The following is a 44,507-nucleotide window of genomic DNA, read 5'->3' on the forward strand; positions in this document are numbered from 1 at the left end:
CAACCATAAACGATTCCCCCTTAGCTCAGTTGGTTAGAGCGCCGGACTGTTATTCCGCAGGTCCTCCGTTCGAGTCCGACAGGAGGCGCCTAGTTTCTGATTCTGATGTAGTTCCCCCTTAGCTCAGTTGGTTAGAGCGACGGACTGTTAATCCGCAGGTCCCCCGTTCGAGTCGGGGAGGGGGAGCCAAATCATCATAATAATATCAGTACTTTAGTTCCCCCTTAGCTCAGTTGGTTAGAGCGACGGACTGTTAATCCGCAGGTCCCCCGTTCGAGTCGGGGAGGGGGAGCCAATTCTAAGAATTTCATAGACATTCCAAGCTATTTCCACTACTCTTCCTTATATAACTAAAGCATTAGTTTAATTCTTTAATGCGCTGTACTTAGTTTATTAATCAAGGACTTGATTCCTTCCCTTTTGATTATTAAAAGACTGAAAACATGGCTGGATTTAAAAAACTTATTTTTATACAAATTATCTCTTGGTTATTGTGTGTTGCAGCAGGAAGCTACTTCATATCTATAAGCTTTGATACTGCGGTAAGTGATGCACAAAAAAATGCACAAACAACTGTTACTAAGTATATTAATGACCTTTCTTTAGACGATATTTCTGCTCAAAATTTAAAACAATCAATTGCAGATGGTAATACGTTTTCAAGCTTTACCCTAAGAGATTACCAAGGTGCTGAAGTATTTAGCATTAACCCCCCTACTCAATTACCAATGTTTGCTGATTTTGTACTCTCTAACTTTAACTCTGTACGCCCACAGTTTGCTGTAAACGATGCCGCAGATATAAAAGTTGAATTTGTACTTAACATTGAGCATTTAGCATCGCAGCTACAAACTTCCCTTTTTATTGTTATTTTGATTTCTGCCATTTTAGTTATTATTCCAATAATTCTAATGAAATCTATTTTTTATCATTTAAATAAAAATATAAGTACAACAGTTGCTGACATTATCGATATTTATATCAATCAAAACCAAGTTGATAATGATTTAGAAACAGCATTAGATGGCACTCGATTGAAAAAAATGGGAAAAGATTTAGTACCTAGCTTTAATCGGTTATCACATTTTTTAAAAAACAAGAACGAAGACATACAAAGCGCTGCTATGACTATCAAGCATGAAGCGTACAAAGATGTAATTACCTCGCTTGGTAATCGTAATATGTTTGTTGAGTATTACGAAAAAAATATTGAAAACACTGAGCAAAGTACATTTGGCTCTTTAGCTATGGTTCGTTGTAGCGAACTACAAGCTATAAACCAAAGCCGTGGTTATCAAAAAGGTGACGAGTACGTTAAAGGCGTTGCCGATATTATTAAGCACATAAGCGGCACTTACACGGGTAGCCAAGTATTTAGATTAAACAGCTCTGATTTTGCGGTAGTACTCCCCCACATTCCTTTAAAAGAAGCTGAGCGCTTTGGTGAAAACCTGCAATCGCGCTTCACGCAGTACCAACAAAACCAAGAGTTAAGCTCGGTAGCTAATACGGGTATTGTAGGTTACGAAAAAGGTAAACCGTTAGGCGAACTGCTTTCTGTTGTTGATAACGCGATGAGCATGGCGCAGTCAAAGCAAGTTAATGCATGGCACGTACAACGCGAAACCGATTTAGTTAATAACGTAAGTGCGGGGTTTGGTAATCAAAACTGGCGTAAGGTTATTAAGGAAGTTATAGAATCTAAGCGTGTGCATTTAGTGATGCAAAACATTATGCCGCTTGGTAAAAGCATAAAAGCCTACGCTGAAGTACAAGTTCGATTTAAAACAGAAGACAATCAAGTACTGCCTACCGCTTCTTTTTTAGCAATGGCCGAAAAACTTGATATGGCAATAGAAATTGATCGCCTGATCATCGACTCTTCTCTTGAAAAAGTTAAAAGCCGTAATTTATCTGAAAAGTTTTTTGGTTTAAACGTAACAGCCTCAAGTGCACACAACGATCAGTTTGTAATTTGGCTAGAGCGCCGATTATTGAAAGATACGCATATTGCATCTAAACTAGTATTTGAGGTTAGCGAGTTTGGTTTACAGCAAAACATCAAAGCTAGTAAGCGCTTTATCGACATGGTTCACCGTGTTGGCGCACGCGTAACTGTTGAACGTTTTGGTGTTGGCTTAACTTCATTTAAGTTTTTCCGCGATTTAAAACCTGATTTTATTAAAATGGATGCAAGTTATACTCGCGGCCTAGAAGATGATAAAAATAATCAGTACTTTATGCGCTTAATGGTCGATTTAGCCCACCGCATTGGTGTTAGCGTATTTGCTGAAGGCGTTGAGAGCCAAGAAGAGAAACACATTATAGAAACGTTGTGTTTAGATGGCGTTCAAGGTTATTACATAGAAAAACCTAAAGACATTTAATTAGTTTTCAATTAATACAAAAAAGAGCATTCGTTGCTCTTTTTTTGTTTCTGCTATTTGACTAATTCCTTACATCAAAATCACATTAATTTTACAGCCTTGTGATCAATATGTTTGTCCTTGCGTTTATTTAACTGATAACGACTCGCAAATGTTGTTTATCGGGGCAGAAAAAAGGATAATAAGCAGGACTTTAATAGCGTGAGGCACACATGACAGAATATGTCTTGTTATTGATTGGAACCGTTCTGGTTAATAACTTTGTATTAGTACAATTTTTAGGCTTATGTCCGTTTATGGGCGTATCAGGTAAGCTTGATACGGCGATTGGTATGTCTTTGGCAACCACGTTTGTGCTTACCCTTGCCTCTGTAACTAGCTATTTAGTTAATCAATATATTTTAATCCCTCTGGATATCGCCTTTTTACGCACCATGAGCTTTATTTTAGTGATTGCCGTTGTAGTGCAATTTACCGAAATGGTTGTGCGTAAAACCAGCCCTACTCTATATCGTTTATTAGGCATATTTTTACCGCTGATCACCACTAACTGTGCGGTATTAGGTGTGGCTTTATTAAATATCAAAGAAGATCATTCGTTTTTACAATCTGCGGTATATGGTTTTGGTGCTGCGGTTGGTTTTTCTTTAGTGCTTGTATTGTTTGCAGCACTACGAGAGCGTTTAGCAGCTGCTGACGTTCCTACGCCTTTTAAAGGCGCCTCTATTGCAATGATCACTGCAGGCTTAATGTCGATGGCGTTTATGGGTTTTACTGGATTAGTGAAGTTTTAATATGACCTTGTTTTATGCCTTGATAGCGATTGGTTCGCTAGCACTCATTTTTGGACTTATTTTAGGGTTTGCAGCAATTCGCTTTCGCGTTGAAGGTAACCCTATTGTTGAGCAAATAGATACGATTTTACCGCAAACTCAATGCGGACAATGTGGCTACCCGGGCTGCCGCCCTTACGCCGAAGCCATAGCTAATGGCGATGAAATAAATAAATGCCCACCAGGCGGCGAATCTACCATGAAAAAGCTTGCCGGCTTAATGGGGGTTGATGAAAAACCACTTGCCGGTGGCGAGCAAGCAGAACCTATAAAAACAGTGGCTTATATTCGCGAAGATGAATGTATTGGCTGTACCAAATGTATTCAAGCCTGCCCAGTTGACGCTATTTTGGGCGCAACTCGTCAAATGCATACCGTGTTAATTGATGAATGTACTGGCTGTGATTTATGTGTTGAGCCTTGCCCTGTAGATTGCATTGATATGCTACCTGTAGCCGAAACTAAACAAAACTGGAAATGGCAGCTAGACGCTATTCCTGTTACACAAATAGATTAGAGGTTTGAGTGGACAAGTTACTTGAACAAATAAAAAAAGGCACCGTGTGGGCATTTCCTGGCGGCATACACCCACCACAACAAAAATCACTCTCTAATAGTGCGAGTATCACTCGCCTACCCTTGCCCGACAAACTCATTGTTGCGCTTAAGCAGCACATAGGCGCAAATGGTAAGTTACTTGTAGAAAAAGGCCAACACGTATTAAAAGGCCAACCACTAACAGAACCCGCTGCTAACTGGTCGGTACCTGTACATGCGCCAAGCTCTGGTGTAGTTACTGATATTGCACCTATGCCATCAGCACATCCATCGGCCCTGCCTGAACTAAGTGTTATTATTGAACCAGACGGCAAAGACGAATGGGTAGCTCTAAATAAAAATAAAAATCCTGCTGAGCTTAGCCATGATGAGCTTATAAATATTATTCACCAAGCCGGTATTAGCGGTATGGGTGGTGCTGGTTTTCCTACTTATGTAAAAGCAGATACCAAGCAACCTATCGAATTTTTGATTGTAAATGCTGTTGAGTGCGAACCTTATATTACTGCCGATGACGTTTTAATGCGCGAACACGCTAAAGAAGTTATCCAAGGCATTGAAATAATGCAGCAACTTTTAAACCCAACACTGTGCATTGTGGGTATAGAAGATAACAAGCCTGAAGCTATTGCAGCAATGAAGCAAGCAGCTGAGCATAACTCAAAAATTATTATTCAAACGGTGCCAACTATTTATCCATCTGGCGGTGAAAAGCAATTAATTAAATTACTTACTAACCGTGAAGTTCCTAGCATTGGTATTCCAGCCGATATTGGTATTTTAGTGCATAACACGGGTACTTTGTTTGCCGTACAACAAGCCGTTTATGAAGGCAAACCGCTAATTGAGCGTATAGTTACGGTAACAGGTAACACTATTCATAAACCTGGAAATGTATGGGCACTGCTTGGTACTGAAATAAAGCATTTACTAGATTGCCAAGGTTTCTCTCCTGTACCGCAGCAAAGTGTTGTGATGGGCGGCCCAATGATGGGCTTTACGCTACCCACAGTACGTATTGGCATAGTTAAAACCACTAACTGTATTTTAGCGCCTGATCATAAAGAGCTAGCGGAACCCGGCCCTGAAAAAGCCTGTATACGTTGTAGCGCCTGTGCCGATGCCTGCCCTGCTTCTTTATTGCCACAACAATTGCAGTGGTTTGCTAAATCAAAAGAGTACGACAAACTACAAGAGCACAATTTATTTGATTGTATTGAATGTGGTGCTTGTGCATACGTGTGCCCAAGCGAAATCCCTCTTGTACAGTACTACCGTATAGCCAAAGTTGAAATTAAAGAACAACAAGCTGACAAAATTAAAGCCGACAGAGCAAAAGAGCGTTTTGATGCCCGAAAAGAACGTTTAGAGCGTGAGCAAGAAGAACGCCAAAACCGCCATAAACGCAAACCTGCTGCTAAGTCTGCTGACGAAAAACAAAAAGTAGCTGAGGCACTAGCCCGTGTTAAAAATAAATCAGATAACGGCGATGAAAAATCTGCTGTTGCTGCCGCTATTGCACGCGCTAAAGCTAAAAAGCAACAAGGCGAAGAACTAGAGCCAGATAACAGCGAAGTAGCAAAAGAGCGCGCACTACGTAAAGAACAAGCGCGTAAATATAAAGAGCAAAAATCGCAAACAGATGAATCGGCCGAGACTACACCCGTTGATGATAAAAAATCAGCAGTAGCTGCAGCCATTGCTCGCGCTAAAGCCAAAAAGGCAGCACAAGCATTAGATAACGCTGAACAAGCAGCAAGTGAAGAGCCACAAAACGATGCCCCTGTTGATGATAAAAAAGCAGCCGTAGCGGCGGCCATTGCGCGTGCTAAAGCTAAAAAAGCAGCACAAGCATTAGATAACGCTGAACAAGCAACAAGTGAAGAGCCACAAAGCGAGGCCCCTGTTGATGACAAAAAAGCAGCGGTAGCGGCGGCCATTGCGCGTGCTAAAGCTAAAAAAGCGGCTAAAGCATTAGAAGAAGCTGAGCAAACAGCAATTGAAGAGCCACAAATTGATGCCCCTGTTGATGATAAAAAAGCAGCCGTAGCGGCGGCCATAGCTCGTGCTAAAGCTAAAAAAGCGGCTAAAGCATTAGAAGAAGCTGAGCAAACAGCAAGTGAAGTGCCACAAACTGATACCCCTGTTGATGACAAAAAAGCAGCGGTAGCGGCGGCTATTGCCCGCGCTAAAGCTAAAAAAGCGGCTAAAGCACTAGAAGATACCGAACAAACTCAGCCCCAAGAGCTACAAGTTGAGAGCGCAGCACCTAAGAGTGCAGAAAGTAACACCGATGACTCATCCAATTCTACTGAAGCAGATAAACCTAAATCAGCCGAAGATAAGAAAAAAGCCGCCGTGGCTGCTGCAATTGCGAGAGCAAAAGCTAAAAAGTTACAAAAAGAAGGAAATAATCAGTCATGAAATTAACCATGGCCAGTTCGCCGCATAATCACAGCCATAAATCGTTAACGCGATTAATGCTTAGCGTTATTGCTGCGTGTATTCCTGGGCTAATTGCTCAAGTTTTCTTTTTTGGTACAGGTGTGCTTATTCAACTGGTACTAGCGCTTGTTGCTGTGAGCGTATTTGAAGCTGCAATAATGCTAATACGAAAGCGCCCTGTTTGGCCTGCATTAAGTGATGGCAGTGCGTGGCTTACTGCCGTGTTATTGGCATTAAGTATCCCTCCACTTGCCCCTTGGTGGATAATCGTGATTGGCTGTTTATTTTCTATTGTTATAGTTAAACAGCTTTATGGCGGCCTTGGGTTTAATTTATTCAATCCAGCAATGGCGGCTTATGTACTGCTTTTAGTTTCGTTTCCGGTACAAATGACTGCATGGTTGCCTGTTACTGATTTAATAAATACGCCAATAGGCTTTGCTGATCAGCTAAGGCTAATATTCACCGATTTTACGGCCTCTGGGTTTAGCCTAGATCAAGTACGTGCAGGGGTTGATGGCCTAACAATGGCAACACCGCTGGATACTGTTAAAACAGATATAGCCCACGGTTTAACCGTTACCGAAAGCATGCAAAAGCCAATATTTAACGAATGGGCTGGCCTTGGTTGGGCCTGGGTTAACTTAGGCTTTTTAGCCGGTGGTTTATACTTATTAAAAGCAAAAATAATTAACTGGCATATTCCTGTTAGTTTTATCGCAAGTTTAGCTGTATGTAGTGCTATTGGTTATATCGCATCACCTGGTACAGAGCCGGGCACCCTATTTCACTTATTAAGTGGTGCCACTATGATGGGAGCCTTTTTCATAGCAACCGATCCGGTATCTGCAGCAACAACTAACAAAGGGCGCTTAATTTATGGCGCGCTAATTGGCTTACTAATTTATTTAATTCGTACCTTTGGTGGTTTTCCTGATGCTATCGCATTTAGCGTATTATTGATTAATATTGCAGTGCCACTAATAGACTACTACACACAGCCACGTACTTATGGCCATGGAGCAGTAAAATGATCATTTCGTCAATGGCTAAAAATGGTGCTATTTTAACTGCGTTTGCATTAGCAACAACAGGCTTAGTTGCCTCTATCAACGCGCTTACTGCCGATAAAATTGCAGAGCAAGAACAACTGCAACTTACTGCGCAACTACAAGAAGTGCTCGACCCAAAATCATACGACAATCAATTATCACAAGATTGCGTAGTTATTACTGACGAAAAACTAGGCCCATACGAAAATCAAGTAATTTACCGTGCTCGTAAAAACAATAAACCAGTCGCTGTTGTTATTAGGCATGTTACGCCAAATGGCTACAGTGGCGATATTAACTTATTAACAGCGGTATTAAGCGATGGCACTATTGCTGGCGTTCGTACGACTAAACACGAAGAAACCCCTGGTCTAGGCGACAAAGTAGAAGTTAAAAAATCACTTTGGATCACAACATTTAAAAGCTTAACGGTTGAAGGCGAAGAAGACGCTCGCTGGGCTGTTAAAAAAGATGGCGGCCAGTTTGATCAATTTACAGGCGCGACCATAACGCCACGTGCTGTTGTGGGCTCTGTTAAAAATGCCGTATTGTTCGCACAAACTAATTTTGATGATATTTTTGCAGCACCTAATGCCGAATGTATGGAGGTAGCTAAATGAGTGAGTTAAAAACATTATACAAAGAAGGTGTATGGGTAAATAACCCTGCCCTTGTGCAGCTTTTAGGTTTATGTCCACTGCTTGCCGTTACCTCAACTGTAACAAATGCCTTAGGTTTGGGCTTAGCAACTTTACTCGTACTAATAGGCTCAAATGTTACCGTATCAATTGTGCGTAACTGGGTGCCAAAAGATATTCGTATACCTGTATTTGTAATGATCATCGCGGGCTTTGTAACAATAGTTCAATTACTTATGAACGCTTATACCTTTGGTTTATATCAATCATTGGGAATTTTTATCCCGTTGATTGTAACTAACTGCGCCATTATTGGCCGCGCCGAAGCATACGCCTCTAAAAATCCTGTTCATTTATCAGCATTTGACGGCTTAATGATGGGCTTAGGCTTTATGGCTGTATTGTTAGTGTTAGGAGCTATGCGTGAACTCATTGGCCAAGGTACGCTGTTTGACGGAGCCGATTTATTACTTGGCCCATGGGCACAGAGCATGCGCATAGAAGTATTTAATTTTGATAATCAATTTTTACTGGCAATTTTACCACCGGGTGCCTTTTTAGGTCTTGGACTACTTATTGCTGCTAAAAACGTAATTGACGCACAAATAAAATCAAAGCAAATTGCACCGCCAGAGGCTGAAAAAGGCCCTCGAGCACGTGTTACTAGCTTAACTTAAGGGGAAAACGTATTAGAGCAACAATTAGCACTAATACGTTTTAAGTTGCATGAATAAAGAAAAACGTCACCAAATACTGTCGCGCCTGCGCGACGATAATCCACACCCAGTTACAGAGCTTGAATATTCAAGCCCATTTGAGTTACTAGTAGCAGTAACTCTTTCAGCACAAGCAACTGATGTAGGCGTTAATAAAGCCACTCGAAAGTTGTTCCCTGTTGCTAATACACCACAAGCCATTTTAGACTTAGGTCACGATACACTGCGTGATTATATAAAAACCATCGGCTTATTTAACTCTAAAGCTGCCAACGTGTACAAAATGTGCCAAATTTTGGTGGATGAACATAACAGCATCGTGCCAGAAAATCGTGAAGCCCTAGAAGCCCTACCTGGCGTTGGCCGTAAAACCGCTAATGTTGTACTCAACACAGCTTTTGGCTGGCTAAAAGATAATGAAGGTAGATACTTTTTAGCAGTAGATACTCACATCCAACGTCTTGCAAACCGTACTGGTTACGCTAAGGGTAAGACTGTTGAGCAGACTGAACAGGCTATAATTAAAAATACGCCAAATAAGAAAGAATTTATGTTTAACCTCCATCATTGGTTTATTTTACATGGGCGCTATACGTGTACAGCGAGAAAACCAAAATGTGGAAGTTGTATAATTGAGGATTTGTGTGACTATAAAGAGAAAACTGAGTCATAGTTAAGAGTAGTTATTTTTTAATTAGCATAAACCTTTTAACGGTCACATCTTTAGTTTCTATTTAAGAAGCTGGCGATTTGATTCTCATATGAGCCTTTATTCGGCCAGCACCAATTAAATTGAAAATTTGCGTTAACTTCAGAATAGTTTGAATTTAAGCGAGGTGTTGCAAATAGATTATGATTTATTAATTAGAGCCCAGCTAAAACCTAAAATTTAAATACGGAGTTAATTGGAAGCTATTTCCGGTTTGTGCCATAAGCCGACCTTGAGACACATAAAGATTAAGACTGCAAAGATACGAAAGCGGAAGTTAGCTTTGGCCTGTTTAACGACAAATATTCCGACAAAGCAGTCATGACTATTAGTTTATTGTTAAATCTAATCTTTCTTTTCGTTCATCTACTCAATAACCCCACGCTAAACGTGACTTTAGCGTGGGGTTAGAGTTCACAGTCATTTTATCTGGATAGCTCTTTTATTTTTTTCTCTGAAAACCAGCGATATAAAACAGGTAAAACAAATAATGTTAACAGTGTTGCAGTTACCAAGCCGCCAACAATAACACTCGCTAAGGGGCGCTGTATTTCTGCACCAACACCATTAGACATTAACATCGGTATCAAACCTAAAGCTGATGTTATAGCAGTCATAAGTACAGGTCTTAATCTTGAAGTAGCGCCTTCAAAAACGGCTTTAGATGCTTCTAGACCGTCTTTAATACGTTGGTTGATACTTTCTACCATAACGACCCCATTCAATACCGCTACACCAAATAAGGTAATAAAGCCAACGGAGCTTGGTACAGACAAGTATTGTCCAGATAAATATAAGGAGAAAACTCCGCCAATTACAGCAAGCGGCACGTTGACCAATATCAGCATAGCTTGACCAACAGAACCAAAGGCAAAGTAAAGTAGTAGTGCGATTAGTGCTAACGATAAAGGTACAACTATAGCTAACCTATTTTGAGCACGTTTTTGACTTTCGAACTGGCCGCCAATCGAAACAGAATAACCTGAAGGTAAGTCAACCTTTTCAGCAATTACCGTTCTGATATCGGCAACCACGCTTCCCATATCTCGATTTTGTACATTTGCTTGGATAACGACTCTTCGTTGTACATCATCGCGTCTAACTTGTGGTGGGCCTGACTCAAATGAGACTGAGGCTACGTCACCCAGTCGCACCCAAGCACCAGTAGGTGATTGAAGCCGAATATCAGCAATAGCTTCTTTGTTACTTCGGTACTCTTCCTCTATGCGAACGTAAATATCATAACGTTCATTACCATTGATTATTTGTCCGGCTTCAACACCACCAATACCATCACGCACAACCTCCATTATGTCACTCACAGACAATCCAAAGCGCGATAGTTCTTGCCTGTTAGGACTTATCACCAATTGCGCTTCACCAGCAATTTGCTCCAATGCAACATCCCTTGCACCTTCAATGTTTTTAATTGCTGTTTCTATTTCTTGACCTTTAGCCGCCAGTACCTCAAGTTCAGGCCCAAACAACTTTATCGCCAACTGAGCCTTAACACCAGATAGTAGCTCATCGACACGAGTCGCAATAGGTTGAGAAAAGTTGAGTAGCAACCCAGGGAATTCTTCTAAAGATCTCTCCATTTTTCCTTGAAGTTCATATCGATTAGATGCACTGGTCCACTCAGAAACAGGCTTCAACCCTATGTAAATTTCGATGTTATTCACAGGCTCTGGGTCTCCACCTATTTCTGCTCGACCAATTCGGCTTAATGCATAGGTTACTTCAGGGAAAGCCATTAGTTTTTCTTCTAGAATTGGTGCCACAGTGAGCGCGGTATCTAAACTGGAAGAAGGTGCAAGCGTTGCTCTTAAGTTTATCGTCCCTTCTTCTAACTCAGGTACAAATTCAGTACCAATTAATGGAACTAATGCAAAGGCAGAGAAAACTAATATAAGTGCGGCTGAAATGACTAATTTGGTGCGTTTTAGTGCGAATGTAAGCCCTTTTCTGTAGAGTTTGTCTAATGGCCTAAGAACAAAGCTTTCCCTCTCTTTTACACCTGACTTAAATAAATAAGTAGCTAAAGCGGGTACAACAAACAACGCAACCACAATAGCAGATATAACAGCTAAAATGATGCTTATTGCCATAGGTTGAAATAACTTTGCCTCAACACCTTCAAAGCTAAATAAAGGCGTAAATACGACTAAAATAATAGAAGCTGCAAAAAATACGGGACGAGCCACTTCTTTACCCGCATTTTGAAGACGTAACTTAATACCATGCTCATCTTGTTCTACATCATGTGGATCAGTATCAGCACTAGGCACTCTTTCTTTTACAGTTTTTAAATGGGTAGAGTCTGGTCTATTTAAATGCTTAAACATGTTTTCAACCATCACGACTGAACCATCAACTAGCATACCAATGGCTACGGCAATGCCACCCAATGACATAAGGTTTGCAGAAATGCCCCACCAAGCCATGATCATTAACGCGATACCAATTGAAATTGGAATAGATATTAGGACAAGGAAGGTTGCACGTATATTCATTAAAAATAGTGCTAATACAATACAGATGAAAATAAATGCTAGTAATAGTGCATCAACTACTGTATCAACGGCTTTTTCAATCAAATCAGCCTGATCATAAAATGGTTCAAAGCGAACACCTTTAGGCAATGCTTGATTAATTAATGGGATTCTTGCATTGATACCATCAATGGTGGCTTTAGTATTAGACCCCATGCGTTTTAAGACAATGCCAGAGACAACTTCACCTAAATTTTCGACTTTACCGTCTTCGGTTTTGCGCGTCATTGTGACAGCACCTTGACGAATTTCACTGCCCATTTCAACTTTAGCAATATCCGAAACCGTCACAACTGTCCCATCAACTGTTTTGACGGGAACTTGTTTGATATTACTAATACCAGCGTCACCACTTTCAAACCAACCTGCACCTCTAATAACAAGCTGCTCTTGCCCACGGTTCATATACCATCCGCCAACATTGGCATTGTTGTTATCTAGGGCACCAACAACGTCTTCTTGCGTTAGGTTATAAGAAAGAAGCTTAGATGGATCTACATTTACTTGGTACTGCCTAACAATACCTCCAAAGGAGAGTACATCAGTAACACCATCGACAGGCATAACGAGTAATTTTACTACCCAATCATTGAGACTCCTGAGTGCCATAGCATCATAGCCTGCATCTTTATCTGAAATAAGAAGGTACTGAAATACTTGGCCTAGCCCTGAGGTGTTTGGCCCCATTTCGGGTGTGCCGACACCTTCTGGTATCAGTTCTTTTGCGGCTTGAAGACGCTCAAATACAAGTTGTCTTGCAAAGTAAATGTCGGTGCCTTCTTTGAAAACAACCGTGACGCCAGACAAGCCTGTTTTAGAAATTGAGCGCACTTGTTCTACATCAGGTAAGGCATACATGACCGCTTCAATGGGGTACGTAATGAGTTGTTCAACTTCTTCAGCAGCTAGTCCTGGCGCTTCAGTATTTACAGCAACTTGAACATTAGTAACATCAGGAAAGGCATCTAAATTTAGTTTTGGTATAACCATAATTGCGCCGACAATTGTGGCAAACAGCGCAATCAAAATCAGGAGTCTATTATTAACAGACCAATCTATTATTTTATTAAACATAGTCTTGCTCCTTAGTGGTTATGCGGATCAAATCCGCCTTTAGCGATTTCAGAAGCAACAAAAAATGCGCCTTTGGTTACAATTCGCGTCCCACTATCAAGGCCAATGATTTCCCTAAAATCACCTAAGGCTCGGCCTAGTTCTACTTCTACAGCTTTAAATTCTCCAGGGTGGTCTTCGACAAATACGGTCCAATCACCATCTGCGCTGCGGATCAATGCTTCTTCTGGCACAGCCATCACTTTCTGCTTTGTGGCAAACTGAAAGTAAACTTTTACAAACATACCTGAATGAAGGTTATCATCAGCATTCTGTACCCCCAATCTAATAATTCTTGTACGAGTTACGGGATCAATTGTATGGGCTTCTTGGATAACTTTGGCATTGTAACTCTGGCCTTCTAATTTAAGTACCGCAGGAGAATCAATTGATAAATTTAGCTTTTTATTTGGAGAAACTTTTGCTTCAACCCATAGTTGTTTTTCATCAGCTAACAACATGACTGAATCCCCAGCATCAACACGTTGCCCTTGGATAAAGTCGTCTTGAAGCACGACACCTTCACGGTGCGCCGTTAATGCATATTGCCCAAATGCTTTAATGTCTTTGTTAGAAATACCATTTATTGCTTTTTCAGTTAACCCTAAAGCAATGAGCTTGCCATAGCTCGCATTGTATGTTGTTTCAGCTTGTAATAATCGACTTTCACTCACCGTCTTATTACCCAGCTTTTTTACACGTTGCCATTCGGTTGAAGCGATTAAATAGTCAGCTTGTGCTTGTGCCATTGCTTCACTAAATAATGTAACTAACTTCTGACCTATTTCTACATACTCGCCAAGCGCTGCATGGCGACTGATAATGACTGACTCTGTACGTGGTGATACCACATAACTTTTATAGCCATTAGCTTTTATTTCGCCAGGTGCATATACGGAGCTAAATTGATATTCAGGCTTAACACTTTCCACTTTAATTTTAGCAAGCGACATCTTCTTTGGATCAATAGTGATACCTTCTTCATGTTCTTCTTCTCCCTCTTTATTACCACCTTCATGGCCGTGCTCGTCATGGTCACCTTTATCTTCTTCATGTCCCTTTTCGTGTTCATGCTCATCTTGATGTTCTTTTTCTTCTTGTTTCGAAACGTTTGTGACAGAACCAGTTCCATCTGACGACTGTGCAAAAGCATCATGATTTGTAGTAAACCCAACTAACAGGCTGCTAATTACTACGGCTAAAAATTTTTTACTAATTACTGTATTCATTTTTGTAACCTATATTTTTAATAAATTTAAGATTTCGTTTTTCGCTACTGAAAAAACAAAGCGCTCAAATCTCAAATTTGGATAACTGACCCATACTTAAAATGAAGGATATTTCTGCAAGCTTGAATTGATTTTCCAAACGTATTCCTGCATGAAGCCCTTCCGCACGTTGATTTAATGCAAGTAAGTAGTCAGAAGTATTAATATCACCAGCTTGCCAGCGCTTATTTAATAAGTTTTCGCTGCTATCTAATCTGCCTTTTGTCAGTTTTTGCCATTGCTCATAATATTTTCTACTGACATTAAGCGATTCATAATTAGCTTTTGCTTCAAAAGACTGCTTTCGATATACCGACTGAAAATTCGCCTCGGCTGCAATGGCTTCTGAATAAGCGGCTTTAACATTATCTGTATAGTTATTTCTGATGTTTAAAGGCATTGAAAAAGTCACACCAACCAAGTCTTCATCTCCACTTTTCCCTGCGCTAACGCCAATGGTTGGATTAGCTTTAGATTCCATAGTGGTTAGTTGAGCTTTAGATTGTTGTCCCTTCCATTTCGCTCTAGCAAGTTTAACTTTTGGATGTTCCTCAACCCACTGGGAGTTAAATGAGTAGCTTGTTGCTCCAAAAGTAAATGAAAACAAATTGGTAGTATTAGGCGTCCAATCAGGCAATAACTCCTGAACCTTTACCTCTGCATTTTTCAAAGCAATTTGAGACTCAGATATTTCACTAAAAATTTGCGACAAGTTTAAATAGACTAGCTCAGCGTCAAGTGGCTCTAGAAGTCCAGCTTTTCGTTTGTCTTCAACAATTCCAACGAGCGTTTGCAATTGCTCTTCTCTTTCTGAAAGTAACTGAGCAGCTTTTTTTGCTGCTTGCCAATTAACTAATGCAGTTAAGGCATTAGCCTTTTTAGAATCGAGTAGAGATAACAATTGTTGCTGGTTTGCATAAACATCAATTTCACCAATGGTTTTATTTGTTGATTGCTTATCCCAAAAATCTATCGTTTGACTGATACCAATAGAGTAATTATCAAAATCACCTTCTTTTTCATAGCTTGCTTCAAGCTCTGGGTTATATACGGCTTGAGTTAAGCTTTTGGCTCTATGATTACTTGCATTAAGTAACTCTTTAGCCGCAACAACTTCGGGATCTTTATTTATTTGACTATCTAGCCATGAAATACTTTTCTGTTTGCCATAAGTGGCAACTGAAAAACTCACAGCCATGCATAAAGACAGGGTTAAACCTGTATTTTTTAAAAATATATACATAAAACTTCTTAATTTTTTAATTTATAAACACGAACCCTTTATCCTTCTCATGGACAAATAGGTCATTAAAAATCAATCTAATTAAGAAATGGGTGGGCGAAGTATCGCTTCAAGGTAAGTATTTGTTTGATCAATTTGATAAGGCGTTTTATTGATAATGTTTAGTTTGCCCGTGGTATTTGAATTACTGACTAAAATCCAAGATAAGTGGCTGCCACTGCAATGACCGCAGTGATGACAATCTTTTTCATTATGCTGCTCATCACCTACATTATCATTTGAGACATTTCGATCATCTGCATGATCATGTTGAGTTTGAAGGTGCTCTATATCTATTTGGTGATTCTCAGATGTTGAGGATGCTACAGCAGTTAACGATTGTAAAACAATCGAAATAACCAAGAGCATTTTTAGTACAACATTAAGGTTCAAAGTTATCACCAGTTAAATATAGTATTTAAAATACTAGCAGAAACTATTTTCTTAAACTAGCTTTTCAATTCAGTTTCCACGCTTTTACATTAAATAATTTTTTATTTGACTCTATAGCCACTATAGATTTTATACTTATTTTAATATTATTACGGAGTGTTAAATATGTCAGAAAAATGTAGTGGTCAGTGTCAATCATCTTCTACCAATGAAGATGTAAAAATTGATACACAATTAGATAACTATAGTGGCGCGTTTGTCAGTACATTTAAAGTACCTCAAATGGACTGTCCTTCAGAAGAGAGATTGATTAGGTTAGCACTTGACTCAATTGAGCCTTCAGTTGGGTTGCAATTTGATATTCCTAGCCGTTTAGTCAAGGTTTTTCATGATGAAAATTTAGATGAGATAACAAAAAAATTACAACAACTCAATCTCGGTGCAGAGTTGGCATCAACTAAAGAAAGTTGCAGCACCGAAGCTGCAAAAGCAAAAGATCTAGCCCAAAAAAATGAGATGAAAGAAGCATCAACGCTAAAATGGTTGTTAGCCATTAATGGAGTCATGTTTTTTATAGAAGTAATTGCTGGGATTATTGCGCAATCTGCTGGCCTTATTGCCGACTCATTAGATATGTTTGCTGATGCTGCTGTTTATGGTTTAGCTATATATGCTGTCGGTAAAAGCATAAGCATGAAACTTAGAGCGGCACATATATCTGGTGTACTTCAAATTATTCTAGCGCTAGGTGCTTTGAGTGAAGTCGTAAGACGCTTTATTTACGGTAGTGAACCTATCTCTTCTTTAATGATGATATTTGGTGGAATAGCACTAATCGCTAACATTGCTTGTCTGTTTTTAATATTTGGCAACAAAGAAGACGGCGCTCATATGAAAGCGAGTTGGATTTTTTCCGCAAATGACGTAATCGCAAACGTAGGTGTAATCTTAGCTGGCTTATTAGTTACAGTAACTAGCAGCCGTTATCCAGATTTAGTGATTGGTTTGATTATTGCTGTTGTCGTTTTAAACGGTGCTCGCCGCATCTTACAGCTAAAGTCTTAAGTAGAAAGTAGTTAAAAGAATGCACCCGTCATATTTTAAACCATATATATCATACGTGATAATGATTTTAATCGCGGTGCAGTCTGTGTTTTTTTCGCAAGAAGAGATTGAAGGAAACTTAATTGAAAGTTCTTTTAATATATCACTAACTGAGTCTATTACCCCGCTAAAAGCTCCTGAAAGCTCTAATTTATTTGAGGAGGGTAATAGCCAAACTTTAATTGATAATTGTAATTTTTGTTGCTGCTGTCAGTTATTTTTAAATACAGATTCTTCTTGTAATATTTTACAAGCAATAGAATATTTCCCTACCTACGCCTTAGTTTCCCCTGAGCTAAAAGGCTATATCTCGGTGCCATTCCGCCCACCTAAATACGCCTAAATTTTATAGAAAATTAAGAAAGGTCAAATGTTAATGACCTAAATATCACATATAAATTTATAGGAAAGTATACATGGCACTTAATACCTGTGTGCATCGCAAGATAGCAATTTTAAGGTGTGTAACACCTCGGCTTAAATATATCGCGTTTCTCGCTTTGTCACTTTTTACATTTAATGTTTATGCCTTTGAGAAGCAGTTAAACCTTCAAGAGGCAATTCAGTGGACGCTTAAACAAAATCCAGAACTTAAAATATTTGATTTCAAGCAAACGGCATTAATTGGACGAGAACAAATCGCAAGTTTAAATCCTGCTTATGAACTAGAGCTTGAAGCTGAGAACTTTGCAGGCTCAGGTGAATTTAATACATTCGACAGTGCTGAATTAACAGTCGCTCTATCTTCGGTTATCGAAATGGGAGATAAACGCTCAGCGCGGATTGGAATTGTTTCAAAATCAAGAACACTACTCACTGCTGAAAAAGAAGTCTCTGCGCTTAATTTAATGGCTCAAGTCACTGAGAAGTACGTGGAAGTACTTGCAGCCCAACAAAGAGTTATATTGGCAGAAAATGCTTTGAGCTTAGCACAAGAAACCTTAGAGATTGTATCTCAGCGTAACCGCGCAGGTGCTACTCCTGAGGCTGAAGTGAAACGCTCAAAAGCAGTTATTGCTCAGGCTAACCTCACCCTTCAATCTGAACAAAAGCGCTTGGAATATCTAAAGCTTTCTTTATCAGCTTACTGGGGAGAAACATCAGTGTCATTCTCTAGAGTAACTGGAGATCTGTTTCAGTTTGGCAATGATAGTGATTTTAGTAGTCTCTTTGCGAAATTAGAGAAAAACCCTGCTATTCAAGTTTATGCAAGTGAGCAGCGACTAAAAGAGGCCGAGTTACAGTTGGCTAAAACAGAGTCAACGGCCAATATCAAATGGTCTGTTGGTGTTAGGCGCTCTCAAGAAGCCAATGATACGGCACTGGTCGCTGGCTTTAGCTTACCTTTGTTTGCTGAAAAGCGAAATTCTGGCGCAATCGCTAGTGCGCTAGCAGAGCGTGACCAAGTTGCCATAGAGAAAGAGGCGACTAAGTTAAGATTTAGAAATCACTTACTACGAGCATACTCCAATAGAAAACAAGCCATATTAACAGCTAATTCATTAAAGCAGTCGGTTATCCCAATGCTTGAAGATGCACTGGAAGATACTCAAGACGCCTATCAAAAAGGTCGATATGGATATCTTGATTATGTATCGGCTAGACAAGAGCTGTTAAATGCTCGGCGAACCCTTATTGACGCGGCATCTGCTGCCCTAATTTATGGCGCAGAGATAGAAAAACTAACAAACGAAGCGCTGTCACTCTAAATAAACATCACTTTAAGTTTAATAACAATTTATTGATTCAGTGATTAACTGAATCGTTTAGGAATTCAAAATGAAAAACTATTTACTCGCACTATTGATTTTTATTGGGTATCTATCACCCATTCAAAGTGTTTTCGCTAGTGAAGATGAACATGAAGGCGAAGAAGGCATAAGCAAAATCGACAATAACATGGCAAAAAAGGTTGGTGTTGAAACAGCCTATTTAGCTTCAAAAACGTTGAACCAAACTATCCCTGTATACGGCTCTACGACGATAGGCGCTGAACAATTATTTCAAGTTAGCGCTAGATATAACGGCGTTATAAAGACAATAAACTTCACTGTTGGTGATACGGTAAAAAAAGGCGATCTATTAGCCGTTATTGAATCTAATGAGAGCTTAAATACTTATAAAATAACATCGCCTGTTTCTGGGACTGTTTTACAGCGAAATGGAAATATTGGCGGTATCACGCAAAACACTAGCTTGTTTGAAATCGTCAAATTTGACACCTTGTGGGCTGAATTTAAGGTGTTTACCAGCCAATATAATCAAATCAAAGTCGGTCAGCATGTTGATATTGAGCAAGGTGAACACGCATTCAGTTCAGTCATCACTAATATTATTCCAGCTAAAGATCAGCCTTATGTTTTAGCACGGGTACGATTAAACAACACTGAGTTAAAGCTAACGTCAGGTCAATTATTAAAAGGCAACGTAAAGATAAACCAATTTGAGGTGGATTTAGCGGTCGAGAAAGTTGCCATACAAGAGCTAGGTGGACAATTAGGTGTCTTTGTAAAAGAAAATGAAGAGTACGAGTTTGCACCACTTGTCCTTGGTCGTTCAGACAAAAACTATATCGAGGTCATTGATGGCCTCAGTAAAGACGCTGAATATGTAAACAAAAACAGTTATCTGATTAAAGCAGATATCTTGAAATCTGAAGTAGAAGACGACGATTAGGAGACGCAATATGATTGAATCAATTTTGCGTCTTGCAATAAATAGGCGCTATTTAGTATTAAGCTTGCTGATGGTAATCATCGGCGTTGGTATGTGGAGTTATCAAAAACTTCCCATTGATGCTGTTCCAGATATAACAAACGTACAGGTACAAATAAATACCTCTGCCCCCGGTTATTCACCTTTAGAAGCGGAGCAAAGGGTAACTTTTCCAGTAGAAAACGCATTAGCTGGACTACCAAAGCTGTCTCACACCCGCTCTCTTTCAAGATATGGTTTATCCCAGGTGACCGTTATCTTTGAAGAGGGAACCGATATTTATTTCGCACGCAACTTAATCAATGCAAGATTAGCTGCGATAAAAGGCGTTATTCCCTCTGGCTTAGAGCCAGAGATGGGTCCTATTTCCACAGGGCTTGGTGAAATATTTATGTATACCGTACAAGCTTCTCCTGACGCTAAAATGCCTAATGGAGAGCCTTATACCGCTATTGCCTTAAGAGAAATACAAGACTGGATCATTAAACCGCAATTGGCTCAAGTTAAAGGCGTCATTGAGGTCAACAGCATCGGCGGCTATAACAAGCAGTATCATATAACGCCGAAACCCGAAAAATTACTTTTTCATCAGGTAAGCTTTGAAGACGTTTCTGATGCATTACGTAAAAATAATGATAACCGTGGCGCGGGTTATATTGAGCAAAACGGACAACAAGTGTTAGTGCGCTCCATCGGGCAACTTGCGACAATGGATGAAATCCTCAATGTCATCATCAAAAAGAACGATGGTATTCCTGTAAAAATAAGTGATGTTGCCAATGTTGCTATAGGCAAAGAACTTAGAACAGGGGCTGCTACTCGTAATGGCATTGAGACAGTGCTTGGTACAACCATGATGCTGATTGGTGAGAATTCTCGCACCGTTGCTTTAGAAGTGGAACATAAGCTCAGCGAAATACAAAAATCTCTGCCAAAGGGCATTACCGCAGAGCCTGTTTACGACAGAACAACGTTAGTAGATAAAGCGATTGCAACCGTTACCAAAAACCTCGTTGAAGGTGCGCTTTTAGTTATTGTTGTGTTATTTATTCTACTTGGAAATTTACGTGCAGCTCTCATTACCGCTGCTGTTATCCCTATTTCCATGTTAATGACAATCACAGGTATGGTGCAAGCAGGAGTATCTGCCAATTTAATGAGTCTCGGCGCATTGGACTTTGGCTTGATAGTGGACGGGGCTGTAATCATCGTTGAAAACTCTGTCCGTAGGTTAGCACAGGCCCAACACAACGGTCATAGGCAAGACTTAAGAGAACGCCTAAATACCGTTTTTGAAGCCACTTCAGAAGTGATACGTCCAAGCTTGTTTGGTGTGGCAATTATCACTGTTGTTTACATCCCCATTTTCACGCTAACTGGCGTTGAAGGGAAAATGTTCCACCCTATGGCGGCAACTGTCGTTATGGCGTTAATTTCCGCAATGATCCTTTCAGTTACACTGGTTCCTGCTGCTGTAGCTGTGTTTATGAAAGGTAAAATCAGCGAAAAAGAAAGTGTAGTTATTCGTTCAACCAAGTCTATTTATGAACCATTGTTAAAAATGGCGATGAAATTTCGTTGGATTATTGTTTCATTCTCAACGCTGTTAATGGGGTATAGCCTTTGGTTAGCAACTACGCTTGGGACAGAATTTGTTCCTCAATTAAATGAAGGTGATATTGCACTACAGGCATTAAGAATTCCATCGACTGGCCTAGAGCAATCAGTAGAAATGCAAGAAGTACTTGAGCAACGTATTAAAGCGTTTCCTGAAGTTGATAAAGTATTCTCGCGCATTGGCACACCAGAAGTAGCAACCGACCCAATGCCACCGAGTATTGCTGATATCTTTGTTATTTTAAAACCACGTAAAGAATGGGCCGAACCTTCAAAACCAAAAAGTGAATTAGTTGAAGAAATGGAAAAAGTACTGAAAAACATTCCAGGCAACAACTATGAATTCACTCAGCCTATTCAAATGCGTTTCAATGAATTGATTTCTGGCGTTAGAGCTGATGTCGGCATCAAAATATTTGGTGATGATTTGGATCGGTTATTACTTACCGCAAAAGATATTCTAAATATTGTGAAAACCGTGGATGGTGCCGCTGATGCTCGAATAGAACAGGTCACAGGTGTTCCATCTTTATCAGTAATTCCTAAACGAGAAGCGCTTGGTAGGTATGGATTGAACGTTACCGAATTGCAAGACTGGGTTGCCACTGCGATTGGCGGTGAATCTGCGGGGATCATTTATGAAGGTGACAGACGGTTTGAGTTAGTTGTTCGCCTACCAGAGCAAATAAGAACGGATATCGATAGCTTGAAGCATCTGCCGCTTCCACTTGAGAATGGTAACTATGTGCCAATTGAAGAAGTTGCAGAGCTTAAATCAGAGTCTTTACCCGCGCAGATTAGCCGAGAGAACGGAAAAAGAAGAGTTGTGGTTACCGTCAATGTTCGTGGTAGAGATTTAGGCGGTTTTGTAAAAGAAGTTAAAGCTAAAATTAATCAGGAAGGAGAAATTCCAGCAGGATACTGGCTTGATTATGGTGGAACGTTTGAACAACTAGAATCAGCAAGTAAGCGATTAAGCCTAGTTGTACCGATAACATTGGTTGTTATCCTAGGTATTTTGATTATAGCATTTGGTTCATTAAAAGATGCATTAATCATTTTCAGTGGCGTGCCTTTAGCATTAACAGGGGGCGTATTTTCACTTTATTTAAGAGACATGCCCTTATCAATTTCGGCAGGTGTCGGCTTCATTGCATTGTCAGGTGTCGCAGTATTAAATGGCTTGGTTATGTTGGCTTTTATTCGAGATCTTTGGCATGAAAAAGGCGACCTATACGTAGCGATCATTGAAGGTGCCATCATTCGTTTAAGACCTATTTTAATGACGGCACTGGTCGCAAGTTTAGGTTTTATTCCAATGGCGTTAAACACTGGAATTGGTGCAGAAGTACAACGACCACTAGCAACAGTTGTTATCGGCGGTATTGTATCTTCTACCATTTTAACTTTGTTTGTATTGCCTATTTTATATCAATGGGCGCATGGCGCTGAGAGTAACAAACAGCAATCCGACGAAATCTAAAAGCAAAAAAGCAGCTTAATTACTAAGTTATGCCTAATTAAGCTGCTTTTTATATTGTATGCTCCAAAATTTTATTGATAAAACTTACTCTGCTTCATCCCTACAATTTTCATTTAAAAACTCAAACTCTATCGTCGTATGCGATAAATGATAGGAAGATAATTTAGCTGCAACCTCTTGTTTAAGCTTAATTAATTCTTTAACGTCAAAGTTGTCACTCAGCTCAAGGTGCGCTGTTAAAACGTGACTTTCACCATCCAGTGACCAAAAATGCATATGGTGTATACCATTTACTTCAGGAAATTCAATTAATGACTGCTTAATACGCTCTTGGGTCTCTTTATCGGGTGCAGCTTGAAGAAAAAGCACCAATGTTGATTTAAGATTTTTGAAAACGTTAAATAAGATAAACAGCGTAAACCCTATTGATAATAGAGGATCTAATATCGGCAGTTCAACGAACAACAATACAATAGAGACTATAAGAACGGCAACCCAACCGAGTACATCTTCAAGTAGGTGCCATGTCAGCACTTTTTCATTTAGTGTTTCACCCGCTTTTAATTTGAATACCGCATAACCATTTACGGCAACACCGAGTATGGCTAGCCCTAACATCCCCTCAACTACAGGCATTTCAGGATTGGACAGCTTAGGTATTGCTTCAAATAAAACCCAAATAGAGCCGATAATCAAAACAATACTATTTACCAATGCACCAAAAAGTGTAAGTCGGCGATAACCATAGCTGAATTTGTCTGATGCTTCTTTATCTGAAAAACGACTTAAAATCCACGCAAAACCTATTGAAAGACTATCACCAAGATCGTGAACGGCATCCGCCATTATCGCCGTACTGTTTGTGAGCCAACCACCTATAAATTCGATAATGGTAAATATCACATTAAGGAAAAATGCCCAACCAATCCGGTCGTCTTTACCATGCTGATGACTGTGACTATGGTTGTGCATTTTGTACCTCCAGTACTTTTTTATTTCTTATTTTTGATACATTCATATTAATCAAATGTCGGATCACTCGTTGATACAACCAACGTTTTACACCTGATAGATTAGTACCTTTTTCGAGATAGAACTTATCTGGTGAATCATAAAGCCCAAAGTCGTCATGAATACCTTCTTTTTGAATATAGGTATCCTCTCCACGCCAATCCGTACCGGGTGAAGATAAGCACTTTGTTGCAACACCATAACCACAAAACTCATCTTTTGCTTGGCTAAATTTCTGCTGTAGTGAGCTTAAGTATTGCTCATCCAATATAAAGCCCTCTAAGTTTATCCAACGCCCTTCAAAGTAAACTTCTACCCAACTATGAATGATGTATTTAGGTGCTAACCAAAATACAAGCTTAGGATAGCACCTTTTTATAGTTGCTGATCAATGGTAAAACCTTGGAAACGACACTGGATACCTAGTCCACGCAATAGTGCCATTAACAGATTACCCTTAGTATTACATTGTCCATAACCATCTGCTAGCACATCGCTTGCTGAAATATCATCACTCTTGTTATAGCCAAACATTATTTCATCTTTTACAAACTGATAAGCGGCACCAATTTTGTTGAAATTATCCAAATTTTTCCACCCTCGTTGATCGATCAGGGATTGGATATCTTTGTGTTCAAAATTAACGATATTCGTATTGTTTAAATATTTCTCAGTCATTTTTATATATCCCTTTCGTTGCATACCTATACTATAGATCCTATAGTAACTATAGAGTCAAATGTCTGGGGGAAATTGATGAAAATAGGCGAATTGTCAAAAAAATCGGGCTGTTCAATACAAACGATTAGATATTATGAAAGAGAAGGATTACTGTTAAATCCAAACCGTTCAGAAGGTAATTTCAGGCTGTATGATAGTAAAGCACTTAAACAATTGGAATTCGTAAAGCATTGTCGCAGCCTAGATATATCACTCAATGATATTAAACGTCTTATCGAATTAAAAAATAAGCCAGAAGAAAGCTGCTCTAGCGTTAATGCATTAATTGATCAGCAACTTGCACTAGTGAATAAACGTATGAAAGAATTAAGGGCGCTTAAAGCTGAATTACAACAGATGGCAAGTGCTTGTGGTTCAGACAATACAATTGAAGCGTGCGGCATCATCAAATCATTGGATAGCTAAACTAAATATAACTTTAGATTAGTAGTATTCACAAAGGCAATAATGTAAACCATTGGCAAATTAGCACAATCATTAAATTTAAATGTAGAAACCATTCGTTTTTATGAACGAGAAGGGCTGATTACACAACCTGAAAAACCAATATCTGGTTATAGACAATATGACGAAACAATAGCAGGACAACTTAGGTTTATCACAAAAGCCAAAGCGCTCGGCTTTACGTTAAGAGAAATAAAATCGCTAATGTCTATGGACAGCAACTGCACTCAAGTTGAGCTATTAAGCCGACAAAAGTTAGCAATCATTCGAGACAAAATTAATGACCTTCAACGTTTAGAGAAAGTAATTGTGGATATGACAAATACCTGTATGCAAAACGAAGATCCAACACATTGCCCCATAATTGATTCATTAAAATGATTGACTCCGTACTTATATACGGAGTTTAGAATGATGGTAATATCAACCAATAGACTTTCAAATGATAAATAAAATATTAGACAGAGTAGGCTCTAGTGGCGTTTGGCTAGCGGCACGGCCTGCTTCCCTGCATTAAGGTCACTTGCATCGGCATTAGGACTAGGCTTCTTCTCTCACTTCGAAGGAATAGCTGTAAATACGCTTTTACCTATTTTTGCATCTTTGGAACTATTGGTAAACTTATACAACTGGCACAAAAATAAAAACCATACCAGAGCTGTCTTCAGCATTCTAGGGCCTGTAGCAGTGCTATTAACGCTTTATCCTCTTTGGCTATATGATTGAAGCACATACCTATTTTACTTTGGTATTTGCTTAATGGTCGTTATGTCGGTTTTGGATATCGTAAAACCAGTAAGGGAGCAAACATGCAACGTATGGCTAATTGCCGTCGTTGAAACGATTAACGGTCAATGTCTGCTTTTCGCTCTTTGCCGAAGTTCGGCTCAGTGCCATAAGCAGTCATTGGTAATACCTACATAAACCGCGCGACTAAAGGGAGCTAATGTACTTGTTATGTTTCAATTCTATCCGCAGACACTACAGTCTGCGGTGCCAATATCACCTCTAATTCAAAGTCAGCCTTAGAGTGATATATCGCATTTTTTTTGTCCAAACAAGTTCTAACCACGATACCTTGCAGCATGTCACTGTAGGTTTCTTGGGCAAACCTTTTGGCTACATCAAGATTAGTTGTCCAAGATTGTCCAAACTGACCACTATTGAGTTCAGCTTCAGACATACCGCGGTAAATTGACATACCTTCAGTCAATACCTCTACGTCTGACTCTGAAACATCCTCTGGACGGAGCGTTACAATCGGGCCTTGCCATTCAGCTTGCCTGCCCTTGAAAAGCCCGAAACGGCCGCCATCTTTGAACATCCTGATGTAATTAAAGATGACATAGGCGTGGTTATATATTTCACTGTCATCTGAGGTCCCGTGTTGTCTGAAGTGCGAATTAAAATCTTCAGCTTCAAAACTACTTGATGCTTTCCCCCAAAGCTGACTATCAATGTATCTATTAAATTAACACCATCATGGAAGCGTGATGACAAGTCGGCCTGATACAAATCAGGTTCTATGCCCATTTGAATTAGATACTACCTAGATTCATCACTTAAATTCAATGCTCTCTCCTTGAAACATAACGCAGCACTAAGCGGACTAAAACTGCAGGTTCAGATATGTAGCAAAGCTAAAAATAACCCACAGTTTTATCTTTGTTTAAATGCCTTATTATATTTTCTCGCCTGCATACGCATTTAAAATTTGCTCAGTCATTGCTTTGGACTTCAAAGCTTGTTTATCTTCAATAGGAGCACCAGATCTCTCAATAATTGAAACAGCCGCTGTAAATAAGTTTTTATAATCATCATAATTATTTAATTTATCAATAATAGGATTACAATATTTCTCAACTTTTTTCTGACTATTTAAAGGGGGGAAATTATCACTAGAAGCCAACATTGGTACTAACATGGTTAAATAAAATTTAACCTTTCGATATTTTTTATCTATTTCTCCTGAATTGAATAAGGAATCTAATCGGTAATATGCAAGACCTGCTAGATAATATGGTGCAAACTGATGATCTTCTTCGAAAATACCACTACCAGATTTACCCATACTTTTTACTAAGTTACCAAAGTATGTTGTGACCATATGAGGGTTTTTATTAAACATTGAAGAGAATGACTTAAGCTGTATTGGTATTGTAATTACTTTTCTTTTAATCACATTTCGATCAGAGTTAAATTCCTTAGCCCGTCTTTCATAGTATAACTTTCCATCTCCATCAATTGCAGAGTAATAATGTTGCAAGTTTTTTTGAAAATCTGACATTGCAGATAATTGCTCTTTCTTAATGGCTGTTTGATTGTTTGTTGATACTGTAATTTTGGATTTTATATCCTCATTTTTAGTACCTATAAGCCTGAGCGGTATGAATATTTCACCAACTGATGGATTACTTCTATTTTCATATAAAACATTACTAGTTTGGCAGCCATTTACAATTTGATAGTCAATAATTGTGATTGTATTACCTGATGATTTTATTGAATCCGCAACTATTGTTATTCCGTTATTTAATACACTGAATAGGTTTGGTGAATCACCTTGAATTGTTTCTTGAATATTAGTGTTAACAATATTATTAGCGCCTTGAAAATCTCGAACATTATCATCAAAAACACTGCGAATATTACCATTTTCATCAACTAATATTTTTTCAAATTCAGCAAAAGGAATTACCCCATAGAATGATTCATCAATACCGTCTACTTCCGGCAATGTTACTTTATTAGGAAAAGAGAACCTTGAGCTAACAGGGTCCTTTGTTTTTCGATAAAGCTTACCTAATTCATTAGCGCCTAAGACATTAAGCTCAATAGATTCAAACAAATTATAACTTCTTAAATCTTCTTTAGCTGAATCAACAACAGCAGAAATATTAGCGTCTTCGTTAACAACCCCTGTAGTTACATAGTAAGTCCTACATTTAGGGTTTTCTTTAAAGTCAGATGCATAATCAAGTAAATAATCTGAAATTTCAGCAGCTTTAATTATATCTATATTTCTAGGTAACTTAGGGTTTTCAGAGAAAAAATCATTTACCCCGAAATAAAAAGCATGCATTTCTTTAGTATCAAATTTGCTTGATGTTTTAGCTTGAACAAATAAGTAGGTTACGTCTAAATAGCCGTTGCTGGATAATAGATCGTCAATTTCATCAGTATCTTCTACAAGGTGGCCGTTAACAATAATTGCTAATCCATCAATTCCTGTATCTGCACCTGCGCCGACGGTAATGGTTTTACTATCAAATGTTTTATTATATTCATTCGATAGTGCAACATAATTACAAAAAATTTCAAAGTCATCAGGTTCATTAGTCTCTTTTAATTCCTGTCCTCGTAGAAAGTCTTGTAATAATTTTTTAGTAATGCGATCCATTTATTTTGATTCCATACTCGAATTTGATTAAAAATATTTATCATCCCTATCTTTTAGGGATGTGATGTTTATAAAAGCGTCATTGAAATTATGTGTGTGAAATTCATTTCATATAATATGTAGCAGCATCTTTTACATAATTGGCAAAACAATTGAAGTGGGATAAAGGTATTTCATAATACTCTTGATTCCGTGAGCGTGGAGAACGATTTGGTAAATTAAAAGGAATACATAGCGGATCTGATTGCATTTGTGACAAAGCTTTATTCTCTGCGCTTTGGATATCATTTGTACCAAAAACACGGCACTCATGACCTAACTTGATATCCTCGGCTGTGATGGCACGAGTTGGATCTTTTTTTTCAGTCAGTCCTAATTTAACAACGATATATCCAGATCTATTTGCAGAGTATTTAGTTTCTTTTGCATAAACAACTCCTTTTTTAGTACTCTTCGTAGTCTTTAGGTTGAGTAATCCACTAGGTTTTTTAAGTTTAGCTAAATAGTCTTGAAAACTATCAATATCGCAATTAGAGAACTCTTCTAATATTTCTTTACCTTTATTTCTTGGCCAATTAGGAATATCAGATGGAGTTATCTTTTTTTCATGCAATTTATAAACTGAGAGAAGATCAACATACCTAAGTAATTTTTTATTGTCTCCATCATTCGGAAAAAATTTTGCTAAGCTACTTCCAATTTTTAACTGATTTGAATCAATTATTTTGAAAGCTTTTTGGAGCAAGTTCGAACGGTTATCTTTAGTACCGCTTTTGGGTTTACATTCATTAAACTTCAAGTTTAGTTCTTTAGCGGTCGTTTTTATAGAAATTGGTAAACGATTAATTAAACTTTCATTGATTTCTGCACGTTCCGTATTTCTACAAAACTCATAAAACTCACCAGGGCTAACCACCCCACTAAAGTAATTTGACTTAATATATTCATCAAACGCAGTAATTACAAAGTTCTCATTTTGAATTTGATTCCTCATACACTTCCTTTTGTCTCTAGATGATGATTCCCCCCTAAATACAGGGTTAATATAACAATTTAATAGTGCGCTCATCATGCGTATTTCTGCCGATACAAAGCCCATTCACTACTTTATATAGTTTTAGCAAATAACCTAAGGTATTACTATCATTAAGTTTTCTAAAACTTTAAAGAAAAGATAAATAGAGCAATATGCGCGCGTCGCTTATTTTCATGAATATATGCGCAAAGAGCAGTTTAACCAATCTATTAACAACGATATTTAGCCAATCTCAATGTCTGCTTATCGCTCTTTGCCGAAGTTCGCCTAAGTGCCATGAGCGGGCATTAAAGCGTAACTCGTTTCTGCCCCAAAACGTGTTGAGGCGAATGCCTCAAAAGAGCGATTACCGGCCATTGAGGTTGGTTAAATACAATGGAAAACTGTGATAGTAATATCTAAAGTTATTTGTTAAAACTATATAGATTATAAAGGCGAGCTTTACATCCGCTCAGATGTGCCCTTCGAACACTAAGAAATGTTAAGCATTTAAGGAATAAATTTGAAACATCCCAAATATAAAGGTGTTAACTTTCTAGATGCAGAAATACGAAAACTTGAACAAAATGTAATTACTAGAGAGATAGAGTTCGAGTGGGCAGTAAAAAAATTAAAAAATGCAGATCCTTATGACGATATACATAAATTAAGGAAGGCCTTAAAAAGTAAAGAAAAGTCTGTTATTAAAGCTAGACGACAAGTTAAGTCAAAAATAGCTCAAAAAACCAGAAAGTTAGCTGAGCGAAATAAAGAAAAATTTGGTGGTAAAGTTCAAAAAAGAAAGAATATTGCACTTAATCAATCATTAAATGAAGAATTAAAAATTCAGGGAAACATATTGTCTCAATTAAAAAATATGCCGATCAGTTTTGCTAAGGATTTAACTAAGCAAGATGGTAAAGCAAGCGACTTATTTATTTCACACGCCTCTGAAGATAAAGCTGATTTTGTGAAATCATTAGCAGATGAGCTCATAAAACAGGGAGTTTCAGTTTGGTATGATGAATACGCACTAAGAATTGGTGATAGTTTAAGGAAGTCCATTGATAAAGGCCTTTCTCAATCTAGGTTTGGTTTAATTATTTTATCTAAAAGTTTTTTCGAAAAAAACTGGACACAATATGAACTAAATGGATTAGTCGCAAAAGAGATGGAGGGTGAAAAAGTCATTCTTCCTATTTGGCATAATATTAGTAAAGATGAGATTATGAAGTTGAGTCCTACGCTTGTGGATAAGTTTGCTCTTAATTCAGCAACTAATACGGTATATGAAATTGCAGAAAAAGTTGCAGATGCCGTAAACAACGCGTGAAAGCTAATTAATTAGAAAATCCCTAAGAGAGAATAAGAGCAAATTTTGGCTCATGAATCTCATTATCGAACGTCTGCAACTGGCACTTAGCTGAACTTCGCCAAAGAGCTACAAGCAAACATTGAGTTATTGGTTTTAATAATTAGCTTTTAACTAAATTTAAATAAACTTTAAAGCTGGTAGTTTGATTATTTGAACTGACCTCTATATCTCCACCGTTTGCTTGCGCTAGAGCTTTAACTATTGCAAGCCCTAAACCTGCTCCGTCACTGTGTCGTTGCCGCGACTTATCAGGTCGATAAAAGCGGTCAAATAAATAAGGTAAATGCTCAGAAGGTATTCTCTCCCCTGTATTAATCACTGAAATGCATATTTTTTCAGCGGTGGTCATTTCACTGTTTACAGTGATTGATGAGCCTTTTGGAGCGTACCTAATTGCATTGGATAGTAAGTTTGATAATAATTGACGAAAGTGTAATTTGTCACAATAAAAACAAAGGTTTTGACCTTTTTTATTAAATGCAATCAATGAGTCTTCAGCCAAAGCGTCAAAATACTCAAATAACACTTCAATTTCATCATGGCTTTTTAGAGTGTTTTGAACTGGTTTAATTAGCCCGTTTTGAGTTTTGGCGAGCCAAAGCATATCACTAACCATTTTCGTTAATCGCTCGAGTTCTTCTAAGTTAGAAAATAATAATTCTTGATACTCTTCCAACTGCCTTTTTTTAGATAATCCAACCTGTGTTTGAGTAATTATATTCGTTAGTGGAGTTCGTAGTTCATGAGCAATATCACTAGAAAAATTTGATAAGCGAATAAATTCACCCTGGAGCCTGTCGAGCATTGAGTTAAACGACTGCACCATATTAACAAGCTCAATAGGCACTTTATTTTCATCGAGCCTTACATCCATTTTATTAGTTTGGATATCGTGTATTTTCTGACTTAAACCTCGTAAAGGGTTTAATCCTTGATGTACAGCAAACCAAGCCACCAATGAAATGAGTACCGCTGAGCCAAACATAATGGCCCAAAGGCTTTGTTGAAATTGATTGAGAAAGTGTAAATGAAAGCTCATGTCTATCGCTGTAGTAATTTTGTATTGCTGTTGCTCAGTACTTAAATTACTCACCAGAGCTCGGTAGGTGTGGGTATCATTTTGCCATGAGGTAATGTTGTTACGGTTAAAGCCAGTTGAAGCCTTAGCACTCATTACAAAATCACTAAAATCTCGTTCAGAGCTTTGAAAAATGAGATCTCCTTTTGCGGTATTTACCTGATAGTAAACACCGTGATGACCCGCTACAGCGTTAGATAATTCATTTTTAAATTTCAGGTTTGATTTATAGTGTTGTCTTAAAACTAATTCAATAGATTGATTAATAACATGCAGTTCACTACTATCTTGCTGGAAAAAATGATGTTTTATCGAACTATTTATTAAGGTGGCAACTAAAGTTAAGCACGCAATAACGGTTACAGCCACAAACAACACAACACGCATCGTAAGTGATAAAGGCCGTGACTTAATAGCCATCAGTTTCAACCTCTAATTTATAGCCCATACCGCGAACTGTATGAATTAATTTAATAGTAAAGTCATCATCAACTTTTGCTCTTAGCCTACGAATGGCAACATCAATCACATTGGTGTCGCTATCAAAATTCATATCCCATACTTGAGAAGCAATTAACGAACGTGGCAGTACTTCACCTTCGCGCCGTAACAATAGTTCAAGTAAGCTAAACTCTTTATTACTCAATAAAATACGCTTGCCTGCACGTTGTATTTTTCGCTTTGGAATATCCATTTCTAAATCAGCAACGATCAGTATATCGTCAACTGTTTGTACTGCACCACGGCGAATAAGAGTGCGTACTCTTGCTAAAACTTCAGCAAAAGCAAAAGGCTTTATTAAATAGTCATCAGCACCAAGTTCGAGCCCCTTTACTCTATCGTCTATGCTATCGCGAGCAGATAAAAATAGTACTGGGGTTTTGTTATCTGCTTCACGTAGCGACTGTAAAATTTTCCAACCGGATACGTCAGGTAACATGACATCAAGTATTATTACATCAAATAATTCGGTCATTGCTAGGTGATGACCGTCAAGACCATTGCGCGCCAAAGAAACCTGAAAACCAGCTTCACTTAGTCCCTGTTTTAAATAATCTCCCGTTTTTGCTTCATCTTCAACAACTAATAAGCGCATACAATTCCTTCATTAAAGTCCTAACAACTACCTCTGCAAATATTATGCAGTATCTGTCACTACAGCAACATGACACCAAGATTACAACTTTGTAATGTTCGCGTCATGTTGAAGACAGGTCTATTTTCTATACTCAATACATATTCTGCTATGAAGGAGTAAGGAAATGGGGTTTAAAAAGTCATCACAACAGGTTAGCACACCACGAAGACGATTTGTTCAAGGCTTAATTGCAGGAGGTGTACTTGCTGCTTTTCCGAGTGTATTACATGCTGCATCATCTTTAGTAGCAGGAACAATAACAGGCACTGTGCCCGAACTTAGCGGCGAAGTAATTGATCTGGTTATAGATGAATCGCCGGTTAACTTTACTGGCGTAGTACGTATGGCGACAACTATCAATGGATCTATACCCGCTCCTACCTTGCGCCTCAAAGAAGGCGATGACGTTACTATTAGAGTAACAAATAAGTTATCAGTACCGAGTTCAATTCATTGGCATGGCATTATTTTACCGTATCAAATGGATGGCGTACCAGGTATCAGCTTTAAAGGCATTATGCCGGGCGAAACCTTTGTTTATAAATTTAAACTGCAACAAAGCGGTACATATTGGTATCACTCACATAGTGGCTTTCAAGAAATGACAGGCATGTACGGTGCATTAATTATTGAACCGCGAGAAAACGATATTATTAGTGCAGATAACGAGCATGTTATTCAATTATCTGATTGGACTGATGATGACCCAATGGCGCTGTTCCGTAAATTAAAAGTACAGAGTGATGTATTTAATTTCAATCAACCCACTGTCCCAGAGTTTTTCGATGACGTTTCAAGCAGCAGTATTTCAAATGCTCTACAGCGCCGAAAAATGTGGAATCAGATGCGAATGAATCCTACAGATTTAGCTGATTTATCTGCATCAGCAATGACTTTTTTAATGAACGGTAGTACTCCAATGGCAAACTGGCGTGGATTATTTAAAGTCGGTGAAAAGCTTAGGTTAAGGTTTATTAATGGCTCTAGTAATAGCTTTTTTGACGTGCGTATCCCCGAGTTAAAACTAACGGTTGTACAAGCAGATGGGCAAAACGTTGAACCAGTGACAGTTGATGAATTTAGATTCGGCCCTGGTGAAACCTACGACGTAATTGTTGAGCCTAAAAATGATGCCTATACGATTTTTGCTCAAAGTATGGATCGCTCTGGTTACGCAAAAGGAACTTTATCAAGCTCGCCTAATATTGATGCGCCAGTACCTGCACTTGACCCTGTTGAATGGTTAACGATGACCGATATGATGGGCAATATGACCCACGGCGGTGAGCACTCTGCAATGGCTGGTATGGCAGGCATGTCAGGTATGAACTCTAAAGAAATGGATCATAGCGCTATGGGCCACGGTGCAATGGCGATGGATCATAGCAAACATGGTATGTCTGAAAACCCATTAGCGGTTGCCAGCTCTAAAGTGCGTCATGCAAAAACGGAGTATGGAGCTTCAGTTGATATGCGCGTTGATATGCCTAGAACAAATCTTGATGATCCTGGTATTGGTTTACGTAAAAATGGTCGTCGTGTTTTAACACTTGCAGATTTACACTCACTTGAAGGGATCACTAACCAGCAAGAGCCAGAAGCTGAAATTGAGCTGCATTTAACCGGAAACATGGAGCGTTATAGCTGGTCATTTGATGGCTTAGAATTTGGTAAAAGCACGCCAGTGCATATGAAGCATAACCAACGTTTAAGAGTTATTTTACAAAACGATACCATGATGACGCACCCTATGCATTTGCATGGTATGTGGAGTGATTTAGAAAACGAGCAAGGTGATGTGCAAGTGCGACGTCATACGATACCTGTTCAACCCGCACAAAGAATCAGCTTTTTAACCACCCCTCACGATGTAGGTCGCTGGGCTTGGCATTGCCATTTATTATTCCATATGGATGCCGGTATGTTTAGAGAGGTAGTCGTATCATGAAACAATTAAAACTATCTAAATCATTAGGTTTATTAATGTTAACAGGGGCTTCATTAATTAGTTTCCCTTTATTAGCGCAAAGTGAAATGGCACAAATGAATAGCGCTAAGATGCAACCACAAGGAGGAAGTGCACCTAAAGATGCAAGAGACCCCCATGCTTACTCTGCGGGAACAACTTTAACAGAAGGCCCATATGCGCTTGAGGGCAATGAGCGATTAACACTCGCTGATGAGCATCCATTTTACGCATTACTAGGCGATCGTCTTGAATATAACGAGCAAGCAAACGCAGGTGTATTTGACTTACAAGCATGGTACGGCACTACCTTTGATCGATTGGTAATTAAAACCGAGGGTGATTTCAGCGAAGGAAGTATTGAAGAAAACCAAACCGATATTTTATGGGGTCACGCCGTATCAGCATATTGGGATACTCAAGCAGGTGTTCGTCTTGATTACAATAAAGAAGGTGAAAATCGGCAATGGTTGGCTTTTGGCTTACAAGGTTTAGCCCCTTATTGGTTTGAACTTGATATGACAGCATACGTAGGTGAGCGAGGCAATACCGCATTTACGTTAGAGGCAGAGTACGAACTATTACTCACGCAAAAGCTAATTATACAACCGCGAGCCGAAATTACACTTTATGGCAAAAACGATAAACAAAACGAACTTGGAAGTGGCCTATCAAGCAGCGCGATTGGCTTTAGGGTTCGTTATGAATTTACACGCCAGTTTGCGCCCTATATTGGCGTTGAATGGAGCAATAAATTTGGCAATACCGCCGACTATGCCACATCAAGTGGACAAAGTAGCAACAACACCGCATTTGTTACGGGTATTAAATTTTGGTTTTAATCATTTTAAATAAGAGGTAATTATGAAGTTTTTTAATTCTGCAGTAGCTATTTTAGGTTTAGTACTTACATTTTCCGCATCAGCGCATATATCACTCAAGCAATCAACACCTGCGCAAGAAGCCATGTTAATGAAAAGCCCAGAGCAACTTTCGTTAACTTTTGGTGGTGAAGTAAGGCTAGCAAAAGTCATCATCAAAGATGAAAAAAATAAATCAATAAACTTTGATTTCAAACCAAGCTCTACCCCAAGCACAGACTTTAGTTGGTCATTGCCGAGCTTAGTCCAAGGCACTTACACGGTTAAATGGACAGCACTGGGTGGTGATGGACATAAAATGACCGACACGTTTAGATTTATGGTACACAAAAGTGAATCGCATAAGATGATGCAAGTACAATCTAATACCCACAGCAAACATAATCATTAAGTAGCAACATAATGCAATTAAGTGAATGGTCAGTACTCTTACTATTATTAAAACTAGCAAGCTATATCGCAATTTCAGGGCTTGCGGGCACTTTATTAATGCGCTTTATGTGTGGCAACAGCAATGTTGCAGGGCATCACTTAATTAGCTTTTATCAGTTCTTAAAACGTTGGCAAATTACGTGTGTAGTTACAGGTAGTATTGCTGCACTTTTACAAGTACCAATAGAAGCTGGAGCAATGGCTGAATCAGGCTTTATGGGAATGTTTGACCCCTTTATGCTTGAAATTGTTTGGCAATCAGTCATAGGTGACCAAGCAACGTTTAGAATACCAGCGCTTATTATTGCTCTAATTAGCGCATGTATGTGGAGTGTGGAATCAGATGATAACGTAGCAGGTTATAAAAACGTTGCCGTTATACTAATCATGCTTGGGTTTATCGCTTATAGCTTCACTTTTACTGGGCACAGTGCAAATGAAAATGGGTTAGTGAAAAGTATTTTAACCTTTCACCTTATTGCCATTGCGAGCTGGTTAGGGTCATTGTGGCCGCTTTACAAAAGCTGCACTTTACTACCTACCAGTGAAGTAAAGCGGTTAATGCATTACTTTGGTCAACTCGCTATTGTTATTGTATTTGTACTACTTATTTCGGGCTTAACTCTGCTCCTGCAGTACCTAGAGTCATTTTCTGCATTGTTTACATCAAATTATGGGCAACTAATTTTATTAAAGCTGTTACTCGTCAGCGCGATGCTGTTACTAGGTGCATGGCATAAGCTTTTTTTAGTCCCGCAAATCACTCAACAACACCATATAAGTATATTAAAACGCTCGATCACTGTTGAAATATTAATTGCCCTATTTGTACTTATTACAACAAGTGTATTTACAACACTTGTTGGTCCGCCTATTTAACGATTAATAAAAAAGGAAAATGTATGTTAATTAAATCCTCTAATTTAAAAATTTTATTGCTACTAATTTTTAGCGCTGTTAGTTCTTTTGCTGTGAACGCACACACCCATGAAGAGCACACAAAAAAAGGCTGGGTCTTTGTTAATGTTGATAGCGAAGCTGCAAAGGCAGTTAGCTTATTTCATGCATCCCTAAAACAAGGCGATGCCAAAGGTGCCCGTAAATTACTGGCCGACGATGTCGTCATTTTTGAAGGCGGAATTGTTGAGCGTTCTGCAGATGTATACGCGAACCATCATATGATAGCGGATATGAAATTCTTAAGTGCAGTTGATAGTGAACTGCTAGAGCATCAAGTTCACACAAATGGAGACATAGCTTACTCAATTTCAAGAAGTAAAACTCAAGGAAAGTATAAAGGGAAAGATATTAAGTCTACGGGAATGGAATCAATCACATTAAAAAACACCGATAAAGGTTGGAAAATCACTCATATTCACTGGTCTAATTAAGGAGTTAACAATGCGAGTAATCTACATTACCTCAGCGTTTTTTTTATCATTAACTATGTCATTTTCGGCAATGAGTATCGAAAAACAGCATAAAACATCAATAATCTATGAAAATTCAGAAAAACCTGAAATTGAGCTTACCGTTTATAAAAGTAAAAATTGTGGATGTTGTAATAAGTGGATTGCTCATTTGAGTGAAAACAATATTCAAACAAAAGCAATTAACGTTAATGACATGGGGTCGATTAAATCTCAGTATCAAATAAAACCTAATATGCGCTCATGCCATACAGCCGTGTCAGCCGATGGATTTGTATTTGAAGGTCATGTTCCCGTTAAACATATAAAACAGTTTTTATCTGGGCAACACGCTCCGCACATTACAGGCTTAAGTGTACCAGCCATGCCTATTGGCACTCCCGGAATGGAAATGGAGGGTATATTTCACAAATATAATATTGAACTACTCACTGACAACTCAAATGAAGAAACCTACAGATACATAAGTAAATCCAGCGAGCAATTTTAGCCTAACGGCATAATTCTTGAGTTAATTATTAAATACCCATTTTACACAACAGGAAACACTGATTTGTGAGCTTGATAGTGTAAAAATTACTCACATGTAAAAACAAAATACAAAACTTTTAAGGAGCAATACAATGTCACACTATTCAAAATTTTTTTTAATGATAGCAACATCCACAATAACCATGTTTGTATTGATGTATTTGAACACCTACCAACTTAGTCATGTTTATTTTAGTGAAACTCGTACTTATATGGCGCTTTATATGGGAGCCACGATGGCAGTGATAATGCTACTTTTCATGCTCAATATGTATAAAGATAAAAAGAAAAATATAACAGTACTCATTGCTAGTGTTGCCGTATTTGCAGGAAGTTTATTTTTAGTTCGCTCACAAGTGACTGTTGATGATAGCTCATGGATGTCGGCGATGATCCCACATCATTCAATTGCCATACTCACCAGTGACAGGGCAAAAATCAAAGATAAACGCGTTCAAAAGCTTGCTACAAATATAATTGAAGCCCAAGAGCGAGAAATAAAAGAAATGCAATGGCTCCTAAAAGATATAGAGCAAAACGGCATTGCACAAACCAATGCTCAAGCACAATTAAGAGCTGTTCCAGATTTCAATTCAAATAAATAAATAAACCGCATAACATAAGGAGTAAAGCATGAGTAAATCAGCCCAACTTTTTAGAATGGCAACAGATGAGCATATTTGTCCGTTTGGTTTAAAATCAAAAGACCTACTAGAGCGAGAGGGATATACAGTTGATGATCAGCTTTTAACTTCTCGAGAGCAAACAGATGAATTTAAAAAACAACACAGTGTAGAAACTACACCTCAAGCATTTATTGATAATAAACGTATAGGTGGCTACGACGATTTACGTGATTACTTTAATAAGCCACAAGCAGCCCAAGAAGGTACAACTTACACGCCCGTGATTGCGATTTTTTCGGTTAGTTTTTTGCTTAGTGTGGCATTTAGTTTTGCATCGGATAATAGCTTATTATCAATGCAAACCGCTGAACTGTTTGTAGCCCTAACAATGGCAGTGTTAGCAATACAAAAGCTTCAAGACTTATTTAGCTTTACTAATTCATTTATAACCTATGACTTAGTCGCTATGAAAGTAGTCAGGTACGCTTATGTTTACCCATTTTTAGAAGCATTTGTTGGCATTGGAATGATAGCCGGGTTACCAGCCTATATTATTGCCCCTATTTCATTATTCATAGGTGGGGTTGGTGCTGTTTCAGTGATAAAAGCAGTCTATATAGATAAACGAGAGTTAAAATGTGCGTGTGTAGGCGGTGACAGTAACGTACCACTAGGGTTTATCTCTCTAACAGAAAACTTATTTATGATAGCTGCCGGTATTTGGATGTTTGTTAGGTAAATAACAGCTTTAATTTAAAAATATGATGACGAGCTTATTTATAGCACGAACCAGATTCAGTAGTTGAGTCTGGTTCTGCCTGAACTTAAAATGCCATCAATTTGCTCTGGCTTCTCTAAGGTATCTTGAAGTTACAACGAGACTAAAGTTTTTTATCAATTGCATGATTTAAAAAAGCACTAGCCCTCTAATTTTATTAAATAGATCTAATCTAAATTTGATTCCAGAATTCTTTTGGCAATAAATTTTTAATCATCCTAGTGTTTAAGAATTTATAAATTTAATTAATAAATTTTGTGAAATTTTTCTAGTCCGCTTAGAGCGATAAGCGGTCGTTAGCAGTTACTTTTCAATTTCGTCAAAATATATATTGCCTGCATAGTCAAGAAAACGACCGAATCGCTCGTTTTTGTCCTGAAGTAAAAACCAGAACTACTGTATTTTGGTAGTGCTGGCAAATAGTTAAGAAGTTTGTTACAAGTGGGTAATTAAGATAAACGAGCGACGCTGTGGTAGAAGAACGTGCGATTCGCTCGCTATAAACATCCTATATGCTCTAGGAAATTATGAAATATCTAGTCAAACTTTATCTTGTTTTGCTCATGGTGGGCTGCACTTCAACTATTCAGCATGAATTACCTGGAGAAAAAATTTCAACTAGAAAGGCTGCAGATTTTAATGAAAAATCTGATGTTCCAAAGTGGGTCAGTAAGAATAAGAGCCTAATTGAATCACATTTATTTGTTTGCGAAACTTGTTTCGGTCACAAAGTGCAAGTGCATATAAATATTGATGATAATGGTTATCTAAAGTTTTCTAAAATCGTGCGTTCTACGGGCCAAAAAGAGCTAGAAAAAGAAGCGTTAAAAGCCATTAAATCTTCGGAACCGTTTGATATTTCGTACCTAAGTGAAGCAGACAAGAAAGTAGTACAAAATATAATATTTACCTTCGCCCCAGAAAAGAACACTTAACAAGTGACTAAGGTTATGAGTGTCCGCTTATGGCACTCTCCAGCCACTCGATAAAATAATAATTGATAAAGTGTTTTTCTCCGCCTGATGGCTCTTAGCTTATCCGACCTACTCTGGCACTAACTGAAAATACTCTTACTCTAAATTTAAAGTTAAGCTCTAATCAAAAAATATCAATTTTTGTGCCCTACTTTGCTTCAAATTGTAGTTATTATTCTCAATCTGTGACTCAAAATCAGCTTAAGTGATGGTACCCACAAACCCAAACCCGATATCTTATATTTCATAATTTATACGTTGATATTTGTCGAATTAAAATATTTTAACTAGCTTAAAGGCTGGCTGGTCAGTAACTTACATACATATAAAACTAAAAAGCACCCTGATTAACTCAGAGCGCTTTGCGTTTAGGACAAATAAACAAGGGTTATACAAATTTAATAAGGAGATGCTTAAGCATGACCTTCATGCTTGGGGTGTTACTTTTTCGATAATATTCGTAGTTATAGATACCTGTTATCATTCTAGTGCAAAAAAAACTTAGAGCGATAAACCAAGCGAAGTTTTCAGTGGATTGGAACTGTAAACACAATATAGCTGAGCCACTAAATGCGATAATCGAATAGGTAATTTCTATTCGATATTGGCTAAAAGCCTTTAAAATTTTGGACATTAAAAACCGTCATCAAAAGCATCAAAAGAATCATGTTCTATAGAGTCACCTATCGACTCTTCAATTTCATAAACAGTCATTACCCTGTCTGGCTGGCCCACCACATTGCCACCAACATCTACGATATTAGTACTGGCATTTGTGATAGGTAGTCCTGTTGTTGGATTAATAGCAATATCATTAGCGTCGTTTTTCATTTTTAAACCTTAATAATCATTAATTAATGCTTTCAAATTTAATGATTTCGTGATAAAAAACAAACTTGTTTGACTGCGCAGCTCAGCAACAAACAGTTTGAATAAGGCATTCACTTTTCTTCTATTTTCACTTAATTTTTTTAGTAAAAACCCTCTCCTCTTTATCTAAAAAGTTTATTAATAAGTTTAATTTGAAGGCGGCTTTTGTCTGCAAGACAGGTTTTTAGATCGCATTTTTCGGCACGAAAAACTGCAAAATAGCGCCTCAGAATGAGGCCAACAAGCGCGTAATGTGGTGTAGGCGAAGCCGTAGACACATGGAGAAAGCGCGAATGTACAGCTGGTCTGTACTGACCGCGATAGTGTTTCGCATCAGCGAAATTCGATTAAAATTTGGCACAAATTGATATCGAACCATAATTTTCGTCAGAAAATAAAAGCGAAGAAAAATGCGGATAATGGGGCACCCATCGCATTGTCTGAAGCGGCAGTATGGCGGTCAGTACAGAGCGTAGCTCGGTGCATTCGCGCTGGGTATAAAACGCTAGCGCGATAGCGCGTTGAGCCAGCTCGTTGCGGAGCAACACCAGAGCTGACGGGCGTTTTAGACCTATGGTTGAGTAGCGAAGCGACGAGGCCATCCGCTGAAAGCGGCTTTTGTTGCGATAATTATCGCGACAATCATTCCGTACATGCTGCCAGAGCATCTCGGAATGAAAAACGGCAATATAATTATAAAATGATGATAATTTTTGTGTTGCGGTGCTAGTTAATTTTAATAATTAACTCACCAAAAGGATTTTTGAATTGACTCAGCAACCATCAAAAGATTTAGAAACGAAAAACCCGCTTCATACTCACTACCCTCGCTATTTTGATATTAATATGCGGTATTATCTAGGCGAAAATAACCACCAAAAAGGGGTTAACAGAACCAAGGTCTCGGTGCTTATTGCAATTCGGTTTTCTATTGTTACACCAGGCATTGTGCGTTGGCTCTACGGCATTAATCATCGCCTCGCGTTGGAACACCTAAACAGGCTAGAAAAAGATGGTTTACTGCGTGTAGTAAAAACACACCGCAGTCCAGATGGTCGCGTCTATGTGCCTACCTATACTGCTGCCAAATTTGCCGAGGAGTTAATGGGCATCGACGTGTATTTTAGGAGTAATAAAAACCCTGCTCTGCAGTTCAACCAAAATAATGTAGCACACAACCTTATAAACGCATTTGTAATGTTGCGCGGTATACATAATTATCACAGTGATGAAACGTACGCCCCAATGTGGAGTGGATTCATTACCGAGCCTGAATTTAAACGTATTAATAACCTATCTGATGCACGAACTGTGGATGGTGCTGTGCGACTCCTAGATGGCTCTGTTGCAGCAGTTGAAATTGAGCATTCATTTAAAAATAAAACGGCACGACAGGTCATTTTACTAAAATATTTGGCCTCGTTAAAAAAAAACGATTACAGTAAGATTTTTTTATTCTCTCAATCGGTCAAAATTTTTGATGACATTAAACGACTCCACGAACAACTATTTGAGGAAATGCCGCAACGTTTTGACAAGAAGACACGAGCACCACTTCTCAGTGAGAGCGATGCTGAGCTGCTGCGTGCCTCAATAATATACCGAACTAAATTGTGCTCTGAAATTGAAAAAATGTTTTACTCGTAATGCAGTAGTATCAACATTGAGACATCATGATTATTTTATTTATTCAATTGTTTAGAGTAAAAAATCTTAGCTTCATCGTCACCAATGATTTTTGCATACGTTATACAGCGCCTTATATCTGCTTTTGCCAATCTAAAAGCGGGGTTTTCGTTTTGGTTTGATAGCTCATAATTTCCTAATCGATTGAGGTTTCCCCGAGCCCACACACCCTCAGCATGCGACCCCTTATTGACTTTAGGGCGACGAGATAGTCTTGGCCTAGCAAACTCTTCACTTTCACTAGAGCATTGAGTAAAATAGGAAAATTCAATGGCAGTAATACAGTTACCCATTTTTTTAGGCTTAAACGTTACGCGTACATCTGTGTGGGCATTAATTTTTTCAATAGCAGGTAACAGGATGCGGTTTTTAAAATCGCGCCATGCTCCATATGATTCAGATAAAAATAATTTTTGTTTCATCTCTGGCAACTGAAAATTCACAACTACCGCGCCCTGTCGTTTGTAATTTTTATAATTTCGCACCTCGTTTAGGAGTGCATACAACCGAAATGATGCTAGGCTGTTTAATTTTACTGTGTTATGAAAAAATAACCTTGTGAAATTTTTCTCTATATTAAAAATATACGGCTCGATTTCTTCTGAAAACTCAAGTGTAATGAAAGACCCTTGATTTTTCACCTTTTCGTATGAAGCGCTACTCACCCAAGGAATTGAAAGCGACTGCCCGCTATCGTCTAAAATGCTTACAGATTTATCTCTGAGTGACTCTGCGGCAGAACTCAGCTGCTCATAAACGCTGTACTTACTCAGGCCGAAACACTTGGCATATTCCGTTGGATAAATCAGAATTTTTCCTGGGTTAGACTTTTTGGAGTTTACTTTAGACAGCGCGAGATTTATTAATCGCTGCTCATTAATATCGAGCGAATAACCCGCATGTAACAGCTTATTGCCGAAAACAATTCTTGGAGAATTTTTACTACTCATTTCTCTACCTCATTTCTAGTTTATGCTGTTATGCTAACCGCGGCTCAACGAATAAAAGAAATTTCGGTAAGTTTTTTGGTAAAAAAAGTTTTATTTATTTACAGTGAAAATGGCCCCCTAAACCGTATAAATTGCCTACTCATTTCGTATAAAATGCCACAATAAACATATAAATTGCCCACCAAAACAGTAAATATTTTATTTAATTTCAATAAGATAACCCCCTCTAAAAGTATTAAAATAGAAAAAATAAAAATACAGGCACATTTGCAACTTTTATAAATTTATTAATTCATTTCTGACGGTTAAAAAATAA

The 44,507-nt window shown here is 38.4% G+C and carries 39 protein-coding genes, 2 tRNA genes and 1 pseudogene; 29 read left to right on the forward strand and 13 right to left on the reverse strand.

Features of this window, described 5'->3' with window-relative positions; genetic code table 11:
• The first annotated feature begins 112 nt into the window (after positions 1-112).
• From H5117_RS18195 to nth, 10 genes are all read left to right on the forward strand, one after another.
• Positions 113-189: transfer RNA gene (locus tag H5117_RS18195), tRNA-Asn, on the forward strand.
• Positions 190-218: 29 nt separating this feature from the next.
• A tRNA-Asn gene (locus tag H5117_RS18200) sits at positions 219-295 on the forward strand.
• 148 nt (positions 296-443) lie between these two features.
• Positions 444-2,387, forward strand: a complete 1,944-nt coding sequence (locus tag H5117_RS18205; RefSeq protein WP_182696126.1) for an EAL domain-containing protein — start codon at positions 444-446, stop codon at positions 2,385-2,387.
• Positions 2,388-2,599: 212 nt separating this feature from the next.
• Positions 2,600-3,181 carry an electron transport complex subunit RsxA gene (rsxA, locus tag H5117_RS18210; protein WP_008172491.1) on the forward strand — a complete coding sequence of 194 codons (582 nt, stop codon included), beginning with the start codon at positions 2,600-2,602 and terminating at the stop codon, positions 3,179-3,181.
• Position 3,182: 1 nt separating this feature from the next.
• Positions 3,183-3,737: an electron transport complex subunit RsxB gene (gene rsxB, locus H5117_RS18215; protein WP_007585357.1), complete on the forward strand. Its 555-nt coding sequence runs from the start codon at positions 3,183-3,185 to the stop codon at positions 3,735-3,737.
• 8 nt (positions 3,738-3,745) lie between these two features.
• Entirely contained in the window at positions 3,746-6,202 is a 2,457-nt protein-coding gene (gene rsxC / locus H5117_RS18220) for an electron transport complex subunit RsxC (RefSeq protein ID WP_182738837.1), read from the forward strand.
• A complete protein-coding gene (gene rsxD, locus H5117_RS18225; RefSeq protein ID WP_182734218.1) occupies positions 6,199-7,257 on the forward strand; it encodes an electron transport complex subunit RsxD in 1,059 nt (352 codons plus the stop codon). The genes rsxC and rsxD overlap by 4 nt, the downstream gene beginning before the upstream one ends.
• Positions 7,254-7,895 carry an electron transport complex subunit RsxG gene (rsxG, locus tag H5117_RS18230; protein ID WP_182696129.1) on the forward strand — a complete coding sequence of 214 codons (642 nt, stop codon included), beginning with the start codon at positions 7,254-7,256 and terminating at the stop codon, positions 7,893-7,895. The genes rsxD and rsxG overlap by 4 nt, the downstream gene beginning before the upstream one ends.
• Complete coding sequence (locus H5117_RS18235) at positions 7,892-8,590, forward strand: electron transport complex subunit E (RefSeq protein ID WP_182721258.1); 699 nt, start codon at positions 7,892-7,894, stop codon at positions 8,588-8,590. Before rsxG ends, H5117_RS18235 begins: the two co-directional genes overlap by 4 nt.
• Positions 8,591-8,639: 49 nt before the next feature.
• Positions 8,640-9,302: an endonuclease III gene (gene nth, locus H5117_RS18240; RefSeq protein WP_182721259.1), complete on the forward strand. Its 663-nt coding sequence runs from the start codon at positions 8,640-8,642 to the stop codon at positions 9,300-9,302.
• A gap of 461 nt (positions 9,303-9,763) precedes the next feature.
• Here nth and H5117_RS18245 read toward each other — a convergent pair whose 3' ends face one another.
• The 4 genes from H5117_RS18245 to H5117_RS18260 all read right to left on the reverse strand — a co-directional run bounded on the left by H5117_RS18245 (position 9,764) and on the right by H5117_RS18260 (position 15,946).
• Positions 9,764-12,964: an efflux RND transporter permease subunit gene (locus H5117_RS18245; protein ID WP_004588883.1), complete on the reverse strand. Its 3,201-nt coding sequence runs from the start codon at positions 12,962-12,964 to the stop codon at positions 9,764-9,766.
• 11 nt (positions 12,965-12,975) lie between these two features.
• Positions 12,976-14,232 (reverse strand): efflux RND transporter periplasmic adaptor subunit, encoded by a 1,257-nt coding sequence (locus tag H5117_RS18250; protein ID WP_010388432.1) that lies wholly within the window; start codon positions 14,230-14,232, stop codon positions 12,976-12,978.
• Positions 14,233-14,296: 64 nt separating this feature from the next.
• The gene (locus H5117_RS18255) at positions 14,297-15,514 is read right to left on the reverse strand and encodes a TolC family protein (protein WP_010388430.1); all 1,218 of its coding nucleotides are present in this window, start codon (positions 15,512-15,514) and stop codon (positions 14,297-14,299) included.
• Positions 15,515-15,595: 81 nt separating this feature from the next.
• The gene (locus tag H5117_RS18260; RefSeq protein WP_010557528.1) at positions 15,596-15,946 is read right to left on the reverse strand and encodes a hypothetical protein; all 351 of its coding nucleotides are present in this window, start codon (positions 15,944-15,946) and stop codon (positions 15,596-15,598) included.
• A gap of 165 nt (positions 15,947-16,111) precedes the next feature.
• Between H5117_RS18260 and H5117_RS18265 the strand changes: the two genes are divergently transcribed.
• From H5117_RS18265 to H5117_RS18285, 5 genes are all read left to right on the forward strand, one after another.
• Positions 16,112-17,011: a cation transporter gene (locus H5117_RS18265; protein ID WP_002962256.1), complete on the forward strand. Its 900-nt coding sequence runs from the start codon at positions 16,112-16,114 to the stop codon at positions 17,009-17,011.
• Positions 17,012-17,096: 85 nt separating this feature from the next.
• Positions 17,097-17,393 (forward strand): hypothetical protein, encoded by a 297-nt coding sequence (locus H5117_RS18270; RefSeq protein ID WP_232007049.1) that lies wholly within the window; start codon positions 17,097-17,099, stop codon positions 17,391-17,393.
• Between the two features lie 73 nt (positions 17,394-17,466).
• Positions 17,467-18,759 carry a TolC family protein gene (locus H5117_RS18275; RefSeq protein WP_002962255.1) on the forward strand — a complete coding sequence of 431 codons (1,293 nt, stop codon included), beginning with the start codon at positions 17,467-17,469 and terminating at the stop codon, positions 18,757-18,759.
• A 70-nt stretch (positions 18,760-18,829) separates the two neighbouring features.
• Positions 18,830-19,726, forward strand: a complete 897-nt coding sequence (locus H5117_RS18280) for an efflux RND transporter periplasmic adaptor subunit (RefSeq protein ID WP_002962254.1) — start codon at positions 18,830-18,832, stop codon at positions 19,724-19,726.
• Positions 19,727-19,736: 10 nt separating this feature from the next.
• Positions 19,737-22,865 (forward strand): efflux RND transporter permease subunit, encoded by a 3,129-nt coding sequence (locus tag H5117_RS18285; RefSeq protein WP_002962253.1) that lies wholly within the window; start codon positions 19,737-19,739, stop codon positions 22,863-22,865.
• 84 nt (positions 22,866-22,949) lie between these two features.
• Here the strand turns inward: H5117_RS18285 and H5117_RS18290 are convergent, their stop codons facing one another.
• Positions 22,950-23,837, reverse strand: a complete 888-nt coding sequence (locus H5117_RS18290) for a cation diffusion facilitator family transporter (protein WP_002962252.1) — start codon at positions 23,835-23,837, stop codon at positions 22,950-22,952.
• Positions 23,824-24,554: pseudogene (locus H5117_RS18295) on the reverse strand (transglutaminase family protein). The gene H5117_RS18290 and the pseudogene H5117_RS18295 overlap by 14 nt, the downstream one beginning before the upstream one ends.
• 78 nt (positions 24,555-24,632) lie before the next feature.
• On the opposite strand from H5117_RS18295, the gene cadR reads away from it, so the two are divergent.
• The 3 genes from cadR (at position 24,633) to H5117_RS20910 (ending at position 25,787) form a co-directional block, all read left to right on the forward strand.
• Entirely contained in the window at positions 24,633-25,022 is a 390-nt protein-coding gene (gene cadR / locus H5117_RS18300) for a Cd(II)/Pb(II)-responsive transcriptional regulator (protein ID WP_002962247.1), read from the forward strand.
• A gap of 51 nt (positions 25,023-25,073) precedes the next feature.
• On the forward strand, positions 25,074-25,442 hold the full coding sequence (locus H5117_RS18305; protein ID WP_028834999.1) for a MerR family transcriptional regulator: 369 nt from the start codon (positions 25,074-25,076) through the stop codon (positions 25,440-25,442).
• Positions 25,443-25,544: 102 nt separating this feature from the next.
• On the forward strand, positions 25,545-25,787 hold the full coding sequence (locus H5117_RS20910; RefSeq protein WP_327077832.1) for a MerC family mercury resistance protein: 243 nt from the start codon (positions 25,545-25,547) through the stop codon (positions 25,785-25,787).
• A gap of 229 nt (positions 25,788-26,016) precedes the next feature.
• On the opposite strand, the gene H5117_RS18310 is transcribed toward H5117_RS20910, so the two are convergent.
• The 3 genes from H5117_RS18310 to H5117_RS18320 form a co-directional block, all read right to left on the reverse strand.
• The gene (locus H5117_RS18310) at positions 26,017-26,385 is read right to left on the reverse strand and encodes a hypothetical protein (protein WP_182734212.1); all 369 of its coding nucleotides are present in this window, start codon (positions 26,383-26,385) and stop codon (positions 26,017-26,019) included.
• 357 nt (positions 26,386-26,742) lie between these two features.
• Positions 26,743-28,461, reverse strand: a complete 1,719-nt coding sequence (locus H5117_RS18315) for an AIPR family protein (protein ID WP_182734210.1) — start codon at positions 28,459-28,461, stop codon at positions 26,743-26,745.
• Between the two features lie 103 nt (positions 28,462-28,564).
• On the reverse strand, positions 28,565-29,455 hold the full coding sequence (locus tag H5117_RS18320; RefSeq protein ID WP_182734207.1) for a hypothetical protein: 891 nt from the start codon (positions 29,453-29,455) through the stop codon (positions 28,565-28,567).
• A gap of 544 nt (positions 29,456-29,999) precedes the next feature.
• Between H5117_RS18320 and H5117_RS18325 the strand changes: the two genes are divergently transcribed.
• Positions 30,000-30,809: a toll/interleukin-1 receptor domain-containing protein gene (locus H5117_RS18325; protein ID WP_002962239.1), complete on the forward strand. Its 810-nt coding sequence runs from the start codon at positions 30,000-30,002 to the stop codon at positions 30,807-30,809.
• A gap of 142 nt (positions 30,810-30,951) precedes the next feature.
• Here the strand turns inward: H5117_RS18325 and H5117_RS18330 are convergent, their stop codons facing one another.
• Together H5117_RS18330 and H5117_RS18335 are read right to left on the reverse strand one after the other, a co-directional pair.
• Positions 30,952-32,349 carry a heavy metal sensor histidine kinase gene (locus tag H5117_RS18330; RefSeq protein WP_010388405.1) on the reverse strand — a complete coding sequence of 466 codons (1,398 nt, stop codon included), beginning with the start codon at positions 32,347-32,349 and terminating at the stop codon, positions 30,952-30,954.
• Complete coding sequence (locus tag H5117_RS18335; protein WP_010388408.1) at positions 32,339-33,025, reverse strand: heavy metal response regulator transcription factor; 687 nt, start codon at positions 33,023-33,025, stop codon at positions 32,339-32,341. The genes H5117_RS18330 and H5117_RS18335 overlap by 11 nt, the downstream gene beginning before the upstream one ends.
• A gap of 166 nt (positions 33,026-33,191) precedes the next feature.
• Between H5117_RS18335 and H5117_RS18340 the strand changes: the two genes are divergently transcribed.
• From H5117_RS18340 to H5117_RS18380, 9 genes are all read left to right on the forward strand, one after another.
• Entirely contained in the window at positions 33,192-35,015 is a 1,824-nt protein-coding gene (locus H5117_RS18340; protein WP_010388409.1) for a copper resistance system multicopper oxidase, read from the forward strand.
• On the forward strand, positions 35,012-35,875 hold the full coding sequence (locus H5117_RS18345; protein WP_002963237.1) for a copper resistance protein B: 864 nt from the start codon (positions 35,012-35,014) through the stop codon (positions 35,873-35,875). The genes H5117_RS18340 and H5117_RS18345 overlap by 4 nt, the downstream gene beginning before the upstream one ends.
• A gap of 22 nt (positions 35,876-35,897) precedes the next feature.
• Complete coding sequence (locus H5117_RS18350; protein ID WP_010388411.1) at positions 35,898-36,305, forward strand: copper resistance CopC family protein; 408 nt, start codon at positions 35,898-35,900, stop codon at positions 36,303-36,305.
• A gap of 11 nt (positions 36,306-36,316) precedes the next feature.
• A complete protein-coding gene (locus tag H5117_RS18355; RefSeq protein WP_010388414.1) occupies positions 36,317-37,225 on the forward strand; it encodes a copper resistance D family protein in 909 nt (302 codons plus the stop codon).
• A 23-nt stretch (positions 37,226-37,248) separates the two neighbouring features.
• On the forward strand, positions 37,249-37,737 hold the full coding sequence (locus tag H5117_RS18360; RefSeq protein WP_002963057.1) for a DUF4440 domain-containing protein: 489 nt from the start codon (positions 37,249-37,251) through the stop codon (positions 37,735-37,737).
• A 10-nt stretch (positions 37,738-37,747) separates the two neighbouring features.
• Entirely contained in the window at positions 37,748-38,266 is a 519-nt protein-coding gene (locus H5117_RS18365) for a DUF411 domain-containing protein (RefSeq protein WP_002963058.1), read from the forward strand.
• Positions 38,267-38,399: 133 nt separating this feature from the next.
• The gene (locus tag H5117_RS18370) at positions 38,400-38,912 is read left to right on the forward strand and encodes a DUF305 domain-containing protein (RefSeq protein ID WP_010388415.1); all 513 of its coding nucleotides are present in this window, start codon (positions 38,400-38,402) and stop codon (positions 38,910-38,912) included.
• A 28-nt stretch (positions 38,913-38,940) separates the two neighbouring features.
• Positions 38,941-39,672 (forward strand): MauE/DoxX family redox-associated membrane protein, encoded by a 732-nt coding sequence (locus tag H5117_RS18375; protein WP_002963060.1) that lies wholly within the window; start codon positions 38,941-38,943, stop codon positions 39,670-39,672.
• Positions 39,673-40,238: 566 nt separating this feature from the next.
• Positions 40,239-40,646, forward strand: coding sequence for an energy transducer TonB (locus tag H5117_RS18380; RefSeq protein ID WP_024598543.1), 408 nt, complete (start codon positions 40,239-40,241; stop codon positions 40,644-40,646).
• 672 nt (positions 40,647-41,318) lie between these two features.
• Here H5117_RS18380 and H5117_RS18385 read toward each other — a convergent pair.
• Positions 41,319-41,516, reverse strand: a complete 198-nt coding sequence (locus tag H5117_RS18385) for a hypothetical protein (protein ID WP_002963063.1) — start codon at positions 41,514-41,516, stop codon at positions 41,319-41,321.
• An 807-nt stretch (positions 41,517-42,323) separates the two neighbouring features.
• Here H5117_RS18385 and H5117_RS18390 point away from each other — a divergent pair.
• Entirely contained in the window at positions 42,324-43,202 is an 879-nt protein-coding gene (locus H5117_RS18390) for a hypothetical protein (protein ID WP_002962291.1), read from the forward strand.
• 35 nt (positions 43,203-43,237) lie between these two features.
• Here the strand turns inward: H5117_RS18390 and H5117_RS18395 are convergent, their stop codons facing one another.
• The gene (locus H5117_RS18395) at positions 43,238-44,191 is read right to left on the reverse strand and encodes a replication initiation protein (protein ID WP_002962290.1); all 954 of its coding nucleotides are present in this window, start codon (positions 44,189-44,191) and stop codon (positions 43,238-43,240) included.
• Positions 44,192-44,507 lie beyond the last annotated feature (316 nt).

The sequence above is a fragment of the Pseudoalteromonas sp. SG45-1 genome, from assembly GCF_014164135.1.
Lineage (GTDB): Bacteria > Pseudomonadota > Gammaproteobacteria > Enterobacterales > Alteromonadaceae > Pseudoalteromonas > Pseudoalteromonas distincta.

What these genes read in the sequence shown, in the direction of transcription:
- H5117_RS18245 (WP_004588883.1), bottom strand. Translation starts at nt 12,964, where the DNA reads ATGTTTAATAAAATAATAGATTGGTCTGTTAATAATAGACTCCTGATT.
- rsxG (WP_182696129.1), top strand. Translation starts at nt 7,254, where the DNA reads ATGATCATTTCGTCAATGGCTAAAAATGGTGCTATTTTAACTGCGTTT.
- rsxB (WP_007585357.1), top strand. Translation starts at nt 3,183, where the DNA reads ATGACCTTGTTTTATGCCTTGATAGCGATTGGTTCGCTAGCACTCATT.
- H5117_RS18315 (WP_182734210.1), bottom strand. Translation starts at nt 28,461, where the DNA reads ATGGATCGCATTACTAAAAAATTATTACAAGACTTTCTACGAGGACAG.
- H5117_RS18330 (WP_010388405.1), bottom strand. Translation starts at nt 32,349, where the DNA reads ATGGCTATTAAGTCACGGCCTTTATCACTTACGATGCGTGTTGTGTTG.
- H5117_RS18265 (WP_002962256.1), top strand. Translation starts at nt 16,112, where the DNA reads ATGTCAGAAAAATGTAGTGGTCAGTGTCAATCATCTTCTACCAATGAA.
- H5117_RS18235 (WP_182721258.1), top strand. Translation starts at nt 7,892, where the DNA reads ATGAGTGAGTTAAAAACATTATACAAAGAAGGTGTATGGGTAAATAAC.
- rsxD (WP_182734218.1), top strand. Translation starts at nt 6,199, where the DNA reads ATGAAATTAACCATGGCCAGTTCGCCGCATAATCACAGCCATAAATCG.
- nth (WP_182721259.1), top strand. Translation starts at nt 8,640, where the DNA reads ATGAATAAAGAAAAACGTCACCAAATACTGTCGCGCCTGCGCGACGAT.
- H5117_RS18255 (WP_010388430.1), bottom strand. Translation starts at nt 15,514, where the DNA reads ATGTATATATTTTTAAAAAATACAGGTTTAACCCTGTCTTTATGCATG.
- rsxA (WP_008172491.1), top strand. Translation starts at nt 2,600, where the DNA reads ATGACAGAATATGTCTTGTTATTGATTGGAACCGTTCTGGTTAATAAC.
- H5117_RS18310 (WP_182734212.1), bottom strand. Translation starts at nt 26,385, where the DNA reads ATGTTCAAAGATGGCGGCCGTTTCGGGCTTTTCAAGGGCAGGCAAGCT.
- H5117_RS18285 (WP_002962253.1), top strand. Translation starts at nt 19,737, where the DNA reads ATGATTGAATCAATTTTGCGTCTTGCAATAAATAGGCGCTATTTAGTA.
- H5117_RS18395 (WP_002962290.1), bottom strand. Translation starts at nt 44,191, where the DNA reads ATGAGTAGTAAAAATTCTCCAAGAATTGTTTTCGGCAATAAGCTGTTA.
- H5117_RS18340 (WP_010388409.1), top strand. Translation starts at nt 33,192, where the DNA reads ATGGGGTTTAAAAAGTCATCACAACAGGTTAGCACACCACGAAGACGA.
- H5117_RS18380 (WP_024598543.1), top strand. Translation starts at nt 40,239, where the DNA reads ATGAAATATCTAGTCAAACTTTATCTTGTTTTGCTCATGGTGGGCTGC.
- H5117_RS18275 (WP_002962255.1), top strand. Translation starts at nt 17,467, where the DNA reads ATGGCACTTAATACCTGTGTGCATCGCAAGATAGCAATTTTAAGGTGT.
- H5117_RS18280 (WP_002962254.1), top strand. Translation starts at nt 18,830, where the DNA reads ATGAAAAACTATTTACTCGCACTATTGATTTTTATTGGGTATCTATCA.
- H5117_RS18355 (WP_010388414.1), top strand. Translation starts at nt 36,317, where the DNA reads ATGCAATTAAGTGAATGGTCAGTACTCTTACTATTATTAAAACTAGCA.
- H5117_RS18320 (WP_182734207.1), bottom strand. Translation starts at nt 29,455, where the DNA reads ATGAGGAATCAAATTCAAAATGAGAACTTTGTAATTACTGCGTTTGAT.
- H5117_RS18205 (WP_182696126.1), top strand. Translation starts at nt 444, where the DNA reads ATGGCTGGATTTAAAAAACTTATTTTTATACAAATTATCTCTTGGTTA.
- H5117_RS18250 (WP_010388432.1), bottom strand. Translation starts at nt 14,232, where the DNA reads ATGAATACAGTAATTAGTAAAAAATTTTTAGCCGTAGTAATTAGCAGC.
- H5117_RS18385 (WP_002963063.1), bottom strand. Translation starts at nt 41,516, where the DNA reads ATGAAAAACGACGCTAATGATATTGCTATTAATCCAACAACAGGACTA.
- H5117_RS18290 (WP_002962252.1), bottom strand. Translation starts at nt 23,837, where the DNA reads ATGCACAACCATAGTCACAGTCATCAGCATGGTAAAGACGACCGGATT.
- H5117_RS18365 (WP_002963058.1), top strand. Translation starts at nt 37,748, where the DNA reads ATGCGAGTAATCTACATTACCTCAGCGTTTTTTTTATCATTAACTATG.
- H5117_RS18350 (WP_010388411.1), top strand. Translation starts at nt 35,898, where the DNA reads ATGAAGTTTTTTAATTCTGCAGTAGCTATTTTAGGTTTAGTACTTACA.
- H5117_RS18370 (WP_010388415.1), top strand. Translation starts at nt 38,400, where the DNA reads ATGTCACACTATTCAAAATTTTTTTTAATGATAGCAACATCCACAATA.
- cadR (WP_002962247.1), top strand. Translation starts at nt 24,633, where the DNA reads ATGAAAATAGGCGAATTGTCAAAAAAATCGGGCTGTTCAATACAAACG.
- H5117_RS18360 (WP_002963057.1), top strand. Translation starts at nt 37,249, where the DNA reads ATGTTAATTAAATCCTCTAATTTAAAAATTTTATTGCTACTAATTTTT.
- H5117_RS18345 (WP_002963237.1), top strand. Translation starts at nt 35,012, where the DNA reads ATGAAACAATTAAAACTATCTAAATCATTAGGTTTATTAATGTTAACA.
- H5117_RS18375 (WP_002963060.1), top strand. Translation starts at nt 38,941, where the DNA reads ATGAGTAAATCAGCCCAACTTTTTAGAATGGCAACAGATGAGCATATT.
- H5117_RS18335 (WP_010388408.1), bottom strand. Translation starts at nt 33,025, where the DNA reads ATGCGCTTATTAGTTGTTGAAGATGAAGCAAAAACGGGAGATTATTTA.